Source organism: Thioalkalivibrio thiocyanodenitrificans ARhD 1 (assembly GCF_000378965.1).
Lineage (GTDB): Bacteria > Pseudomonadota > Gammaproteobacteria > Ectothiorhodospirales > Ectothiorhodospiraceae > Thioalkalivibrio_A > Thioalkalivibrio_A thiocyanodenitrificans.
On record NZ_KB900536.1, the window covers coordinates 2,339,524 to 2,394,133 of the forward strand.

Sequence of the window (54,610 nt, forward strand, 5' to 3'; positions counted from 1 at the left end):
CTCGGGCCTCGGCTCCAAGATCGGTTTCGACGCCACCCACAAGTGGCCCGGCGAGACCACGCGCGAATGGGGCCGCCCCATCGTCATGGACGAGGCCGTGAAGCGCAGGGTCGATGAACTCTGGGACAGTTTGAAGATCAGTGGCTAGTTGAAGATCAGTGGCAAGTGGCAAGGGAAACCATCCTCACCTCGGCCCCCTCCCCGAGGGAGAGGAAACCTTGCCACTTGAGACTAGCCACTTGCCACTCCATAGTCCACACTTAATCGGGTTGCCAAACACCAAGAAGAATCAGGGGGGAATCCACATGCGCCGCATCATGGTCCTCAATGCCAAGGGTGGTTCCGGCAAGACTACGCTGGCCACCAATATCGCCGCGTATTACGCGCAATCGGGCAAGGATGTGATCCTCGCCGATTTCGATCCCCAGGGCTCCAGCCTGTCCTGGCTCGAAGCCCGCAGCATGGGCCGGCCAAAGATCCACGGCATGGCCGCCGCCCAGGAGGGCCTCAAGGGCATGCGCAAGGCCGACATCATGGTCATGGATCCACCGGCTGCGGTGCACGGCAAGGAACTCACGGCGCTGCTGCGCCGCGCCGAAACCGTACTGATCCCGGTCCTGCCTTCCCCCATCGACATGCGCGCGGTAACCAGGTTCATCGAGGAGGTGAAGGCCTCCGCCCCCGTGACCGGCAAGAAGGTGAAGCTGGCACTGGTGGCCAACCGGGCCCGCGAGGTCACCAATATCTACTGGGAGCTCGAGGAGTTCCTGGGCACGCTCAAGGTTCCATTCCTCACCCACCTGCGCGACTCCATGAATTACATCCGGGCCGCGGAACGGGGCATCGGTATCCACGAGATGGCGCCCTACGCCACGGCGGTCGACCGCGAACAGTGGGCCCCCATCATCAGCTGGCTGAACAGCAAACGCAGCCAGCCCTGATCATTCGTCCCCATGGCAACCCGACACGCCGCACCGGGAGAAGTGGTGGATCTGGCCACCTGGGGCGCCGAGCTGCCCGAGGCGCATTCCAAGACCATCGCCAGGGATGAGCGGCTGGAACTGGCCCGCATCGTCCTTGGCGAAGGGGAGTCCTGGGGCGAACACCGGGTGGACGGTCCGGTGGTGATTCAATGCCTGTCAGGGCGCCTGCGCTGCCGCGTCAGGGGCCGGGACCGCTTGCTCGACCCGGGCAGACTGCTCTATCTGCATGGCGGTGAGCCCCACGCCCTGCATGCCGAGGCGGATTCCACCGCCCTGCTCACCATCGTGTTCGTCGGTTAGCGGCCGTGCTCGTCACGTTTCGTACGCCGGCCCACGGCGACATCTCCTACTTCGGGGAGGTGGCGCACGTGCTCCTTCGGCTCATGGGCCACAGCGCCACGGTGCCCGGCGCGCTGGCGGCCGAAGACGTGCCCGCCGCCCTGGAGAACCTGCGCCAGGGCCTGCGAGCCGGCGCACAGGCACCGCCGCCTTCGGAGTACCGGACCGGCGAGGAAGACGAGGAGGAGGCACCCGTGCCCCTGAGTCATCGCGCCCTGCCCCTCGTGGAATTGCTCGAGGCGGCCGAACGCTCTGGCGAGTACGTGATGTGGGACAAGCGCTGAACCCGCGTGGAGCCCTATACGCCAACCAGCAACAGGAGACCCTTTCATGCCCTACGTGAACATCAAGATCACCCGCGAGGGAGCCACCGCGGAGCAGAAACAGGCCTTGATCCAGGGGGCCACCCAGCTGCTGGTGGATGTGCTCAACAAGAACCCCAAGACAACCGTGGTGGTGATCGAGGAAGTGGATACCGACAACTGGGGAATTGCGGGGGAAACGATCACGGCCCGGCGCGCCCGGGGCGAATAAGGGGTCGCAGCGCCACGCGGCCCGCTCGATGAGGGTCGGGTGCGGGGGGTGCGGCCTGCACCCCCCGCACCCGAAAATCAGGGCCGGACGTGCCCGGCCCTCCTCGCCTAGCGTGCCTTCTTCTTCGCGCGGCGCTTGGGCCGTGCCATGGCGCGCAGCTTCTTGGCCAACGCCGTTTCCAGTTTTCCGAGCTCCCGCGCGGCGGCGACTTCAAGGCGTGTGGCACGATTCTCCAGCTGTGTCAGCCAGGATGCCGCCTGCTTCCGGTCGGCGGTTGCGCCCTTGACCGCCTGCTTGGCGTTCTGCACTTCGGCCCGCGCCTTGGCGACCGAGGCCCTGGCGTTCTCTTTGGCCTTGCCCTTGGATGCACTGACCCGGGCCCGCGCCTTCTCAAGGCGTTCAGTCATGCGTTCCAGCCGGTTGCTGGCGGAAGCGATCTTTGCCTCGGCGCGATCGAGACTCTTGCGCGCGCGATCAATGGCGCGGTTGAATGTGGTGCCCGGCGCGATCTTCCTTTGCTGTTTCTTGCGAGCTTTCTTCTTAGCAGCCATAGATTGACTCCAGGGTTTGGATTTGAGCCTGCATGGAACGTCGTTTTCCAACGCGACCAACGGAAGTCTATATCAGGTTGGCGAGAACCGCGAAGTCACCGTCCGCAACGGCTCACCCGGGCCAAGGCAACGACCATCGCTTTATCCGGCCGAACGCCGTCCGGGATGCGAATGTCAGGCGCAGCAGGCGAGTGCAGGCGTACCCGTTGCAGCATGAACGGCATGCGCCGTTCAGTACGCCCCGTCAATACCCGCGGGGAGCCGCCTGCTCATCAGCCGTAGGTGCAGAGGTAGGCCGTGTCGCGTGCGATCTCGACCTGAAAGCGCTCGTTGGCCGGGACCTGGAACGTATCGCCTTCACCGAAGCCGGACCATGACGGGCTTCCCGGCAGCTTCACCTTCAACCCGCCGCTGACCACGGTGACGGTCTCCCGTTGCGTGGTGCCGAATTCGTAACTCCCCGGCGCCATGACGCCGATGGTGGCGGGCAGGGACTCACCCTGGAAGGCGATGGACATGACCTTGCCGTCGAAGTACTCGTTGGTCTTGAACATGGGGGGGCTCCGTGAAGAATCCGGGGGTGTGGCGAGTATGCCATGAGCACAGGCCGGGTGGATCAGCCCGAAGCCCGACAGGGGCCGTGAAACCTCGCGCGGGTTTCGGGGTCTGTCATTGCGTACGGTCCATGCGATAAGGAGCCTCTTCATGCCGTTTGTCACCGAGATCGAACCCGGAATGAGCGCCACGGTTGCGCCCGAGACCCGCGGCTTCCGGCTCAATCACAGCATGCTGCGCGTCAAGGATCCCGAGCGTTCCCTGGAGTTCTACAGCCGCGTGTTCGGCATGCGCCTGCTGCGCAAGCTGAATTTCCCCGAGCTGAATTTCTCACTGTACTTCCTCGCCGCGCTGGACGAGGGAGAGGCGGTGCCCGAGGATGAGGACGAGCGCACGTGCTGGACCTTCTCCCAGCGGGGTATCCTTGAGCTGACCCACAACCGGGGCACCGAACGCGATCCGGATTTTCGTTACCATGACGGCAACAGCGAACCCCAGGGGTTCGGCCACATCTGTTTCGCCGTTCCGGACCTGGACGCGGCGGTGCGCTGGCTGGACGCGAACGAGGTGCCCTTTGTGAAGCGCCCGGAAGACGGGGCGCTCAAGGACGTGGCCTTCGTCACCGATCCGGACGGTTACTGGATCGAGATCCTGGAACCGGCCCGGCTGGGGGGTTTGGGGCGCACTTGAAGTGGGAAGTATGAACCGGGAAGTGGGAACCGGACCTGCGGTCCAGCGTGGCGGTCCATGAGCGGTGCAGCGCACTTTTGTTCCCGTTGCCGTCCTTTTGTCAGCCGGACCTGCTCCTGTATGGCCCCGACCGGGAGATGGTGGCCACGGAGATCCTGGCTTGGGCGAACGGTGAACGGCGAGCGGCACGAAGGCGCCGTGCACCGTGAATGCGCCGATTTACCCGCGTACCCCACTGCGTGGACATCGGCGACCGCACAACGGGCTGAAACATGGAACGACAGGCCTGACGTACAATGCACCTCATGAACCGGTTCCTGGCTGCCCTGATGGTCCTTGCGGCCTTGCTGCTGGCGGCCTGCACCCGCGAGCTGCCGCCGCCCGAAGAGCAGATCCGCACGCTGGTGAGCGAGGCGCGCGAGGCGGCCGAGGCGCGGGACCTTTCCGCGCTGCGTGGCCTGATCGCCGACGACTACCGGGATGCCCGGGGCCGGGACAAGGGCGATCTGGTCAACATCCTGCGGCTCGTCTTCCTGCGCCACCAGTCCGTGCACCTGCTCACCCGGGTGCACGATGTGCGCTTTCCCGAACCGGGCCGGGCGTCTCTGACCGTCTACGTGGCCATGGCCGGACGTCCGTTCCCGGAGCGGGACATCGGCCTGATACGCGCCGACCTGCACCGGTTCGACGTGACGCTGCGTGAATCGGGTGGCGGACGGTGGCAGGCGGAGGACATCCACTGGCGCCGTCCCGATCGCAGCGACTGGCCATTCTGAGAGAGACCCCATGACATACCGAGTGCAGACGGTGGCCGTGCTGGGTGCGAGTCCAAGGCCACGGCGCTTCTCCCACCAGGCCGTGCTGGCACTGAGCCGCCAGGGGCACCGGGTCATTCCGGTGCACCCCCGCCCCGGCGAGATCGGCGGTTGGCCCGTGGCCACGCGCCTCGAAGCGATCCGCGAACCGGTGGATACCCTGACCCTGTATCTCGGCCCGCAGCGCAGTCAGGCGGTGACACAGGCGATCGTGGCCCTTGCGCCGGGACGGGTGATTCTCAACCCGGGGACCGAATCCCCGGAGCTGGAGGCCGAACTGGACGGGGCCGGTATTCCCTGGGTCCACGACTGCACCCTGCGCATGCTGGACGGCGGGCGCTTTTGAGACGGGGCGGCTGATGGGCGGCTGGTGGCGTGAGGACAACGCCCTGTGGGCGTTGTTTGTCAGCGCGTTCGTGTCCAGCACCCTGCTGCCCGGCTCCTCTGAAGCGGTGCTGGCGGCGGCGGCCCTGAGCGGCCTCTCTCCCTGGCGCCTGTTGTGGGTGGCGACGCTGGGCAACACCCTGGGCGGTCTCACCAACTGGTGGATCGGCCGGTGGATCGCCACGCGCTATCCGGCCCGACGCCTGGTCAGGCCGGCGCATGAAAAGGCTCTGGTGCGGGTACGGCGCTTCGGCTGGCCGGCGTTGCTGCTGTCCTGGCTGCCGGTGATTGGCGACCCCCTGTGCGTGGCGGCCGGCTGGCTGCGCATCAACATCTGGCTGAGCCTGCTGGCCATCGCGGTCGGCAAGGCGGCCCGCTATGCGCTGCTGCTGTGGCTGATCCCGGTGAGCGGTCAGAGCATGGGTTCGTGAAAGAACGCGAACGAAATCGAAAACCTTAAAGCGGACCGCAAAGGTCGCGAAGGTGTGCGCGACGGAAATCGCGATCATCAGAACACCGTGTGCCATTCGCGGTTCGGCTTCAGATCGGATCCGTTTGGATCTGTGTGCATCTCCGGGCCCCGCGGGGCCATGTGCTAAAATGGCACACTCATGCCTTCCAGGGGACCGCATGTCATGGGTCTTCCCCTTCTCTCTGCCTACAGCCTGCGAACCGCCCTTCTCGGTTTTGTGATCCTGCCCCTGCTGGGGGTGACGCTGGTGGTGGGCGCGTCCGGGCTGCGCGCCGTGGAAGCCCGCATGGAGGCGCGCCTGCAGGAGGACATCGAGCTGGTGGCCCGGGCGATCCGGCTGCCGTTGAGCCGCTCCCTGGAACGGGGCGAACGGGGCGGTGTGCAACAGGCCCTGGACTCCGCCTTTCGCATTGATCAGGTGTACGGCGCCTACGTCTACGATGCCCGGGGCGACCTGGTGGCCGCCAGCGGGCCCCGCGGACCGTCCATGGTGATCCGCCGCGAGGCCCGGGATATCACCGCCGGCGGGACCCAGGGCCTGTACGAGGAGCGCGCCGGCAATCCCGTCTATTCCTTCTTCATGCCGCTGTCCGACGCGGGCGGGCGGATCAACGGCCTCCTGCAGGTGACCCGTCATCGCGCGGACTTCCAGGATGACCTGGCGGACCTGCGCACCGAGGCGCTGGTGGTGCTGGGTGCGCTAATGCTCCTGTTCCTGGGCGTGGTGACCCTGGGGCATCACCGGGCCGTGGGCCGGCACGTGAGCCAGATGGTCGACGCCATGGCCCGGGTGGGCCGGGGTGACCGCGATTTCCGGGTCACGCCCGCGGGCCCCCACGAGCTGCGCACACTCGCCAAGGCCATGAACGCCATGCTGGACAGTACCGGTCGTTCCGAGGCGGCCCTTGCCCGGCAGCGCGCCGAACAGCAGGCGCTGGAGACGCGCTTGCGCGAGTCCGAGAAGATGGCGGCCATCGGGCAGCTGGCCGCGGGTGTTGCCCATGAGCTGGGGTCGCCGCTGGGGGTCATCGACGGCAAGGCCCAGCGGGCCCGGCGGCGGTTGCCCGAATCCGACGAACTGCACGGGGTGCTGGGCGAGATACGCAGCGAGGTGTCACGCATGAGCCGCATCGTGCGCCAGCTCATGGATTTCGGCCGGCGCAACCCCCTGCACCCACGGCCGGAGTCGGTACCGGAACTGGCGCGCGCCGTGGCCGGGCGGGAGGCCGACACGAAGGGGCACATCACCCTCGAACTCGAGGGTGCCGATGACCTGGAGGCGGTCGCCCTGGACCGCCCGCGCCTGGAACAGGCCCTGGGCAATCTCCTCCAGAATGCCCTGCAGGCGGCCCGCTCCCGCGTACGCATTAGCTGGGCGCTGGCGCATGATCGGCTGCGCCTGGTGGTGGAGGACGACGGCCCGGGCATTGATCCCGCCATCCGGGACCGGTTGTTCGAGCCGTTCTTCACCACCAAGTCGGTGGGTGACGGCACCGGGTTGGGCCTGTCGGTGGCCCATGCGGCGGTCAAGGATCATGGCGGCGAACTGCGGGTGGACGACAGTCCCCTGGGCGGCGCCCGCTTCACCCTGGATCTGCCGCGGGCGGCCCGCCATGAATGAAGTGGTGACCCGCGCCGATATTCTGGTGGTCGAGGACGATACCGGCCATCGGGCCCTGCTGCACGACGAACTCAGCGACGCGGGCCATGCCGTGAGCGCCGTGGCCGATGCCGAGGCGGCCATCGCGCAGCTTGATGCGCGACGCTTTGACCTGGTGCTGAGCGATCTGCGTCTGCCGGGCGCCGGCGGCATGGACCTGCTGGCCCATTGCCGGCGCATGGCCGCCGCGCCCGGGTTCATCATCATCACGGCCTTCGGCACCATCCCCCAGGCAGTGCAGGCCCTGCGCCAGGGGGCCGACGATTTTCTCACCAAACCGGTGGATCTGGACCACCTGGTCCTGGCGGTGGAGCGGGTGCTGCGCAACCGCAGCCTGCAGGCGGAGGTGGCCCGCTACCGGGCATTGCTCAAGCGCACGGATTTTCACGGGCTGATCGGCTCAAGCCCGCCCATGCTGGCCCTGTTCGAGGCCATACGCCGCATCGCCCGCGCCCCCGGGCCGGTGCTCATTACCGGGGAGTCCGGTACCGGCAAGGAACTGGTGGCCCGGGCGCTGCACGCGGAGAGCGAGCGGGCCGGGCGCCCGTTCGTGGCCATCAACTGTGCCGGCATTCCCACCGAACTGCTGGAATCGGAACTGTTCGGTCATGCGGCGGGCGCCTTCAGCGGTGCCACGGGTGCGCGAAAGGGCCTGTTCGCCGAGGCGCATGGCGGCAGCCTGCTGCTGGACGAGATCGGCGAAATGCCGCCCGCCATGCAGGCCAAGCTGCTGCGTCTGCTTCAGGACGGGCGCGTGCGCCCGGTGGGCAGCAACCGGGAGGAGAACGCGGACGTGCGGATTCTGGCGGCCACCAACCGGGATCTGGCGCCCATGATCCGGGATGGCAGCTTTCGCGAGGACCTCTTCTACCGTCTGGAAACGTTCCACATCACCGTGCCGCCCCTGCGGGAGCGCGGCGAGGATGTGGAACGCCTGGCGCTCGCGTTTCTCAAGCGGGCTGCCGCCGCCATGGACCGGGACATCCGCGGGGTCACCCCGGAGGCCCTGCGCCGCCTGCGCCGCTACGACTATCCCGGCAATGTGCGCGAGCTGTCCAGCGTGCTGGAGCGGGCGGTGACCTTCAGCCGCGACCATGAAATCGGGGAGGCCGATCTCCCGGAACGCGTGCTCGCGGGTCCCGTGTCCGCCGCCGGTGCGGCGAGCCTCTGGCGCGATCAGGAGGCACTGCCGACGCTGGCACAGGTGGAGGATCGTTATATCCGCCACGTGCTGGAGCGCGTGGAGGGAAACAAGCGCCAGGCCGCAAAGCTCCTGGGGATCGGCCGGCGCACCCTGTATCGTCGCCTTGGGGAGGACTGACACGGGTCACGCCGGCCCATGTGCCATTCTGGCACGGCCCTTTTCGTTCCGTCACCCGCGGGCGACTCCTGAAATTTCCCAATGAATTGAATGGATTGGCTGCCTCCAGGGTTCACCTGTACGGTTGGCACGGTGTTTGTATGTCCCAAGGGTGAACTTTCACTGTAGAGACCGGAGGATTCATTATATGACCCGCAATTTCCGTAAACTGCCCCTTGCCATCGTCCTGGCCGCCCTGTTCGGGTTGTCCGGGGCGGCCATTGCCCAGGGCCAGCCCCCTGCCGGCCAGGAAGGCGCGCCCCCGCAGGGCCAGCCTCCGGGTGGCGGCATGGATCAGCAGCAGCCCGGTGCTCAGATCGATCCTCAGACCCTGGACGCGTTTGTGGACGCGTTCGTGGCCGTGCAGCACATCCGCGAGGACTTTGCCGAGCGCCTGCAGGGCGTGAGCGACGAGACCGAGGCCCAGGCCATGCAGCAGGAGGCCCAGGAAGAGATGATCAGCGCCGTGGAAGAGAACGGTCTGAACGTCGAGGAATACAATCAGGTGGCTATGGCGCTGCAGTCCGACCCAGCCATGATGCAGCAGGTTCAGCGGATGGCCGAAGAGCGCATGTAGGCCCCACAAAAAAGCCCCGCCCTCGTTGAGGGGCGGGGCTTTTTTGTGGGCAGTGGCTAGTGGCAAGTCTCAGGTGGCAAGGAGCGTCAAGAGCCCGAGGCCGCGGATTTCTTGCGTCCTCTGCGTTGCGCGCTCTTTACTCCCGCGACGCAGCCTCCAAGGCGTCCCGGATGCCGGATTCGATATCCGGGTGGCGCAGTTGCACCCCCAGTGCCTCCAGGCCTTTTTCCGCCTTGATAATTCTGGATTCGCGGATGAAGGACATCATGGCGGGCGAGATGTGTTTGTCCGCCTCGGCGAGGGGGACGCAGGGCGGGCGGGGCAGGTCCGCCAGGTCCGCGACGGCATAGATGAACTCGGTCATGGAGGCGTGCTCCCCGTCGCCCACGTTGAAGATATCGCCCGCCTTGCCCCGGTCCAGGGCGGCCACGCACAGCGCCGCAAGGTCGTCGGCATGGATCCGGTTGCCCGGGGGCGCCTCGTCGGGGCAGATGACGGGGGTCCCTGCGCGGATCCGTTCCAGGGGCAGGCGGCCGGGGCCGTAGATGCCGGGCACGCGCAGGATCACCACCTCCGTGCCGTGGGCGGCCATGAAGTCCCGCAGTTGATTCTCCGCGTCCATCCGGCGGCGTGCCCGGTCGGTCTGGGGGCCGGTGGGGGTCGATTCGGTCACCTCGGCGCCCCGCTGGTCGCCGTATACGCCCGTGGTGCTTGCGTAGACGATACGTCGGGGCGGATGCGCGGCGCAGGCGGCCAGAAAATGTCCCATGCGCGGGTCGTCGACACCCGGCTGGGGTGGTTGCGCCAGGTAAATGACCGGCACATCCTCCAGTGGCAGGGTGGCGACCTGGTCGGGCGCGTCCAGGTCGGCACGGTGAACCCGGATTCCGGCCCGTTCCAGTTGCCGGGCCCGCTCTGAACGGCGCACCACGGCCAGGACCGGCCGATGCCGCGCGAGCAGGAGGTCTGCCGCCCGGCGCCCCACATCACCGCAACCGATGATCACTACAGGTTTCACAGCATTGGCTCCATCGCGTGAGGCGTTAGGCGGTAGGCGTGAGGCGGTAGGAGAAAGGTGTAAGGAGGAAGGCGCCAGGCGTGAAACCGGGGTAACGGTCCCCCGCCTCACTCCCGACGCTTATGTCCGCATGGGCACGCTGCGCTTTGCCCATCCTACAGTCAGATACCGGTGACGGGCGACAACTCCCGTAGGATGGGCAAAGCGCAGCGTGCCCATGCGGAGAGGCTGTCCATGGCCCGCGCCCAGGCCCGGCACGTGTCCGAGACCGCCGTCGCGCAGAAGGTAGGCCGCGCAGCTGGCGGTAAGCCAGGATGCTATCGTCCTTCGCCTCACGCCTACCGCCTCACACCCGAACCCTCACTCAACCGCCAGCCGCAGGCCGTCCCGGTAGCAGGCCTGGGCCCGTTCGTTCTCGCCCATCTGCTCCAGCAGTTCCGCCAGTTCCCGGTAGGTCTCCGGGTCGGGTCGGACCCCGGTGCTGGCTTCGAGATAGGCCCGGGCCTTGCCCCAGAGCTTCGCCCGTCGCGACAGCCGCCCCAGGGTGAGCAGCACGGTGGCATCGCGACCGTGATGTTTCACCCAGCCTTCCGCCGTGTTGAGGGCCTTGGCCGGATCCTCCAGGGGAAGGGTGCCGTACAGGCGCACCAGGCGCTCGTCCCAGGTGGCCTTGAGGGCGTTGCGCAGCAGGGTCTCCGCCTCCTCGGTGTCCTCCATCTGCACCAGTGTCCGGGCGTAGGCCTGTATCAGCAGAGGCCGGTGCCGGGCCTCCCGGTGCAGGTTCTCCCAGACGCGGCGGGCCCCTTCAAGGTCTCTGTCGCGGACGGCCCGTTCCAGCAGGTCCAGGGCCGCGCGATTCTCCATTTCGGTGATGTCCGCCTCGGGCAGCAGTTGCTGGCGGCGCAACTCCGGCAGGAGTTCGAACAGTGCCGCGCCGTCCCTGAGCTGGTCATACAACCGGGCACGCAGCTTGAGCAGATAGCGGTGTTTGGGCACGAGCTCGGTGAGGTGGTTGAGTGTGGCCAGGGCCTGCTCGTGCTGGCCGTGGGCGATCTGCAGTTCCGCCTGGGTCAGCTCCACCGCCACGTCGGAACCGATCTCGCAGTGGCTGGCGCGGTTGAGGTAGTTGTCGCGCCGCGTGTAGGCACCCTGCATCTGCGCGGCCCGGGCGGCGGTCAGCCAGTGGATCAGCGGGTTGGCGGAACGCCTGGCCGAGCGCACCAGCAGCTTCTCAGCACGCTCCCAGCGGCCTTCCGCCATCTCGATCAGGCCCTGGTTCAGGCCGCGCCGCGCCGCTTCCGCCTGGCGCCGCCGGCGCAGCCCCTTGAGGCCGCGCGGCACACGCCACAGGCGGGTCAGCATGCGCAACAGGACGTAAACCAGGAAGAACAGCACCACCGCGGCGGTGATGAACAGGGCCAGGGAGGTCTCCACGCTCAGCGTACCGTAAGCCAGCAGCACGTAGCCGGGCTCCTCCAGGAACAGGCTCGTGACCAGGGCGGCGGCAAGCAGCGCCGCGAGCAGGATGAACACGAGGCGCATCATGACGGGGCCTGCACGCGTGTGTGCCGGGGCGCGGCGCGGGATGTCCTGCGCGGGCGGCCGGATCCCCGGTCATCGCCGACCCGGGCGACGGTCCGGTGCGGCCGTATCAGGTCGCGGGAAGTGTTCACTGGGTGTCAGTCCTCCAGTTCGTCCAGACGTGTGAACGAGCCGCTGATGTCAGGGGCTTGCGGACGAAGGGTCACGGCCCTGAGCCCCTCGAGCCGTTCCCGCACTGAAGCCACCGCCTCGGTGTCAAAGTGATCGTCCAGCAGCGCAATCGCGCCTTCGAGCCCCCGCTGGTACTGCGCGTCATCCAGGCGCAGGGCAGCCACCCGGGCGGCTTCCACCCGCAGCGTCAGGAGCTGTCTCAGGAACAACTCGGTTTCCGCGTCAGGAAGGGCGCGAAGCGGCTCCGCGTGCCGGCGGATGGAGACGTGTTCCGCAAGGGCCTCGCGGATCTCGCCGTAGGCGCGGGCCCACCAGGGCGCGTCGCTGTCCACGGGCTCTCCGGCCAGCAATTCACGCGTCCCGGTGGTGTCAACGACTGCCTGACCCTTGAGGGGCAGCGGGCGCAGGTCGCCGGCCAGGCGCTCCAGGCGCAGGGCGATGCCGGAGACATCCGGGCGCTGCATGTCCTCCAGCGCCTGGATCTCGGTGGCCAGTGCCTCGCGCACCGGCATCAGCCGCGGATCACCCAGCTCGGCGAGCAGCTCGTCGGCCGCCTGCAGGGCGCGCCGCGCACCCTCCGGGTCGTCCATGAGGCGAAGCCGGTGGCCCGCCATGCGCTGCAGGTGTTTCACCTCCGCCACCTGCCAGCCCCGCTCCTGGCGCGTGGCGCGGTCCTGAAGCCGTGTGATGCCCTGCTCCACGGTGGCGAGCCGCGACTCGGCGCGTGCCGCCAGCTCCTCGCGGGCGGCGGTCTCGCGCGCCAGCGCGCCGTCCAGGCGTGACAGCCGTTCGTCCCGGGCGTCCAGGGCCGCGTCCAGGCGTTCAAGCTGCCGCGCCTGAGCGGCCTGCTCGTCGGCACCCTCCTGCCACAGATAGAACCCGGCACCGCCGACACCGAGCGACAGCAGGAAGGCCAGTGTCGCGATGAGCAGGGCAGCGGTCTGTCCCCGTGCCGGATCGGCGGGACGCGCGGCGACCGGCTTTGCCGCCACCCCGGCGGCCTCGCCCTCCTTCCCGGGGGATGCCGGCTTGCCCGGCGTGTGCTTCGCCGATGACGGCGCCGCCTTCTTCCCCTGGGCATGGGCCTTCGGGTCCGGCCTGGCGCCCTCCCCGGCCTTGCCCTCCTTGCCGCCGGGCGACTTGCCCTTCGTGCCGGTGGGGGCGTTGCTCGCGGCGGTCCCGGTCTCGCCGGGTTTCGCCTCCTTGTCCTTCTCATTGCTCATGCTGCTGCTCCCGGGATCTGGCCCATTGCAACACCTGGTCCATCATGGATTCGTCACTGGGGTCTTCCGCCACCCAGGGGTCGCCTTTGAAGCCCAGTTCCCGCGCAGTGTCCACCATACGTGCGCTGCCCACCAGCAGGGGCGTCTTGCGAAGCCACATGCGGCCCAGCTTGCCCACCATGTCGAACAGGTTGCGCAGCCCCTGGCTGCTGGTGCTGGTGACCAGATCCAGTTCGCCCCGGGACCAGTGGCGCATCAGCTCACCGGTGTCGGTGTCCGGTTGTCCCCGGCGATAGGCCTCGGCGTACTCCACCAGGGCTCCCCGTTGTTGTAGCGTATCACCCAGCAGTTCGCGTCCGCCGTCGCCGCGAAAGATCACGATACGCATGCCGGACACGTCCTGAAGTTCCGGTTCCGCCAGGAGGGCCTCGCTGTCGAACCGGCGCGGCGGACAGATATCTGCCGGGTGTCCCGCGCGTGCCAGCTCCAGGGCGGATTTCTGCCCCACGGCGCCGATGCGGAGGTGTGCCGGCCATTCCCGGCGCGCGTGGATGCGGTTCAATGCCATGGACACGGCATTGGGGCTGACGAACACGGCGATGTCGAATTCATCGAGCCGGTCGATCAGCGCATCCAGGCGCGCGCTCTCCCGCGGCGCCAGGATCTCCAGCACGGGAAAACGCAGGGCCACCCCGCCCGCGGCTTCGATCATGCGGCAGAAGCCCTCCGCCTGACGGGCCGGGCGGGTCACCAGCACCCCGGCGCCCTTCAGCGGGCCGGGAACGGTCTTCAGACCCTCTTGCGTCATGCATGCTCCGGGGGCGCGTCCGGACCCAGGCCCAGATCGGCAAGGATCCCGCCGGCGCCCTCGTTCAACAGCAGGTCCGCCACCGCCCGGCCCAGGGCCTCAGCCTGTGTACGGGGGCCGGAGAGCTCCGCGCGCAGAACGAGGCTGCCGTCCGGCTCACCCACCAGCCCGCGCAGGCGCAGGGTGTCGGGGTCGCTCAGTTCCGCGTATCCGGCGATGGGCACCTGGCAGCCGCCGTTCAGGCGGGCGTTCATGGACCGTTCCGCCGCCACGCGCACATGGGTGTCCGGGTGGTCCAGTTCCCCGATCAGCGCCATCACGGCGGGGTCATTTTCGCGGCATTCGATGCCGATGGCACCCTGCCCGATGGCGGGCAGGCTCTGACCGGGAGAGAGTTTCGCGGTGATGCGCCCGGAGAACCCCAGGCGCTTGAGGCCGGCCGCTGCCAGGATGATGGCGTCGAACCCCCCCGCATCCAGCTTGGCCAGCCGTGAATTGACGTTGCCGCGCAGGTCGAGAATCCGGAAATGGGGATGGTCATGGCGCAGCTGACACTGGCGGCGCAGACTGGAGGTGCCTACCCGGGCGTCCGGGGGCAGGGCGTCCAGGGCGGCGTATGTGTTGGACACAAAGGCGTCACGCGGGTCCTCGCGTTCCAGGATCACCGGCAGGCAAAGCCCGTCCGGGAGCACCATGGGCACGTCCTTCATGGAGTGCACGGCAATGTCGGCGCGCCCGTCGAGGATGCCGTTCTCCAGCTCCTTGACGAACAGACCCTTGCCGCCGACCTTGGCCAGCGGGGTATCCAGGATGCGGTCGCCCTGGGTGGTCATGCGCACCAGCTCCACGTCCAGGCCCGGATGGCGCGCCTGGATCAGGCGCGCGACGGTTTCGGCCTGCCAGACGGCCAGCGGGCTCTTGCGGGTGGCGATGCGAAGGCGTTGTGGGGACATGTTCGATCCGTGTGCCTGGGGGCCCGGCTGCCCGGCTCGTACATCCGGTGCGGCGGGGTGCGCAGGGAACTCAAGGGTGTTGGTTGGCGTCTCACGGGACAGTTACGTCATTATATCCTCTTATGCCCAGCTGCGGGATCGACTGATGAAAGCGCTCTTCCATGGACTCGTTGCGGTGATCGCCCTGCTCGCTGTGGCCGGCTGGGCCCACTCCGGCGGCGCGGGGGCGCATGGGGACGTGCTGCGCGACGTCACCGATCTGCGCGTCGAGGCAGAGCGCGGCCTGCCGATCCTGGTGGAGTTCGCCCTCACCGGCTGTCCCTCCTGCCGGGTGGCCGAGGAGCAGTTTCTGAAGCCCATGATCCGCAGTGGTGACTATGAAGGCAAGGTGCTGATCCGAAAGTTGCGCATGGATCGGGGTAACACGGTGGTGGATTTCGACGGCCGGGAGATCTCCGCGCGGCAACTCGCCGGACGCTACGGCGTATATCTCGCGCCCACGGTGGTGATGCTCGGCCCGAGCGGCGAGGTCCTTGCCGATCCGGTGGTGGGGCTCAAGACCGTGGACTTCTACGGCGGATACCTGTATCGCGCCATCGACCGGGCCATGGACGCCATGGCGGCACGGGATGCGGCGGAAGCAGGCATCCTGCGCTGAACCCCGCGTACCACAACCCCCCCCTGCAGGCGCGGCGACCCCGCCGCGCACACGCATGCCGGTCTCGTCGTCGGCATTCGGCCCGCGGTCGGGTCTCCTAAAGGGATTTCAAAAACCGCCGCACCTCGGCGACGTGGCGCCGGCTGACCTCGAGGCGTTCCCCGGTGTCCTTGAGCACCACCTCGAAACATCCCTGCGGGTTCTTCTCCATCCCGGCGAAGCTGTTGCGCGCCACAAGGGCGTTACGGTGAATGCGCAGGAAGGCTTCGCCGAACTCGTCCTCCAGAGACTTGAGCGGCTCCTCGATCAGCACCTCTCCACCGGCGTGGCGCACCGTGACGTACTTCTGGTCCGCCTGGAAATAGTGGATCTGGCTGACGGGGATCAACTCCAGGTTGCCGCGCACGCGGGCACAGATATGGCTCCGGCTGGACTCCCCGGCGGGACCCTCAATGGCGCCCAGCTGGGCCCGGTTGGGCCGCCTGGCGGCCTCCAGGGCACCCTTGAGCCGTTCGCTGCGTACCGGCTTGAGCAGGTAATCCACCGCGTGTGACTCGAAGGCGTCGATGGCATGTTCCTCGTAGGCGGTCACGAAGATGATCGCCGGCGGCGTATCCATACCGGACATGTGTTTGGCCGCCTCAAGGCCGTCCATGCCGGGCATGCGAATGTCCAGCAGCACGATGTCGGGTTGCGTCTCCTCCGCCATGCGCACGGCCTGGACGCCGTTGGAGGCGCTGCCGCAGACCTCGTACCCGGAATGGGATTGCATCAGGGCCGCCAGCCGCTCCCTGGCCGGAGCCTCGTCGTCCACCACCAGCACTTTCATCAGAGTTTCCTCCCAGGAAGGACCAGGATGACCCGATACCGGTCCGTCTCTTCGATGGTTTCCATGCGCGCCTCGCCATGATAGGCCAGGTCCAGACGCTGCCGGATATTGTCCTGGGCCACCCGGTTGCCGTAGCGCGTCCGGTCCCGGGATGGCGCCAGCGGGTTGCTCACCTCGATGCGCACATCCTCCCCGTCCGGCGACAGGACGATGCTGATCTCCCCGCCGTCGGTGAGCGGCTCGATGCCATGATAGATCGCATTCTCCACCAGGGGCTGCAGCACAAGCCCCGGCATGGAATAGTCCATGGGCAGGTCCGGGTCCACCTGCCAGTCTACCCGCAGCCGGTCGCCCAGGCGCAGGGCCTCGATGCGCACGTAGCGCCGCGCCAGGTCCAGTTCCTCGCCCACCGTGAGAGAGTCGCGGTCCGACAGGGTGGCCCGGAACAGATCCGCCAGATCCTCCACCGCCGTTTCCGCGGCTTCCGGCCGGGTGCGCGTCAGGCTGGCGATGGTGTTCATGCTGTTGAACAGAAAGTGTGGCCGGATGCGGGCCTGAAGGGCCTGGATCCGGGAGCGTGCCTCGGCCTCCACGTTGCTTTTCCATTGGTGCTGCACGTAGAGATAGCGCAGCGCCACGGCGGTGACAATGGCGCTGATGCCCATGGTGCGGGCGATGAACCCGATGTGTTCGCCCATGGGTTGTTGGGGGGCGACGCCCAGGTTTGCGCCGATCCACAGGGCCATCAACGAAAAAAGCGCGGTCACGACCATGACGATGAGCCCCGTGGCCGCGGCGGCGCGCGCCGGCGGCAACACGTCCAGCACGCGCCTGACCAGACACAGCACCAGCACGGTGCCCAGCGCGACCCACTGCACGAACAGCGAGGTGAACGCCAGGGAGACCCAGAACCCGTCCGGTGAGGGCCCGCGCGCCAGTGCCAGGACGAAGGCCAGCAGCTGCGCGATGAGCACCACGAGGAACAGGGTGTGGCTTTCGCAGAAATCGGGAAGGAAGCTGCCGCCCCGGGATTCATGGCTGACAGGCGATGCGCTGTTCGCGGATGCTCTGCCCGGCGACCGGCTCACGGATTGCTGTCCACCATATTCTGTGTCTCCCTGCGGGTAGTGTAATGCGGAGTCATCCCACATGCATGGATTGGCCTGCCGTATAATGACATGTTGGGACCTACGAGGAAGGAACATGAGCAGCAAGGGCAACGGTGACAAACTCTGGGGTGGCCGTTTCTCCGAGGCCACCGACGCATTCGTGGAGGCGTTTACCGCCTCCGTGACATTCGATCAGCGGCTGTATCGCCAGGACATCGAGGGCTCCCGGGCCCACGCCCGGATGCTCGCCCGCGTGGGCGTGCTCACCGAGGACGAGTGCAACAGGATCCAGGGGGGTCTCGATGACATCCTGGCCGACATCGAGCGGGGTGATTTCGCCTGGCTGGTGGAGCTGGAAGACGTGCACATGAACGTGGAGGCCCGCCTGATCGAGCGCATCGGGGATGTGGGCAAGAAGCTGCACACGGGCCGTTCGCGCAATGACCAGGTGGCCACCGACATCCGCCTTTATCTGCGCGAGGCCATCGATGCCCTGAGACAGGAGATCCGGCGCCTGCAGGAGGGCCTGCTGGACCTGGCCGAGCGTGAGGCCGAGACCATCATGCCCGGCTTCACGCACCTGCAGACGGCCCAGCCGGTGACCTTCGGCCACCACATGATGGCCTGGTTCGAGATGCTCGAGCGCGACCACGCCCGCCTCGGCGACTGCCGCGGGCGGGTAAACGTGCTGCCGCTGGGGGCCGCGGCCCTGGCCGGCACCTCCTACCCCCTGGACCGGCACTATACGGCCGAGCTGCTGGGTTTCGAGGGTGTGACCGACAATTCCCTGGACTCGGTGAGCGACCGGGACTTCGCCATCGAGTTCTGCGCCGCCGGGGCGCTTATCATGACGCACCTGTCGCGTTTCTCCGAGGAACTGGTCCTGTGGGCCAGCGCCCAGTTCGGTTTCGTGGACCTCCCCGACCGCTTCTGCACCGGCTCGTCCATCATGCCCCAGAAGAAGAACCCGGATGTGCCCGAACTGGTGCGCGGCAAGACCGGCCGGGTCAACGGCAACCTGATCGCCCTGCTCACCCTCATGAAGGGTCAGCCGCTGGCGTACAACAAGGACAACCAGGAGGACAAGGAGCCCCTGTTCGACACTGTGGACACCCTTGCGGGCAGCCTGCGCGCCTTTGCCGACATGGTGCCGCACATCCGGGTGCGGGCCGATGCCATGCGCGCCGCCGCCAGCAGCGGTTTCGCCACGGCCACGGACCTGGCCGACTACCTGGTGCGCCGGGGCATGCCGTTTCGTGACGCTCACGAAGTGGTGGGCAAGGCGGTGCGCCACGGCGTGGAGACCGGCCGGGATCTGGCCGAGATGTCCCTGGCGGAGTTGCAGGGGTTTTCGAAGATCATCGAGGCGGACGTGTTCGATGTGCTCACCCTGGAGGGCTCGGTCGCGGCGCGCAACGTGCACGGGGGGACTGCGCCCGGGCAGGTTCGCGCGCGCATCCGTGCCGCCAGGGCGCGTCTGGCCGGAAGGGTGAAGGGTGAAGGGTGAAGGGTGAAGGGTGAAGGGTGAAGGGTGAAGGAGGAAGGAGGAAGGAGGAAGGAGGAAGGAGGAAGGAGGAAGGAGGAAGGAGGGACCTCGCCCGCCCCGGTCCCGCATGCACGCCGTCGCCGAACCACGGCGTCCGGGCCACCCGCGAGTCTGTTCGGGGACGCGCTTCAGCCCTCCGTGAGGCAATGGAGCAGCCAGGCCCGGAGGTCCGCGATCTCCGCCTCGCAGACCTGATGGGCCATGGCGTATTCGTGGTGTTCCACCGTCAGTCCCAGGCTTTCCAGTGACCGCACGGCGGCGCGTCCCGCGTCCACCGGAATGATCGGGTCCGAGAGCCCGTGGGCCTGGAAGACGCCGCAGTCGCCGGGCTCGGTCCGGATCGCCATTCCGGCGGCGTCGAGATCGGGCAGGTAGGCCGATAGGGCAAACACGCCATCGGGCCGCAGCGCCGTGGCCAATGCCGTGGCGAGCGCCACCGCGCCCCCCTGGGAGAAGCCGCCGAGAATGAGCCGAGGGCACTGCGCGCGCAGGTCCCGGCCCAAGGCCTCGATGGCGGCGGCGGCTTCCCGCAGGTGCCCGCCCGACTCGCGCGGCGCGGGTGCGAGGGCGGTCAGGTCGTACCAGGCACGCATGCGCATGCCGCCGTTGATGGTGACGGGCCGTACCGGGGCGTGGGGGAAGATGAAACGTACCGGTGTGTCGGCCGGGATGCCCAGCATCGGCACCAGGGGCTCGAAGTCATGCCCGTCCGCGCCCAGCCCGTGCAGCCAGAGAATGGCGGTCCGGGGCCCGGGCCCCGTATCGTGCCGGAGGTATGGCAGGTCTGATTGTGTCATGGGGGAATCTTAACCCGGATATTTCATCAAGGCGGCCCGGTTGACCGAACTGCATTTCTTCCGGGTCCCGGGCGAAGGGTCGGCGGGAAGAAGGCACAAAAAAACCGGGCTCCTTTCGGAGCCCGGTTGCGGGGACAGTGTATCAGCCGATCTGCACGTCGGTGGAGTCGGACTCGCCCTTGTTGTCGACCCAGGAGAGGGTGAGGGTGTCGCCGGCCGAGGCGCCGGTGAACTCGAACGACAGGTAGGGGTTGCGCGAGATGGCCGGACCCCAGTTGGCGGTCAGCACATGACGGCCGCCGACCTCTGCCTTGACTTCCTTGATGTAGTGGGCGGGGATGGCCTCGCCGGCCTTGTCCTTGCGCTGGCCGGTCTCCATGGGGTGGCTCATCAGGGCGCGCACGTTGGTGGTGTCGCCGCTGATCTGAGCACGTACTCGAATGCTGGACATGATGGTGTCTCCTTCAATGAATGCTGGCTGTGGGCGTGAGGGGCGTGCTTAGCCGCCGCACCCGCCGATGGTGACCTTGACTTCCTTGGAGGCGCTGTAGAGCCGGCCATTGGCCTTGACCACGGCGACCACATCGGAGGTCTCGCCCATCTTGATACGCGTGGAGACCACCGGCTTGGCGCCCTCGCCGAGCTCATAGGAGGAGGTCAGCGGGAAGTTGGCGTTGGTCACGAGCAGGGCCACGCTGGTGGCACCGCTGATGCCCGATTCGATGGAGATCGGCACCACGGCGCCGTTCTCGGCGATGTCCGGGGCCTGGATGGAGACGTCGCCGTCGCTGAGCGAGTCCGAGCCCATGGCGGCGCTCAGGGCATCGGACAGGGACTGGGCCTGGAAGGCGGCCTCGGGCCATGCGGCCAGGACGGTGCGGGGGGCCAGCAGGCCCGCGCCCACGGCGACACCCACCGCGCCTGCGGCCAGGGTGCCCTTGAGAAACACTCGACGCTTGCTGTTCATTAGGATCTCTCTCCTGCAATTGGTGTGACACATGAGTGGTCAGAAGTAATTCTGCAAGCGTCATGCCAATGCTGTGCATGCCTTGAAATCAGGGGCTTGGGTGCGCCGGGCAGGCGTCAGGGCCCGAAAGCGTTGCATCCTGCAACGCCCGAGGGTTGCAGGATGCAACGTCAGTCCCCGGACGGATCCGGGTCGGGCGCGTACTGCTGCAGCTTGCGCCACAGTGTGGACTTGTTGATGCCCAGGGCCCGGGCCGTGTGCTCCCGGTTGCCGCCCATGCGCTCCAGGGTCCTGAGGATATAGCGCCGCTCCAGGGTGGCCAGATCCGGTTCATCGGCATCCAGCGACGCCGTGCCGGCGTCCGGGGCACCCTCATCGGGCCAGCGGGGATCCAGGTGGAGCACGGAGCTGTCGGCGAGGGCGATGTGACGCTCCACCAGATTGCGCAGTTCGCGCACATTGCCGGGCCAGCCGTAGGCCTGTAGACGTTCCAGGGATTGCGCGTCGAATCCGTCCACCTGCCGGTGATAACGTTGGGCGAATTCCTCCACGAAGGCCTGGGTCAGCACCGGGATGTCCTCCCGGCGTTCACGCAGCGGCGGCATCCGGATCTTCACCACGTTGAGCCGGTGGTAGAGGTCGTGGCGGAAGTGCCCCGCCTCCACCATGGCCTCCAGGTTGCGGTTGGTGGCGGCGATGAAACGCACGTCGATGCGGATGGGGCGCACGCTGCCCACCCGCACCACCTGCTGCTCTTGCACCACCCGCAACAGCTTCACCTGCATGGCATCGGAGATGTTGCAGATCTCGTCGAGGAACACGGTGCCGCCGGAAGCCGATTCCAGCAGTCCGGCCTTGGTGTGAGTCGCGCCGGTGAAGGCGCCCTTTTCGTGACCGAACAGTTCCGATTCCAGCAGTGTCTCGTTGAGCGCACCGCAGTCGATGACCACGAAAGGCTGTTCTGCATCCGGACCCTGGCCGTGGATGGCCCGGGCCACCAGTTCCTTGCCGGTCCCGGACTCCCCTTCGACGATCACGTTGCAGCGGATGTCCGCCACCTTGTCGATGACCCGGTAGACTGCCTCCATGGCATCCCCGTGGCCCACCATGCCGTAACGCAGGCGTTCGTCCTTGAGCTGGCGGCGCAGCAGCCGGTTCTCGCTCTTGAGCCGCACGCCTTCCAGCGTGCGGTTGATCAGCACCAGCAGTTCGTCGGTGTCGTAGGGCTTCTTGATGAAGTCCGTGGCGCCCAGGCGCAGGGCCTCGATGGCGCTGTCCACGGTGGAGTAGCCGGTGATGATGATGACCGGGACGTCGGGGTCGTGGCCCCGCACGGCGGCGAGCAGCTCCATGCCGGACATGCCCGGCATGGCGAGGTCGGTGATGACCAGGTCCGCGCCGTCGGCCCGGAACGCCTCCAGCGCGGCGGCCGGATCACGGAACACGCGGACCTGGTAGGGCCCGCCCTCGCAGAAGCGCAGAAACAGCTCCCCGGCACGAGGGTCATCGTCCACGAACAAGATCTGTGCGGATTCATTCATGCCCTATTCTATATACCGCGTTTGTCGCACGGGGTTCACTCCAGGTGGCCCGGGCCGGGCGGGTCGCCGGATCCGCCGCCGGTCCGGCGATGCGCGGGCAGGCGCACCGTGGCCGTGACGCCGCCCCGTTCATTGGGCCGGATGTCGATGTGTCCGCCGTGGCGTTCCACGATGCCCAGGCTCACCGAAAGGCCGAGCCCGCTGCCCTTGCCGACCGGCTTGGTGGTGAAAAACGGGTCGAACAGCTTGTCCAGGATCTCGGGATCCACCCCCGTCCCCTGATCGCAGACGCACAGATAGATGTCTCCATCCACTTCGTGCCGGGCCATGATGAGGATCTCGTCCCCGGGGCGGCTGGCCTGAATGGCGTTGAGCAGCAGATTGATCAGGACCTGTCGCATCTGGTGGATGTCACCTTCCATCACCAGTCCGTCCTCCACCTCCAGGCGGATGGACACCTCCTGTTCCCGGGCTGCCTGGTTGACCAGGATGAGGGTCTCCTCGGCCCAAGGCCCCACCTGGATCGCCTCATAACGCGGCGGCACCTGCCGTGCAAAGTTGAGGATGCCGTTGACGATGCGTGTGGCCCGCTGTGCCTCGTCCATCAGCGACTGCACGTCCTCGTGCAGGCGGGTGTCGTCCCCCGGCAGCTCCCGGCGGATTAGTTTGCCCAGGGACAGGATGTTGTTCAGCGGATTGTTCAGCTCGTGACCGATGCCCGCCGCCAACTCCCCGATGGAGGCCAGTTTCGCGGATTGCACCAGCATGTGCTGCGCCTCGTCCCGGTCCTTGCGTGCACGCTCCAGGGTTTCCGCCATGTAATTGAACGAATCCTGAAGCTGGCGGATCTCCCGCGTGCCGTGGGGTTCGGTCTGTTCCAGGGGTTCGCCGCGGGCGTAGGCCTTGAGGTTGTGGGCCAGCCGGCTGATGGGCCGGGCGATGCGCCGGGCGCTCACCTGGGCCAGCAGCAGGCTGAACAGGAGCGCCAGTCCCGCCAGCAGCAGGATCCCCTGCCGGATGCGCTTGAAGGGTGCGGTGACCGCATCGTGGCGCACCTCCGAGATCACCACCCAGCTTACCAGTTGGTTGGGATAGGGGGCGTACTCGGCGTGATACGCGCGTGACGGCCTGGCGGCCAGATCCGTGGTTCCGAAGGGCCGGGTGGCCATGGCACCGGCAGCGCGCTCGCCGAACAGGGTCTCAAGGCGCAGGTCCGGGCGTTTGCCGTGGGTGAACAGCAGCCCCGAGGCCTCGTCGAACAGCACCAGGCCGTCCCGGTCCGGCTGGTCCGGATTGAGCTCCGCCACTGTCAGGCGGCCCTCGCTGAGGCGCGGCGCCAGTTCCAGCATGCGCTCGATCTGCAGCCCGGTGGAATTGGCCAGCAGGTACCCCACCACACCACTCTGTTCCTGCTCGATGGGCACCACCGCGTCATACATGGGCGGGATGGCGCCGAACACGTAGTCGCTGCGCGACTGGGGCAGCAGCTGGTAGCTGACCTCGCCCCGGGGGCTGGCCTGGAGTCGCTGCAGGAAAACCGGGTCATCCAGCTCCTCCTCCGCGTAGGGGTAGGGATCCATGCCCTGATAATGGGTGGGCATGACCTGCCGGTCGCGGATCATCAACAGCGTATTGCCCCGCACGTCCAGTACCCGGATCGTGCCCACGTCCGGGATCAGGGCCGTGAATTCCTCCAGAAAGATGCCCAGCTGCGCTGCGCGCAGGTTGAACTGGGGATGCTTGCGTCCGTCCCGGGCCTGTTCCAGCACCGACTGAAAGCCCTGCATGGGCGCGGAATGCGCCAGGGCGCTGATCACCTCGCGCTCGAAATGCAGCCGCCGGTCCAGCTCCGCCACCAGGGTATTGAGGCTTGCGCCGATCTCCCGGTCCCGGTCCCGGCTGTACTGGCCCTCGCTGTAGGCCGTGACCACGAGCACCAGCACCGTGAGCGGCAGCACGGTCGCCAGGGAGACCCACAGGGAGATATTGGTTCGAAGGCGCACGATAATGACCGTTTCAGGCGGACGCAGGGCCCGATAGCCCTTGCGGGCCATTCTCGCATGGCCCCACGCGCCGCGTCATGGACGGCCCTGCGGGCAGGATGTGACACAGGCTATAATGTTCCACTTCACATATGACGGGAGCATGCCTCCATGCGCATCTGCTGGTCCCACTGGGCCATGATCGCCCTCGTGGTGGCGCTCGGAAGTGCCTCCCTGCTGGCCAGTTGCGGACAGAAGGGGGATCTCTACCTGCCCGAGGAGCCTGCCGAGGAAACCCGCAACGAAGACGGGCTCCGATAGTCAAAAGAACAGGTTCCGGGTGCGAAGCGAAGGTACGGCGCGTCGGGAGCTCTCCCGGGCGATGCCTTCAATCCGCCATTGCCGCGCCGGGTAGCCCGGCCCCACCGTTCCACTGTCCCGGTTTGAGGCATTGCCATGGATCATTTCAAGTATCGAGACGGTGAGCTGCACGCGGAAGACGTGCCCATGGCGCGCATCGCGGGCGCTCACGGCACACCGTGCTACGTGTACTCCCGCGCCACCCTGGAGCGTCACTGGCGGGCATTCGATGCGGCACTGGGTGACCACCCCCACCTCATCTGCTATGCAGTCAAGGCCAACTCGAGCCTGGCCGTGCTCAACGTGCTCGCCCGGCTCGGTTCCGGTTTCGACATTGTTTCCGCGGGGGAACTGGAGCGCGTGCTGCGTGCCGGGGGCGACCCTGCGCGGGTGGTCTTCTCCGGGGTGGGCAAGCGCGCCGACGAGATGCGCCGGGCGCTGGAAGCGGGCATCCGCTGCTTCAATGTGGAGTCCGAGGCGGAACTGCACCGGCTCAATGACGTGGCGGGCGAGGTGGGCATTCCGGCACCCGTCTCCATGCGCGTGAACCCGGACGTGGACGCAAGGACCCACCCGTACATTTCCACGGGGCTCAAGGAAAACAAGTTCGGTGTGGACATCCGCGAGGCACCGGTTTTGTATCGCAAGGCGGCGGAACTGCCGCACCTGCGGGTGGTGGGCGTGGACTGCCACATCGGCTCCCAGCTCGTCGAACTGAGTCCGTTCATGGATGCGCTCAGTCGTGTGCTTGACCTGGCCCACGGCCTGGAGGCCGAGGGAATCGGCCTTGACCATCTGGACCTGGGCGGCGGCCTCGGTGTGCGCTACCGTGACGAAACACCGCCGCTGCCCGATGCCTATGCCCGGGCCCTTTTCGAGGGCCTGGCCGACACCCGTTACGAGGTGCTCCTGGAGCCGGGCCGTGCCATTGCCGGCAATGCGGGGGTGCTCCTCACCCGGGTGGAATATCTGAAGCACACGGAGCACAAGGACTTCGCCGTGGTGGACGCGGCCATGAACGATCTCGTCCGCCCCGCGCTCTACGGTGCGTGGCAGGAGATCATCCCCGTGTCACCCCGACAGGGCGGTGCGCGCACCTATGACGTGGTGGGCCCGGTCTGCGAGACGGGCGATTTTCTGGGCAAGGACCGGGAACTGGTGCTGGCCGAGGGCGACCTGCTGGCGGTGCGCTCCGCCGGGGCTTACGGCTACACAATGAGCTCCAACTACAACAGCCGCCCGCGCGCCGCCGAGGTGATGGTGGACGGAGCCGACATGCACCTGGTCACCCGCCGCGAGACGATCGACGAACTGATGGCCCGGGAGACGGTCTTGCCCTAGTCAGTTGTCAGTTGTCAGTTGTCAGTTGTCAGTGGTCCGTTGTCAGTTGTAGAAAACCCCTTGACACCCCCCGGGGCGGGGTCACGCTTCTGACCACTGACCACTGACCACTGACCACTGACCACTGACCACTGACCACTGACCACTGACCACTGACCACTGACCACTGACCACTGACCACTGACCACTGACCACTGACCACTGACCACTGACAATGGACCGCGTTCCCGAACCCGAACTGATGCTCGACCCGGAACAGGCCCGGGCATATGCCGAAGCCGACTTCGAGGCGCCCCACGGGCGGTTCATCGAACTGCTCCGGGAAACCTTTCCCGACCTGGAGGTGAGCGGCCCGGTGCTGGATCTGGGCTGCGGGCCCGGCGACATCGCCATGCGTTTTGCCCGCGCCTATCCCGGGGCCCGGGTGGACGGCGTCGACGGCGCACCGGCCATGCTCGCCGAAGGTGCGCGCCTGTTGGCCGGCAGCGGCCTTGAATCCCGGGTACGCCTGGTGCAGGCCAGCCTGCCCGACGACCCCCCGCCCCGGGATCGCTACCGCGGCGTGATCTCCAACAGCCTGCTGCACCATCTGCACGACCCCGCCGTGCTCTGGGATGCGGTGCGCCGCTACACCGGACCCGGCGGTTTCGTGTTCGTGATGGACCTGATGCGGCCGGACAGCCGCGAGGTCGCCGAGGCCCTCGTGGCGACGTATGCCGCCGATGAGCCCGCTTTGCTGCAGCGGGATTTCCTCCATTCCCTGCTGGCCGCATTCCGTCCCGATGAGGTTCGGGATCAACTGGCCCACGCGGGGCTGGCCGGTCTCGGCGTGCGTCCGGTGAGCGACCGCCACCTGATCATCAGCGGCTTCCCGGGTCAGGCCGAGGCCTGACACGCCACCGGGAGGCCGTACCCGGTGCCGGCGGGCGATGAGCGTCACGGGGCTCCACGCGCAAGGATCGATGTTTCAGTGGAGACGCGGGGTCGCAATGATGCCATCCTTGCAAAGTGGGCGCGCAAGGATGCGGGCGCCTAAGCCCATCAAACCGTCCAGCCACTGAAGGCCGACCTCGCCCATGAATGCCCCTGCCACCTGCATCGCAAGGACTCCGACCGGGCAAGGCCTCGACGGCATCGGACTGCTGGCGCGGCTGAGACAGGCGACACGGCCGGTGCACCATGAACTGGAACGGCATCCGCTCCTGCGCCCGCTCCTGAGCGCGGACCTGTCCCGCCGCAACTATGTTAGGGTACTCGGCGCGTTTGCGGCCTTTTACCGGGACATGGAGCCCGGTCTCACGGCGGCGCTCGACGCGCTGATCATCCAGGGGGACACCTCTGCGCGCTACCGCTATCGCCCGCGTCTGGTCATGCTGCAGCAGGATCTCGATGACCTGGGCGCGCAACAGGCGGGTGTCGGCGCGCCACTGCCCCGTCTGCCGGCACTGGAGACACCCGAAGCGCTGCTCGGCGTGCTTTACGTGCTGGAAGGCGCAACCCAGGGCGGGCGCGTGATCGCTCCGCGCCTCGCGCAGGCGCTGAACCTTGGCCCGGCGTTTGGTGCTCGATATTTCCACCTCCACGAAGTGGGCCAGTGGCCGCACCTCAAGAGGGTACTGATGACGTCGAGTGGTGACGGCGCGGTCGCCGCCGAGGCCGCCTTATGCACGTTCTCGGCCCTGCGTGACAGTCTGAACCGCAACCAGCACCTTCCAGACCGGAGTTGATTCCTGGCCGCACCGAGTGACAACGAGATCCAGGTTGCATTGGCAAACTGTGCCCGTGAACCGGTGCACACGCCCGGCGCAATCCAGCCGGCAGGTTGCCTGATCTGCCTCGATGACGCATATACCCGGGTGACACGCGTCAGCGCGAACATCGGTACCTTCCTGGGTGTCGACACCGCGCAGGCCCTGAGCCGGACGCCGCGAGAACTGCTGGGTGCCCGCCTCATGGGCCGGGTTCGCCGGGACCTGACGGACAGTGAGCGCATGCCTTCGCCACTGGGTACCACCCGGGCGATCGACGGCCATACCAGGCGCTACCGCGTGTTCGCTTACCGCAGCGGGACGCAGGTGGTGGTGGAGTTCGAGCGGCAGAGCCACGGCCACCATGACCGCCTGTTCTCGCTGGTCAATGACTGGCTGTCGCGTTTTGCCCGTGCACATTCCGTGGACGCCCTGCTCGACATGTTGGTGGAAGGGGTGCGCTGCATGACGGGCTACGACCGTGTCATGGTCTACCGTTTCGACCCGGACTGGCACGGCGCGGTGGTCGCCGAGAGCCGCACCGCCGAGGCCGGGAGCTTTCTCGGACACCACTTTCCCGCCAGTGACATCCCGCCCCAGGTGCGCCGGCTCTACGACATCAATCCGGTGCGGATGATCGCGGATGCAACGGCTTCGGCGGTGCCGCTGGTTCCGGCGGACAGTGACGGCCACGGCGAGCCGGATCTGTCACCCGGTCTGCTGCGCGCGGTGTCCCCCATTCACCTCGCCTACCTGCACAACATGGGCGTGCAGGCGGCATTCTCCATTGCGATGCACGGCAGTCATGATCTGTTGGGCCTGGTGGCCGCCCATGGCCTGCGTCCCCGGCCGCTGCCGCCCGCCGTGCGCGATGCGGCACGTACCCTGGTGCAGATGGCGACACAGCGGCTGTCGCTGCTCCAGGCGCTCGATCGGGCGGATTTCCTGGAAAGGGTGCGGGTCAGCCGCGGTCTGCTCTCGGACATGCGCGGCCGATTGCGCAGGCCCGGGGAGATCATCCGGGAACACGGCGGGGACTGGCTTTCCCTGTTCGGTGCCAGCGGGTGCGCACTGGTTCACCGGGACAACACCATCGGTATCGGACGGGTGCCCGAAGAGGCGCGCCTGGAAGGGATCGTGGGCTGGCTCAACGCCGAGCATCAGGGCAGCGGGGTGTGGCAGCATCGCCGGCTGGGCCACACCGGGCTCGCCGCCCTGATCCCCCGGGAGGAGGCCTGCGGGTTGCTGGCGGTACCCCTGCCACTGGGCGAGATCGCGGCCGGCTGGCTGCTGCTGTTTCGTCCGGAGATTGTCGAGTCCGTTCGATGGGCGGGCAATCCCGCCAAGGCGGTCGTGGACGACACCGGCGGGGCCGGGCTTTCGCCGCGTCAATCCTTCGAGACCTGGCTGCAGGAGGTGGCCGGCCGGAGCGCGCCGTGGACGGAGTTGGAGCGGCATGCCGCCACCGACCTGGCCGAGGACCTGGCGGTTGCCGTGTCGGGACGCGAGATCTCCATCATCAATGACCGGCTCCGACGCGAACACGAGGCGCTGGCGGAGGCGAACGCACGCCTCAGGGATCTCGCGCACACGGACTCCCTGACCCGGGTCTGGAACCGCTACCGCATTGAGGCCGCCATCGACGCGGAACTCAACGCGGCAGACCGATACAGACGTCCCTGCGCGCTTGTGCTCTTTGACGTGGACCATTTCAAGCAGGTGAATGACACCCACGGGCATGAGGCCGGCGACCGGGTGCTGGTCGGGATCGCCGGGCTGGTCGGCCGTATTCTCCGCAGCACCGACCACCTCGGCCGGTGGGGCGGCGAGGAGTTCGTCGTGCTGGCCACCAACAGCCGCCTCGAGGACGCAGTGTGCCTGGCGGAACGCCTTCGCAGCGGCATAGAGGCCATCGACTTCGGTGAGGCCGGCAAGGTCACGGCCAGTTTCGGCGTGGCCGCCTGCGTGCCCGATGACACGCGCCGTGCACTCGTGGACCGGGCGGATCGCGCGATGTATCGTGCCAAGGAAGGGGGACGCAACCGGGTGGTTTCGGAAGGGTCCCCCGAACCGGACGCCTGAGCGGCCCGCGTCCCGGCATCCCGGGTGCCATGGGAATACAGGCAGATCCGCTGGAGCATGGGGCCCCGGGTTCCCCGCTGCCCTGTCCGCGTCGCGAATCTCATGTAGATCCTGCCAATCCGGCCCAGCCCCTTCATTCAAAAAGCTTTCATTCCCCTCTCCCCGGGGCTACGCTACTGAAATGCGCCTGCAATTCAGCAAGATGCATGGCCTGGGCAATGATTTCGTGGTCATTGACGCCATCAGTCAGCCAGTGGAGCTGACCCCCGACCAGGTGCGCCTGCTGGCGCACCGGCGCTTCGGTGTGGGCTGCGACCAGGTGCTGCTGGTGGAAAAACCCACGGATCCGGCTCTGGCGGACTTCCGCTACCGTGTCTTCAACGCCGACGGCAACGAGGTGGAGCAGTGTGGCAACGGGGCCCGGTGCTTCGCGGTGTTCGTGCGCGAACGCGGACTGACGCACAAGGACCGCATTCCGGTGGAGACGGCCGCCGGCCTTATCCAGCTGGAGATCCAGCAGGACGGCCAGGTGACGGTGGACATGGGTCCGCCGAAGCTCGCGCCCTGGCAGATCCCCTTCGAGGCCGAGGCGGCGATGCCCGCCTATCCCCTGGAGGTGGATGGCGAGACCTGGGAGATAGGTGCCGTGTCCATGGGCAACCCCCACGCCGTGCTGCGGGTGGACAACGTGCAGACGGCGCCCGTGGCCCGCCTGGGTCCGGCCATCGAGTCTCACGAGCGTTTTCCGCGTCACGTCAACGTGGGCTTCATGGAAGTGGTGTCGTCCGGCGAGATCCGGCTGCGCGTCTACGAGCGGGGTGTCGGCGAGACGCTGGCCTGCGGCACCGGGGCCTGTGCGGCCGTGGTGGTCGGGCGCATCCAGGGGCTTCTGGACGACACCGTGGCCGTGGACCTGCCCGGCGGGCGGCTTGTGATAAACTGGCCCGGCACCGACCAGGTGCCCGTCATGATGACGGGCCCTGCCACCCAGGTCTTCACAGGCAGCATGGATCTATGAGCACCCATACGAACCTGGCCGAGGACGCGCTGAGCGAGGAGACCGTGGAGGCGTGGCTGCGCGCCCATCCCGATTTCTTCGAACGCCACGTGGCGCTGCTGGACGTGTTGCGGCTTCCCCATCCGTCCGGCGGTGCGGTCTCTCTGATCGAGCGGCAGATCGGCTGGTTGCGGGACAAGAACCGCCAGCTGGAGCGCAAGCTCATGGATCTGGTGCAGGTGGCGCGCGAGAACGAACGCCTGAGCCAGCGCATGCACCAGCTCGCCCTGGGCCTGATGGACGCCGACAGCCTCGATGCCGTGCTGGCCACCACCCAGGAACAACTGCGCACCGAGTTCCGTGCCGACCACGTGGTGGTGCGGCTGCTGGGCGATCCCGCCGAGGGTCTGCACTTCGTCAGCGAAAGCGATGCGTGCCTGCAGCGGTTCGAGCCGCTGTTCGAGAACCGCCGCCCCCTGTGCGGGCGGCTCTCGGACGAACAGCTCACCGCCCTGTTCCCCGATGCGCAGGACCCGATCCAGTCCGCCGTGGCCGTGCCGCTCATGGAGGGCAGCCGCCGGATGGGCATCCTGGCACTGGGCAGCCGCGAGGACACCCGCTTTCACCCCGGCATGGGCACGCTGTTCCTGGGTTACCTGGGCGAGATCATCTCCCATGCGGTGGCGACGCGGCTGAAGGCCTGATTCAAGATTCAAAGTTCAAGATTCAAAGGACAGCGTTTCGAGGATGATGCAGTGAATGTGCCCCCTTTGAATTTTGAATCTTGAATATTGAATCCTCCTCCTCCTGGCTTTCCCGCTATCTTCGCCACCTGAGCGAGGAGCGCCGCTGCTCCCCCCACACCGTCGACAACTACGCCCGCGATCTGCAGCGGCTGCGGGAAGCGGTGGGTGACGACTGGGGGCAGGTTCGGGTGCATCACGTCCGCGCCCTGGTGGCAAAGCGCCACCGCCAGGGGGCCGAAGGCCGCACCCTGCAGCGTCTGCTCTCCGCGATCCGCGGTTTCTTCAACTTTCTCGTGCGCGAGGGAGTGGTGGATGCCAATCCTGCGCAGGACGTGCGTGCGCCGAAGGCCGGGCGCAAGCTGCCCGGTGTCCTGGACGTGGACCAGGTGTCGCGCCTGGTGACCGTGCCCGGTGATGACGCGCTCGCCGTGCGCGACCGGGCGATCCTCGAGCTGTTCTACTCGTCCGGCCTGCGCCTGGCGGAACTCGTCGGACTCGACGTCACCGATGTCGATCTGGCGGACCGGCAACTGCGTGTCACCGGCAAGGGGCGCAAGAGCCGCGACCTGCCGGTGGGCCGCCACGCGGTGGCGGCGCTCAACGGCTGGCTCGCCCTGCGCGCGGACCTGGCGAAGCCCGACGAGCCGGCCCTGTTCGTGGGCCACCGCGGTGAACGCCTGGGGGCCCGTGCGGTCCAGGCGCGCCTCTCGCGCCACGCGGTGGTCCAGGGACTGGACCGGCGCGTGCACCCGCATCTGCTGCGCCACTCGTTCGCCAGCCACCTGCTGGAATCCTCCGGTGATCTGCGCGCGGTGCAGGAACTGCTGGGGCACGCGGACATCAGCACCACGCAGGTCTACACGCACCTGGATTACCAGCATCTGGCGCGGGTCTACGACGCGGCCCATCCCCGGGCCCGTCGCAAGCCGCGCTCCTGAGGGTCCACTCATGGATGGTGGAAAGGGCTCAGGTGACGCCCTTGTCCTTGAGGAACGGCACGTAGGCCATGTCCACCTTCATGATGTGGTGGGTCAACCAGTCCTTCAGGAACGCCATGGCCTCGTCCGCAGGCGGTTCACCCCGGTCATGGGCTTCGAGCAGCGCTGCCGCCTTCGCGGTGAAGCGGTTGTGTTCGGCCCGGTGTGCGGTCTCATCCGCGTAACCGTGCTGCTGGAACAGCGATTCCTCCATGATGAAGTGGTTGTAGGTGTAGTCCACGAGACCGAGCAGTACCTGCTCGACGACCTCCGTGTCCGGCGTGGGTTTGGTGACTTCATCGTGAAGGGCGTTGATCGCGTCCACCAGCCACCGATGTTGTGTGTCGATGGTTTCGATGCCTGTCTCCAGTGACTCACTCCATTCCATCAGCATCATGACCCCCCTTGCCATTCATGCGGCATCCAAAAAACCATAATATATGTAATGGAAATTTGCGTCCGGTTTCCTTGTCTTCCGCGTCGGATGGTGTGAGATGTGCGCCTTTTCGGATCAGCGGTTGATTCGGGCCATGGATTCGATGCCGCCCGGGCCGGCTCACGTTGACTCCGGCTGATAGGGGGTGGCACTGTTGGCCCGGTATCCAAATCCTGTCGCCTTTCCTGGGGAGCCCCGTTAATGTCTATCCGCCTGATCCTTGCAGCCCTCGCGTTGTCCCTGACCCTGCCCGCCCTGGCCACCCAGCCCAACATCGAGCCGGGCCAGTGGGAGTACACCAATGTCACGCGTTACGAGGGCGTACCCATGCCGGAGCGGACCGACACCAACCGGGAGTGCGTCACCGCTGAGGACATCCAGCAGGGCGATGCCTTTGTGGAGGAAAGCGACGAGTGTGAGGTGTCCAACATGGAAATGGGCAGCAGCGAGGCGAGCTATTCCATGGTTTGCGTTCAGGAAGGCGTGGAGATGAACATGGATGCCCACATGCGCTTTATGGGGGAGCGGATGGAGGGCACCATCCGCGCGAGCCTGGAGACTCCCATGGGTCCCATGGAGATGCACATGGACGTGACGGGCCGGCGTATCGGCGATTGCTGATTGCCGATTGCCTCCCGGCCGGCGGCGGGGCCCTCAGTCGCCGGTGCGGTGCAGCACGAAGGCCTGCTCCACGGTGAAGTTGCCCACGCCCTTGTAGCTGGTCATGACACCGCCGACGGATTCCAGGTATGCCTTCATCTCCCGGTTCATGTTGGGGTTGCCGCACAGCATGACCCGGTCCACTTCCAGGTCCACCGGCGGCAGGCCCAGGCGCCGGGCCAGTTCCCCGGATCGAAACAGGTCGGCGCCGCGCTCGGGCGTCTCGAAGGGCTCACGGGTCACCGTGGGCACGTAGAGGAGCCGATCACCGGAGCGGGCCTCCAGTTCCTCCCTGTAGGCCAGCTCCTGCACCGTACGCACGCTGTGCACCAGGATCACCCGTTCGAAGGCCTCGTAGACATCGCGTCCGCGCACCAGTGACACGAACGGCGCAAGCCCCGTGCCCGTGGCGATCATGTAGAGATTGCGCCCGGGTTGCACGTGGCCCACCGTCAGCGAGCCCGTACACTTGGTGTTCACCCATACGCTCTCCCCTTCGCGGACCCGGGCCAACCGGCTGGTGAGCGGGCCGTCCGGTACATGGATGCTCAGGAACTCCAGGTGATCGTCCTCGGACGTGGAGACGATGGAGTAGGCGCGCGCGATCAGCTTCTGACCCTCGGGCCGCAACCCGATGGTTACGAACTGTCCGTTCTCGAAATCGAAACCCTCGGGCCGGGTGGTGGTGAAGGTGAAGGTCTTGTCCGACCAGCGGCGCACCGAGGTCACGTGTTCTTCCTGGTAGGGCATGTATTTGAACCTATGGGCCTGTTTCCCGATCTCAAGGGACGTTAGCAAAGTCCGGTGAAGGATAACAGAGCGCCAAAGTGTGGAATTTCGGCCCGGCCGGTCGTGTGCCAATGAGACTTGCCGCCGGTCAGCCGTTACAATGGCGTCCTTTCGCCCCGTTCGTCCGGAGTCGTATCTTGGAACAGTTCCGTGGAACCACCATCGTCAGTGTTCGCCGCAACGGTCGGGTCGCCCTGGGCGGCGACGGCCAGGTGACCCTGGGCAACACGGTCATGAAGGGCAATGCGCGCAAGGTGCGCCGCCTCCACGGGGACAGGGTGCTGGCGGGTTTCGCCGGCGGCACCGCCGACGCCTTCACCCTGTTCGAGCGCTTCGAGGGCAAGCTGGACAAGTACACCGGCAACCTCACCAGGGCAGCGGTGGAACTGGCCAAGGACTGGCGCACCGACCGCATGCTGCGCCGTCTGGAGGCGCTGCTGGCGGTGGCGGACAAGGACACCTCGCTGATCATCTCCGGCAACGGGGATGTGATCGAACCCGAGGACAGTCTCATTGCCATGGGTTCCGGAGGCCCCTTTGCCCAGGCCGCCGCGCGGGCGCTCCTGGAGAACACCGAGCTCTCTGCAAGGGAGATCACGGAAAAGGCCCTGAACATTGCCGCCGAGATCTGTATCTACACGAACCGGCAACTCACCATAGAGGAACTCTAGCCCTTGCCACCAGAGACTTGCCACTTGAGACTGTCGTAAATGTCCGAAATGACCCCACGAGAGATCGTCCAGGAACTGGACAAGCACATCGTCGGCCAGAAGGATGCCAAGCGCGCCGTGGCCATCGCGCTGCGCAACCGCTGGCGCCGCCAGCAGTTGCCGGAGGACCTGCGCCAGGAGGTTACGCCCAAGAACATCCTCATGATCGGCCCGACCGGCGTCGGCAAGACCGAGATTGCCCGGCGCCTGGCGCGGTTGGCCAGCGCGCCCTTCATCAAGGTGGAGGCCACCAAGTTTACCGAGGTGGGCTATGTGGGCCGGGACGTGGAGTCGATCATCCGCGACCTGGTGGACGCCTCCATGAAGCTGCTGCGTGAGCAGGAGATGGAGAAGGTGCGCTTCCGGGCCGAGGAGGCCGCCGAGGAGCGCATCCTGGATGCGTTGCTCCCGGCACCGCGGCAGACGGGGTTCACCGCCGCGCCGGCGCCCACCGCGGAGCAGAGCGACACGCGCCAGAAGTTCCGCAAGCGCCTGCGCGAGGGACAGCTGGATGACAAGGAGATCGAGATCCAGGTCAGCGCCAACCCCGTGGGTGTGGAGATCATGACACCGCCCGGCATGGAGGAGATGGCCAGCCAGCTCCAGGGCCTTTTCCAGAACCTCGGCGGCGGGCGCACCCAGACCCGCACGCTCAAGATCCGGGACGCGATGAAGCTGCTCACGGACGAGGAGGCCGCACGCATGGTCAACCAGGATGAGCTCAAGCTGCGCGCCGTGGCCAATGTGGAACAAAACGGCATCGTGTTTCTGGACGAGATCGACAAGGTGGTCAGGCGCGGCGAGTACGGTGGCGCCGACGTGTCCCGTGAAGGCGTACAGCGGGACCTGCTTCCGCTGGTGGAAGGCTGCACCGTCAACACCAAGTTCGGCATGGTGCGCACCGATCATATCCTCTTCATCGCCTCCGGCGCCTTTCACCTGTCAAAACCCTCGGATCTGATCCCGGAACTGCAGGGCCGCCTGCCCATCCGCGTGGAACTGACGGCGCTCAACGCCGGGGACTTCGTGCGCATCCTCACGGAGCCGGACGCCTCCCTGACCGAACAGTACGCGGCACTGCTCGGTACGGAAGGGGTGGCCGTGACGTTCACCGATGACGGCGTGCAGCGCATCGCCGAGATCGCCACCCAGGTGAACGAACGCACCGAGAACATCGGCGCACGGCGTCTGCACACGGTCATGGAACGTCTGCTGGAGCAGGTATCCTTCGATGCCCCGGATCACACCGGCGCGGTCACCATCGACGCGGGCTACGTCTCGGAGCGCCTGACGGAACTGGTGGAAGACGAGGATCTGAGCCGGTATATCCTTTAGGGCAGTGGCAAGTCTCAAGTGGCAAGTGGCAAGGAAAACCGTGGCCAACACTTGATCAACTGACAACTGACAACTGACAACTGACAACTGACAACGGACCACTGACAAATGACAGCCCAACACCGACCCACCGAGATTCATCTGCACCAGAAGACCCGGGTGCTGGAACTGGTCTACGAGGATGGCACACGCCACCGGCTGCCGTGCGAGTTCCTGCGGGTGTACTCGCCGTCCGCTGAGGTCACCGGACACGGCCCGGGTCAGGAAGTGCTTCAGCTGGGCAAGGAGGACGTCACCATCGACGAGATCGAGCCCGTGGGTAACTACGCGGTCAAGCTGGTGTTCTCCGATGGCCACGACACCGGCATCTACGACTGGGACTACCTCTACCGTATGGGCAACGACTACGATGCCCTGTGGCAGCGTTACCTGGACCGCCTGGCCGAGGCCGGCCACCAGCGCAAGGCGTAGCCTGAGAGAGGCAGAGGCGCAAGGGCATTAATGGACAGGATGAACAGGATTATCAAGGATTAACAGGATTGAATGAAACGGGAGAGTTTTCAGTCCCGGTTCGGACATTCTGTTCATCCTGTCGTTCTTTTGATCCTTTTTCCGCGTCTCTGCGGCAGATATAGACTCAACAGGGCTTGACGCGATGACCGACGAAAACACCACCCATTTCGGTTTCAAGCAGGTGCCGAAGGACGAGAAGGCGCGCCGCGTGGGCGAGGTGTTTCACTCCGTGGCGGGCAAGTACGATCTGATGAACGATCTCATGTCCATGGGGATTCACAGGTTGTGGAAGCGCTACACCATCGAGATGGCCGCCGTGCGTCCGGGCCATAGGGTGCTGGATCTGGCCGGAGGGACCGGCGACCTGGCCTCGCGTTTCGCCCGGCTCACGGGCCCGAAGGGCGAGGTCGTGCTGTGCGACATCAATGCCTCCATGCTGGAGGCGGGACGCGACCGCCTGACCGACGAGGGCCTCGTGGACAACCTGCGCTACGTGCAGGGCGACGCCGAGAATCTGCCGTTTCCCGACGAACACTTCGATCTGGTCACCATCGCCTTCGGGTTGCGCAACGTCACTGACAAGGACAAGGCGCTGGCCTCCATGCGCCGGGTGCTGCGCCCCGGCGGCAAGCTGCTGGTGCTGGAGTTTTCACATCCGGTGGCGCCGGGCCTGAAGCCCGTCTATGACGTGTACTCCTTCAGGGCCCTGCCCTTCATGGGCCGGCTGGTGACGGGTGATGCCGACAGTTACCGCTATCTGGCGGAGAGCATTCGCATGCATCCGGACCAGGAGACCCTCAAGGCCATGATGGAGGCCGCCGGTCTCGAGGACTGTGACTACTTCAATCTCACCGGCGGCATCGTCGCCCTGCATCGGGGTTACCGGTTCTGAACCGTCTGCCGCTCCCATGGACATGAGCGCACTCGCCGGTTTCACCGCCGCCCTGGAACGGGCCTTCAACGGCTACCTCGCCCTGGATCCGGACAGCCGCACACGCCTGGCCGCACTGGACGGTGGCGTGGTGGCCCTGCGGTTCACCGGGATGGAGATCACGCTCTTCTTCGTGCCCGGTGACGACCGCATGCAGGTGACTACACACTTCGACGCCGAGCCGGACACGCTCATCCGCGGTTCGCCCCTGGCCCTGGCGCGGCTCGGGCTCGCGGGCGAGACCACGCGTCTGCCCGAGGGCGTTGAGCTGGAGGGCGATGCCCGGCTGGGTCAGCAGTTCCGCGACATGCTGCGGGGCGTGGAACTGGACTGGGAGGAATGGCTCGCGCGCCTGACCGGCGACCTGCTGGCCCGCCAGGCGGGTGAAGCGGTACGCGCGTTTACCGGCTGGGCCCGGCACGCCGGCGAAAGCATGCGCATGGACATGGGCGAATACCTGCGCGAGGAGTCGGGAGCGCTGCCGGCTCGGGAGGAGGTGGAGGCATTCATGAATGAGGTGGATCGCCTGCGCGAGGACCTGGACCGCCTGGAGGCACGCATCAGCAGACTCGAACACGGCCCGGAGGGTGCGCGTCCGTGAGCCGCGCCATTCCGCTGCTTACGCCGGCGCAGGTCTGGCGGCTGGTCACCATCAACCTGGTGCTGATCCGCCACGGCCTCGACGAGGTGGTGTTCGCCATCCACCTGTTTCGCCCCCTGCGGTTCACCCTCTACCTGCTGCCCTGGAACTGGTTCCGGGGCCGCCGCGCCGCCCGCGGCGAGCGTATCCGCAGGGCGCTGGAGGATCTCGGTCCCATCTTCATCAAGTTCGGGCAGATGCTCTCCACCCGCCGCGACCTGCTGCCGGACGACATCGCCGCGGAGCTGTCCCGCCTGCAGGACCGCGTGCCGCCGTTCCCGAGCGACGAGGCCCGGGTCATCATCGAGCGTTCCCTGGAACAACCCATCGAGGCGGTGTTCAGCCGCTTTGACGACCGACCGCTCGCGTCCGCTTCCATCGCCCAGGTGCACAGCGCGCGTCTGCATGACGGGCGCGAGGTGGTGGTCAAGGTGGTGCGTCCCCAGATCCGGCGGGTCATCCGCCGGGATCTGGAACTGATGTACATCCTCGCCGGCCTGGCGGAGCGCTACTGGTCCGAGGGCGCCCGCCTGCGCCCGGTGGAGGTGGTCCAGGAGTATGAAAAGACCATCATGGACGAACTGGATCTGGTGCGCGAGGCCGCCAACGCGGCGCAACTGCGGCGTAACTTCGCGGACTCGCGCCTGCTCTACATTCCCGAGGTGGACTGGGACCACACCCGCCAGGAGGTGATGGTCATGGAGCGCATCGACGGCATCCCCGTGTCTGACATGGCGATGCTGCGATCCCATGGCGTGGACCTCAAGCTGCTGGCCGAGCGGGGAGTGGAGATCTTCTTCACCCAGGTGTTCCGCCACAATTTCTTCCACGCGGACATGCATCCCGGCAACATCTTCGTCAGCCGCGTGAATCCGGAGGACCCCAGCTATCTCGCCGTTGATTTCGGCATCGTCGGCACGCTGCTGCCTTCGGACCAGCGTTACCTGGCGGAGAATTTCTACGCGTTCTTCAATCGGGACTATCGGCGCGTGGCGGAACTGCACGTGCAATCCGGCTGGGTGCCGGCCGATACCCGCGTGGACGAGTTCGAGTCCGCCATTCGCAGTGTCTGCGAACCCATCTTTCAGCGGCCGCTGAAGGATATCTCCTTCGGCCACCTGCTGCTGCGCCTGTTCCAGACCGCGCGCCGCTTCAATATGCAGGTCCAGCCCCAGCTCGTGCTGCTGCAGAAGACCCTGCTCAATATCGAGGGGCTGGGGCGCGACCTCTACCCGGACCTGGATCTGTGGACCACCGCAAAGCCGTTCATCGAGCGGTGGATGGACGAACAGGTGGGCGTGCGCGCCATGATCCGCGGCATGCGCCGCCACCTGCCGGTCATTCTGGAAAAGCTGCCCGAGATGCCCGGGTTGCTGCACGATGCACTCACCGCCAGAAGCCGCATGGAGGTTTACCAGGCATCCCGGAGCGACCGGATCGACGCCCTGCGCCGGGAGGTTCGGGCGGCCAACCGGCGCACGGTCCTGGCTCTGATGGGGGGTGCGCTGCTCCTGTCGGCCGTCCTGCTGGCTACCCTGACGGATCTGCCCGGCGCCCTGGGCCTGCCCTGGGTCGGCTGGGTGCTGGCCGGGGGCGCGGCCCTGTCTCTGGCGGGCAGTCTCGCGCCCCGCTGACGGGGCGCCCGGAGCGTCCCGGGCGCGTGGCGGCTATGCTCTCTGATCGTGCACATTGCAAATCACCCTTCCCGGCGGCGGTGGCCGGGAAGGATTGCATTTTGTGGCGGTCCACCGGAAGGCGGGTTTCCACAAGCGCATGAATAGACACCCATTTATTTGCTGGCATGGAACCTGCTTTGGTTGAGAGCGGAAGCGGAGCGGCCCGGACAGACCTCCGGGCACACGAAAGCCTTCCCTTGACGCTTGCGGGGTAGCCGGCGGGAGACACGCCGATGATTCCCTGGTTTCGCTGGAGACGGCCCAACAAGAACATGCAGGCAGCACACGCCACAACCGGTTCGTCATTTGAAGTGGATGTGCCCGGGGTGGGCCTGCTGGCGGTTGCGCGCAGCGTCAACTGCGTGGGAGACGGCTGCCCCAAACCGCAGCTGCTGACCCTCAAGGCCCTGAACCAGGTGCAGGTGGGGGACGTGGTGGAACTGGTCTCGGACAACCCCACGGCCGTGGAGACCATCCCGGCCATGATGATGGCTGTCTATGGCAGCCACATTGCGACCATCCGCGGCGATGGTTGCTGGAAGGTCTACGTGCGCAAGGGCATCTAGGGCGAAGCGCTCCGCGGGTCGGGCCGGCCGGACTGTACGACAGCGGCGCCCCCGGAAATGACTACAACCGCGTTTCGATCGGGAGAGACAATGAGCAATAACAGAGAAGCAGTCGGCGCTGGGCTTGCGTCTGCAAACGGGGTCTCCGTCAAGCACAAGGGCGGCGTCTATGCCGCGGCGATCCTGGCGCTCGTGGCGCTGGTCTCCCTGGTCTTCGTGTCCATGGACTCGCGCTTTGTCTATCTGCTCGTATACGTGTGGTTCGGCCTGGTCTACGGGCTTCTCCTGCAGTACGGGCGCTTCTGCATGGCATCCGCCGTGCGCGACCTGTTCGCGGTGGGCGTGCCGCGAATGGCCGTGGGCGTGATGATTGCGGTGGCCCTTTATTCCCTTACCGCCGCCGCCGTGACCATGGCCGGGTTCAGCACGTTCTATCCCCATCCCGTCGGCTGGCACATCATCATCGGCGGCGCCATCTTCGGTTTCGGCATCGTCTTCACGGGCGGTTGCGCCTCGTCGTCTCTCTACAAAAGCGGCGAGGGCAACGTGGGCTCCATGCTGGTGCTGGTGAGCATTTCCTTCTCCCAGGCGTGGTTCGTCTCCGCCGACTGGTTCAGCGGTCTCGCCCCGGAGTCCTGGACCCGCTCGGCAGCCGAGAAGGGCATGCCCGAGGAGCTTACCGTCACGTCCACCTGGTTTGACCAGTTCATGGCCGGCTACATCTGGGATCTGCAGGGCGGCACAGTCGCCCAGATGATGGGCATGGAGGGCACCTTCACGGGGATCTTCATCGGCAACGCCTTTCTCGCCGCCATCCTGCCGACCTTCGTGATCCTGGTGCTGCTGTATGCGCTGTCGTTCCGCAAGGGTTACCTGCGCCGCAGCAAGATCGACAACCCCACCTTCGGTGACCACGTGCGCGGCATGAAGGCCATGTTCACCTCGTCGAAGAACACCGCCTATGCCGGCCTCGGCCTGGGCGTCTTCGCCGGTCTGCAGATGTGGACCACGGGGGCGATGCGTGACCACTACCAGATCTTCAACTTCGGCGAGCTCCTCGAGGACATGGGGTATACCGCCCAGGTCTCCATCCAGGGCACCGTCTTCGATCCCGGTTACTGGTACATCACCACCCAGGAGGCCCAGTGGGGCGGCTGGATCCTGGACAAGCTGGGCGCCGACACCACCAGCAATATCTACTTCGGCCTGGAGAACGGCATACCCAATCCGCTGCTCAACGCGCCCGGCCTCATGTCGGTGGGCATCATCCTGGGCGCGGCGATGCTGGCCAACATCAACCGTGAGTTCAAGTGGAAATGGCCCAGCCTGGAGGTCGCGATCTTCGCCCTGGTGGGCGGGGCGCTCATGGGCATCGGCGCGCGTGTCGGCATGGGCTGCAACATCGGCGCCTTCTTCGCCGCCGTCACCAACGGGGACCTGACCGGCTGGATCTTCCTGATCGGCATGGCCCTGGGCGGCTACTTCGGCGTGAAGGCCATTTCCTGGTGGATCAACTGGCAGGCATCACGCAAGGATGACGAGTTCGCCCTGTGACGGGCCGTGCATCCGACCGGGAGCGGCCCGTGTTCTGGTTCTATTGCAAGGAGGAATACTGAATGTCCGTGAAATTCGAGAAATCCGGTGAAGGCGAGTACATGCTGGACGTGACCGGTTACACCTGCCCGCATCCGCAGATGTATACCAAGAAGGCGCTGCAGAAGATGGAGGCGGGCGCCCTGCTCACCCTGGTGTTCGACAATCCCTCATCCGGCGAGTCCATCATGTCCATGTGCGAGAGTGACGGCAACGAACTGGTGGAGCGCAGCGACCAGGGCGGCACGTACACCTGGAAGATCCGGAAGGTCTGAAGACCATGCGCCTTGGTATCGTGGTCACTGACGACCGTTGTGCGCCCCATGCGGTGGGCCTGCTCAGGGCGGCCGGCGCCCGGGACTGGCCCACCCGCTGCTTCCTGACCGACAGAGGGGTGTTCCTGCTCAAGGACCCCGAGTTCAGGCGGTTGCTTGAGGAGGGCGCGACCCATTTCTCCCTGTGCGAGCTGAGCATCGAGCGATACGGCGGCGACGGCGTATCGGTGGAGGGGCTCGAAGACCGGATCATCGTCGGCGGCCAGTATCAGAACGCGGAGCTTGTGCACAACAGCGACCGGGTGCTGGTGTTATGAGCGCAATCGGGAGGCAACGATGACGGAAGAAGTGAAGCAGATCCTGATGGTGGCCCGGGACGACAAGCTCGAAGCGCTGCGCATGGCCGCGGGGCTTACGCTGCTCGACGACGTCGTGCGGGTGGCGGTGGTCGGGGAACTGGACGAGTCGTCCGAGGATGTCCAGATGCAGCTGGAGGCGCTGGAATTCGCCGACGTCTCGCCGGTGCGGCTGGGAGACGATGATGCCGGGGTCCGCGCCCTGGCCGGGATGATGATCGAATCCGATACGGTGTTCATGATATGAGCGAGAAGGTCTGCAAGGTGCTGTTTCTCACGGTTCCCGATGAAGAAGCGGGTGAGCCCGCGGACGCCCTGGGGCGTCGCGTCGCCGATCACCTGCCGCAGGACGGGGCCGTACACGAATTCATGGAGCTGCGGCCCGGGGAATACGATGCGGTCCTCGACCGCCTCGACGCCGGGGCGCTGCCCGTGGTGCTGAAATCCGCGCGCAGACAGGGAGGTCGGTGATCGTCAGGTCGGGAGAACACGGGGCGGATCGCGCGTTGCCTCGCCCGGAACGTCAAGTCAAACACCAGGTCTGTGGTGAGTCCTTCTGAGCCCTCTGATGAGGGGATGCGGGTACCCGTTGGCGCGGGTACCCGTTTTTTTGGTGCGGTGCGCCGCCGCCGGTCAGGCGGTCCCGGCGCAACGCGAGGATTGGCAGGGATCCGTCCTCTCCCGGATCGGCGCATGCCCCGGGATTGCAAAAAGCCATAGTTTTCTCCCAATTGTCGAAATGCAATCTGCCCGAGGGGCAGCGAATCACCTAACCAACGGTTTTTGAGCCCTTTTCCAGTCATGGCATGCAACCTGCTTATCGGGTTGATTATGGAAGGTGGGGCCGTGGGCGGTCCGGGCGGCATCGCCCCCGGTCAGCGGGCTGAAGTTAAGGTTCAGGCGCCGAGCGCTCGCGAGAGGTGGAGCAGCCCGACGCCGGGCAGATGACGAATAACATTGCGGAGGGTTTGAAAAATGCGACGATTGACGGACCATCTGAAGACATACGGGGGGCGCGGTGCCACGGTTGCCCTGGCGGGCCTGGCCTTGGCGCTTGCCGGTTGTGTGGGCGGCGAGAGCAGCAGCAGCGGTCAGGTGCAGACCAACACGCCGGCCCAGATTGCCCAGGAATCGGCCGACAACTACAACGACAACGTCAACGGCCTGATCACCGGCGCCACGCTGAGTCGCTGGCTGAGCGACTGGGAGAACGAACGCCCGCCCGGCGTCACCGGGCGCCTCGTGGTCATGCAACTCGGCACCGGTCCGGAAGGGGCGGAGTTCGTCCGCCACGACGATCCCAATGTCGCCACGTATCCGTTCAACCAGAGCGAGATCTCCATGGACAGGAACAACGGCGTGACCGTCACGCGGACGCTGGTGGCGGACGGCCCGACCATGGACGCCTTCTTCAAGAAGCATGCGCTCGATCCAAGAAACGACATGATCGTGTGCGCCCGCGCCAGCGGAAGCATCTTCTCCCAGGGCCGCTGCTGGTACACGCTGCGCTACTGGGGCGTGCCGGCCCGCAACCTCGCCTTCCTGAACGGGGATTTCGGCTGGCAGGTGAATCCCGCCAACCCCGACCGGATGCAGCCTTCGGACTTCACCTCCGCGCCGGCCACGCCGCCGGGGCACGGCACCGTCAGCGTCCGGGACCTGCCCGAGGACAACTTCGGCCTGATCGCCACCGCCGAGGACATCATGGCGGTCGCGACCTTCGGTCCGGCGAACGACACCACCGACGGCGTACTCATCTGGGATGCCCGCGGCGCCAACCAGTACTCCGCCGGCGAGGCCTTTGAGCTGGGCCAGGCGGGTTGCACCGAAGCCTACTGCGGACCCATCGCCGATTACATGAGCACGTTCCAGAACCGGGCGACCCGTCAGGGGCATCCGCACGGTACCCTGCAGCTCCAGTGGCCCCGCATGGTCGTGGGCTCGGAAGGCAACCGCTTCAAGAGCAAGGCCGAACTGATGGCCTACATGAACGGTGAGGTGGACTCCAACGGCATCGGCTTCATCGACTACACCTACCAGCCGGTGGGCGTAGGCAATGCCTACCAGCAGGGCGACACCATGTACGTGTATTGCGAGACCACCCAGCGCGCCCAGGTCACCGGGTTCGTGGCGGCCGCCATTCTTGGTCTGCCCACGCGCTACTACGACGGCGCCATGGTCGAATGGAATTCCCTGTCCAACATCATCACCGAGGACGGGACCCCCATTCTGCCCGCCGACTCCCCGTGGCGGACCGACCTGGCGGACCTGTCGTTCTTCCGCGTGGCGGACGATCCGTCCAAAATCGAGCAGCGCGAGATCGTCGACCCTTACGCGGCACGCACCAATGCCCATCTCGTCGAAGATCGCAACTACAAGTACGGGCTGGGCGGCCCGGCCGCACCGGGTGCCCCGGGTGGCGGTAACGGCGGCGTCGCCCCGCCGGCAAACCCGTGCGGGGGTTGATGTAATCCCAGCAGCGACCAGCAAAACTGAGCCCGCCTCGTGCGGGCTCTTTTCTTGTGCGCCCGGCACGGGCGCACTCCTGGGGGTGCAAGTCCCCCCGTAAGCTGGCCACAGCGAACGAAGCGAAGCGCAACTGCGGAAGGGTGACCGACCGTGGGGAGGAAGCGTGGAGCGTAAACCGCGAGCCGATGGACAAGAACCGGATACAAGGCGCTGCCGAGCAGGGCGAGCGGGCAAGAAGCCGCGAAGCTCTCGTGGCCAAGGCGAAGCGGCGTAAATGCGGCGGTTGTGCGGTGAAGGGGTGCGTTCTTACCCGGGGAGATCTCGCCTTGTGCCTGAAAGGGCGACGGTGTAGAGCCGGAGCGAGAAGTCAGCAGAGGCCGTAGTAGCTGCCAACAAGGGGCGAAGGGCCGAACGAGAAGGAGCGTCAAACGCCTTGTCGATGAGAACGGTAGAGCATCAGATGCCCGCATCAGCGGGGCGGGTTGTGAACGGCCAGGGTGAAGCCCTGCCCCGAAGGACCAGCGATGAAACCGGCCTCCCGCGACGAGGATCGGAGGACGCAGGGCGGGACCTGTTGGCGCAGGCGCTCGCGAGGGAGAACATGCAACGCGCCTGGAAGCGCGTGAAGGCAAACAAGGGAGCTGCGGGTGTTGACGGTCTGGACATAGCCCGGACGGGAGAACACCTCAAACACGCATGGCCGAGCATCCGGCAGCAGTTGCTGGACGGCACGTACAGGCCGCAGCCTGTGCGGCGCGTGGGCATCCCGAAGCCGGACGGGAGCGAACGGGAGTTGGGGATACCCACCGTCACCGACCGTCTGATTCAGCAGGCACTGCTGCAAGTGCTGCAACCGCAGATTGATCCGACCTTCAGCGAGCACAGCCACGGGTTCCGTCCCGGTCGCCGGGCGCGGGACGCGGTGCTGGCCGCGCAGCGCTACGTGAGCCAAGGTTGCCACATCGTGGTGGACATCGACCTGTCGAAGTTCTTCGACCGGGTCAACCACGACATCCTGATCGAGCGCCTGAGCAGGCGCGTGAACGATGCCGGGGTCATCCGGCTGGTGCGTGCCTACCTGAGCGCGGGCATCCTGGATGGCGGTGTGGTGATCGAGCGCGTGGGGGGGACGCCGCAGGGCGGCCCGCTCTCGCCGCTGTTGGCCAACGTGTTGCTGGACGAAGTGGATCGAGCGCTTGAACGCAGAGGCCATCGCTTCGCCCGCTACGCCGACGACTGCAACGTGTACGTGCGCAGTCAGAAGGCGGGCGAGCGGGTGATGCGTCTGCTGCGGCGCTGTTACGACAAACTGCGCTTGCGGATCAATGAATCCAAGAGTGCGGTGGCCCGCGTATTCGGCCGCAAATTCCTTGGTTACGCCCTGTGGCGGTCCGGGGATGGCGAGGTGCGACGCGGGGTGTCGGAAAAGGCGCTGGAGGCGTTCAGGCAGAGGGTCAGGCAACTGACCCGGCGCAACAGCGGGTGCAGCATGGCAGAGGTGATCGGCAGGTTGCGCAGTTATCTGCTGGGCTGGAAAGGGTACTTTGGGTTGGCGCAAACCCCCAGTGTCTGGCGCAGGCTGGACGAGTGGATACGCCGCCGCCTACGGTCCTTGCAGCTCAAACAGTGGCGACGCGGCAAGACGATCTACCGGGAACTGATCCGGCTGGGAGCCAGTGCCCGGGTGGCGCAATCGGTGGCGGCGCTGAGCCGCCGCTGGTGGCATAACAGCCTCTCTGCCGTGCACCACGTGCTGACGATTGCCTATTTTGAGCGGCTGGGAGTGCCGCGTCTCTCATGACCTCAACTTCTCGAACCGCCCGGTGCGGACCCGCATGCCGGGTGGTGTGGCAGGGGAACGGTCAGCTATGCTGACCGCCCCTATGCCGATTGCGTCCCGGATCCCGGCGCGGTTGTCAGATGCTGGATCGGCAGGTCCGGTGTGCGTCCGGTCCGAACGAGGGGCGGGCCGCAACCGGTCGCGTCTGTGGCACCACGAACCTATAATGCCGGGGCACATTGAGCGCTGGCGCGGTTTTGGACTCCCCGCCAACGGACAGGCCGGCCCGGCGGCAGGGGTGGTACATGTCCAGTCCTTCCTCGCGCCGCCATCGGTATCGATCCATCCGGAAATATCATGACCCGACGCACAGCCTTTGGCCTCCTTGCCCTGACCGTTGCGGCCCTCCTTGCCTTCGCCGGTGTGCAGTTCCTGGCCCGGGAGGACGGCACGCGGGCGGCAAGCACCGCGCCTGTGGCCGTGGACGCCTTTCTGGAAGCCCACTGGGGTTTCCCCGTGGAGCCCCAGGGCATGCCGCCCGCGCGCTTCAGCCCCGAAGAAGCCGCACTCGGCGCCCGCGCCTGCGGCGAGTGCCACGCCACGCAATACGAGGACTGGCAGATCAGCCGCCACAGCGACACCATGAACGCCGGCATCCGCTGGCAGTTCCACGTGTTCAGCCAGGCGGAATCCAACAAGTGCATGGACTGCCACGCGCCCCTTGCGGAGCAGAAGGCCCTGGCGGCACTGGACATGGGCTGGCCGAACGCACCGGACGCGCAACCGCCGTCCCACATTCCCGGCAACCTGCATCTCCAGGGACTCACCTGTGCCGCCTGCCACGTGAGGGGCCACGAGCGCTTCGGTCCGGAGTCGCGCATCGGCCTCTCCGGGGACGAGGACGGCCTGCCCCACGATGGATTCACGCCCCGCGCGGCATTCAGTGACAGCCGGTTCTGTGCCGCCTGTCACCAGTTTCCCGAGGATGGCCCGCGACTCAACGGCAAGCTGCGACAGGACACCTACAACGAGTGGCTGCAATCAGACCATGCAGCGCAGGGCATCACCTGTCAGGGCTGTCACATGCCCGACCGCCGTCACCTGTGGCGCGGCATCAGTGACCCGGAGATGGTTCGCCGGGCGGTGGCGCTCGACCTTGTCGGGCGGGCGGCGGATGACGGACACATGGACGTCGAGCTGACCATCGCAAACGTGGGTGCCGGCCATCATTTCCCCGCCTACATGGTGCCCCGGGTGGATGTCCGGGTGCTGTTGCTCGATCCCGATGGGGAGGAGCGGGAACAGATTCTGCATCACGTGATCCAGTGGCGCGCCACGGTCGACCTGAGCACGGAGGAATTCGACAACCGCCTTGCGGCGGGGCAGTCCGTTTTGCTCTCCGCGCGCCCGCGCCTGCCAAAGGATCCCGAAGGATGGTCGGTCGTGCTGCACATGGACGTGGCGCCCAAGGAACACTACGAGCGCATGTACCGGGACATGATGCGCCAGGCGGACCGTATGAATCCGGAGACCGTCCGACTGCTGCGTCAGGCCATGGCGGAGGCGGCCGGCTTGCGTTACCGGGCCCTGGATGAGCGGGTTGCCCTGGCACGCTCCGTGCGCCTGTCCCTGCGCCATGAGGGCCAGCCGCACCCGGCCTCTGAACCCTAGACCGGCCAACGGGTCGGATCATACAGGACGGATCCCGATTGCAATTTGAAACCGGCGTCCGCGCCCCGCGCTTTCTGCAATGACCCGCCTCCATCCGGATTGATTAACCCGTTGTATTCAAGAGGAATTAAGTTATGGCACGTTTTCTGTATACCAAAGAACACAGCATGAGAACCGGAGGTCCGCGGATGAAGTTCCCGGCGCTTTTCGCCATCGGCCTGTTTGTGTTCGTCGCGCCCCTGTCCGCCTTTGGCGGCGCCCAGGAGGGCCCGGCGGCCGATGGCGCGGACCAGGATGTGCGAGCCGTGCCCCGCGACCAGCAGCCGATCACCCGGAGCGGTCGCCTGAAGTTCCGGGGAGAAGGCCCGATTTCCATGTGTGCCATGGGCATGGACGATGACACCATCGAGCGCGCCCAGGCGGAATTCCGGCGCAACGGCTGGCAGCGCAACTGACGGCGCCGCGCAGTCGGAGCCAAACTGACCAACGATGAGGAGGGGAGATGATGAATGAGAGCAAGCGGGGCTTCTGGGGTCGAATGAGATCGTCGGTGGGACTGGCTGGCGCGGTCGCGGCCCTGTCCGTCGTCGCCGTGGTGGCGTGGGCTGCCGTGACGGTGACCCATGTATCCTACGATCCGGAAAGGATGCTGCTGAGCGTGGACCAGCCTGAGTGGGGGGCCGAGGTGTTCGACGCCATCCATGACAGCGCCATTGCCCAGGGGCTGGTGCGCCCCGCCAACGCCTGCGGTCTGGGCGCCTCGTCGTGCTTCCGCTGCCACAACGGTCAACGCGCATCGGAGCCCTCCACCGATCCGGCAACGGCTCCCTGGCATGGCGAGCATGCCCGGGTCAATCACTCCTGCGCCGGTTGTCACAAGGGTAACCCGCGCCTGATGCGTGAGCAGATGGCCCACCAGGGCATGATCGTCGATCCGCGCACCGCGCCTGACGAGACATGCGCCAGCTGTCACCGCAGTGCCTCCGAACTCGAGGACCTGCTGGCAAGGTATCAGGGCATCGGGCAGTGACCCGGACCCGGGACATCTGATTCAGAACAACAATCCGCAGGGGGATAATCCGATGAGAACAGAAACACTCGCGCCCGTCTTCCGGGCAAAGCGCCTCACCACAGCACTGGCCGCTCTGGCGTTGGCCGGGGGCGCCGCCGGCGTACAGGCCGGACCGGTGATCATGTACGGCGACGAAGGATTTCTGCAGCTCAACTATGAGCTGCAGATATGGTCCCAGTACCGGGACTTCCGATCCAACGCCCTCGACGGCGATACCTACGACACCTTCCTGCGCCGGAACCGCATCACCGTCCTGGGGCAGTACAATGATTACATCGGCTTTTATGCCCAGCTTGAGGCCGGGAACGAAAGTCGGGCCGGGCAGGATGATCGTTCTGTCTATTACCGCGACGCCTATGTGACCTTCGACTGGAGCGACCCGGTACGCCTGATCGCCGGGCGGTTCAAGAGCACCTTCAGCCGCGAGAATCTGGAGGCCTGCCTGGAACCCCTGACCCTGGATCGGGGTATTCCTTCCTATGCCATGGGCAAGACCCGGGATACCGGCATCGCGCTGTGGGGCAACCTCGCCGACGCCCGCTGGCAGTACCGCCTGATGGTGGCGGACGGGCTCGAGGGCGACAACGTGCCCAAGACGTCGCCCCGGATCACGGGCCGCATCCATTACAGTGCATTCGATCCGGAGTACTCCTACGGGTACCGGGGCACCTATCTGGGCACCCAGCGCGTGCTGACCATCGGCGCGGCCTACGACTTCCAGCAGGATGCCGTGTACGCCAACCTGCCGGCGCGGTCCGACGCCAGGGACTATTCCGCCTGGACCGTGGACGCGTTCTACGAAGAACCCACTGCGGCCGGCACCCTGACCCTGTCAGCGGCCTACTACGACTACAGCGTGGACGGCGCCCTCGAGGGGGATCCGCTACTGGTGGACAACAGCCTGACGCCGACGGCGGACATGACGTCTTACTACGTCAAGGGCGGTTGGCTGTTCCCGAATCGCATCGGTATCGGCCGGCTCCAGGTGTATGCGCGCCACGAGTCTTCCGACTATAATCGCAGCGACGATTTTTATGACCAGACCATCAACGCGATCGGAGCCAATTACTACATAGATGGCCAGAACGTGAAGTTCACCTTCGAGTACATGGATGTGAGCTTCGATGAGGAGCACCCCACGATCAATTCCCTGAAGGATCACAAACAGGCCACGTTGGGGTTCCAGCTTCTGTTCTAGTCGGGCTTCTGGCATCTGTGCAGGTTCCCGGCAAAGGAGCGCGCGATTTCCAAGATAGATGCCAGCGTACCCGTGACGACGGGCGGTTATACCGCCCGTCGTCACGCTGTGCCCCATACCTGGTGGTTCATCGGGGGCTTGTTGCTGCTGGTGTTGCTTCTGGGGATGGTGCTGTTCCTTGTCCCGCCCTCTCCCCCTCTGGCCGGTGCGGCAGCCATACTGATTGCCCTCGGTGTGCTGGTCGGTCTGGTGGCCGGCTACGGGTTGTCCACCGCGCGATTCCGCCAGGGCCTCAATGGACTCCACAAGGGTCTGATACTGGCCCAGGACGGCAATCTCAAACCGGTCGAGGTGCCGAGGTTCATGGACCCGGCCCTGGACCGGCTGTACCAGGACTACAACCACACCATCACCACGCTGGGCGGCATGTTCTCGCTGGTCGAGGAGTGTCAGAACCGGGTGCTGAGCGAACGCAACCGGATGAATGTGGTGGTGCAGGTGCTGCCCGCGGGCCTGCTCGGTGTGGATGACAATCTCTATATCAATACGGCCAACCGGCAGGCAGAGATCCTGTTCGGCATGCGCCAGCGCTACCTGGTGGGCTCCAGCCTGTTCGACATCCTCAAGCTCAGCGACGAGACCCGGGAGATCCTGCGCGATGCGTTTCTCTACAAGCAGAACATCCGCAACCAGGTCATCAACGTGGAACTCGATGCCAAGGAGCGCTGGCTGTCCGTGAACCTCTCGTTCGTGACGGAGAAAGAAGGGGAAATGGCCGCGGTGATCACCCTGTTGGACATCACCGACTACAAGCTCCTGCAGGAGACGGTGTCCACCCGGGAGAAGCTGGTGGCCATGGGACAGTTGGCCGCGGGTGTGGCCCACGAGTTGAACACCCCGCTGGGCAGCATCCTCGGCTATTCCCAGCTGCTGCTCGAGACCACGGATGAGCCGGAGAAAGCGGCCCGTTTCGCCCATGTCATCAGCGACGAGACCAAGCGCTGTTCCCGTATCATACAGAACCTGCTCAACTACGCCCGCAAGGAGCAGTGCCAGGGGGACAACTGTGACGTCAATACCCTGATCGACGAGGTGGTCGATACCCTGATCAGCTGCCGCCTCAAGCACCACAGGATCACCCTGGAGCGCGAACTCAACGGGCGCCCGCTGGTGGATGGAGGCTGTGGCGAGCTGGACATCGTGCTCACCAATCTGCTGATCAATTCGGTTCAGGCGCTGCATGACGTCAAGAACCCCAGGGTCAGGATACGCACCGAACAGGCGTCCGGGGGAGAGGTATCCATCATTGTCGAGGACAACGGACCGGGCATTCCCCGCGAGCTGCGCGCGCGTGTCTTCGAGCCGTTCTTCACCACCAAGGACGTGGGCGAGGGTAGCGGCCTCGGTTTGTCCATCAGTCACGCCATGGTGACGCGCCGTGGCGGTACACTTCGCTATGACACCGAATATGAAGACGGCGCAAGATTCGTCATCCGCCTTCCAGGCAGCCTGACCAAAGACCACTGATCCATGCAAGCCGTTACCCCTGCAGAGCACGAAATCACCAGCGTGTCGTCCAGCGACGCCCTTCCCACCGTGGTGGTCACCGAAGACGATCCCAACATGCGGGCGCTGGTGGTCAATGTCCTTCAGGGCATTGACGCGGAGATCGTTGCCATGGAGAGCTCCCAGGAGTCGCTGGATTTCCTGGAGACCCACGACGTGGCCGTGGTGGTCTCCGACCTGCGCATGCCGCGTATCGGCGGCATGGAGGTGCTGCAGTTCGCCAAGCAGCGAAACCCGCTCACCCAGGTCATCATGGTGACGGGCTATGCGACGGTGGAATCCGCCGTTGAGAGTCTCAAGGCCGGCGCCTTCGACTATATCTGCAAGCCTTTCGAGAACGTGGAATTGCGCCATACGGTGGAACGGGCCCTGGCGCACTGGCGCCTGAGCCGGGAGAACATCCGCCTGCGTGAGGTCAACCGGGCCTACACGGAGAGCGACGCCATCATCGGCCGGTCCGCGACCATGGAAGAGGTGAACCGGCTCATCGACGCGGCCGCCGCCTACGACTGCGCCGTGCTGATCACCGGCGAGAGCGGCAGCGGCAAGGAACTGGTCGCCCGCCAGATCCACATGCGCGGTGCGCGGCGTGACGAAAGCTTCGTGGCCATCAACTGCGCCGCCATTCCCGAGCAGATCATCGAAAGCGAGCTGTTCGGCTACCAGAAGGGCGCGTTCACCGGCGCGGAGCGTGCCAAACCGGGCCTGTTCGAGACCGCCAACGGCGGCACCATCTTTCTCGACGAGATCAATAACGCCTCCCTGTCGCTCCAGGCCAAGCTGCTGCGCGTGCTGCAGGACGCCACGTTCTACCGGCTGGGCGACACCGAGCCCCGTCAAGTGAATGTGCGCGTGATCGCAGCCACCAACCGGGATATCCAGGACCTGATCGCCCAGGAGCAGTTCCGGGAAGACCTCTACTACCGGCTGCGCGTCATCGAGATCAATACCCCGCCGTTGCGCGAGCGGCGCGATGATATCCCGTTGCTGGCCAACTATTTCATCGGCAAGTACACGAAGCGCTTCAACAAGCCCATGGAGGGCATGACCACGCGGGTGCTGGGCGCGCTCATGCGACACGACTGGCCCGGTAATGTGCGGGAGCTGGAGAACGTGATCCAGCGGGCCATCATCCTGGGCCGCGGCAAGACCATCGACATGGACAGCCTGGCCCCCGACATCCTGCAGGCCGGCGAGGTGTCCGGGCGTGCCATCGATCATATGCAGCCCCAGACCCTGGAAGAGGTCGAGGTCTATTTTGTCCGCAAGACGCTGCGCGAAACCGGCGGCGACCGCGCCCTGTGTGCCGAGATCCTGGGTATCGACAAGAGTACCCTGTGGCGCAAGATCAAACGCTACAACATCGAGGAATGAACATGTACAGATCCGCAGCCGTGCGCAAGTGGGTGTGCCGGGCCGCCTTGCTGGCCATGGCCTGTGCCGTGCCTGCAGGTGCTTCCGATCTGGAGGAGCGACTGGAGCGTCTCGAAGGGCAGATGGAACGTCTGATCCGTCAGCTGGAAGAACGCGCCGCCGAGCCTGAACATGCGCCCGATCCCGAACCGGCCCGCGATGTGGCGCCCCCCGCGCCCGCGGCACAAACCCCCGCGCCCGCGGCGGCGCCTTCTGCGCCGCCGCCGGTCGCAGAGCCGGTGGCAAGGCAGGGAGAGGTGCGCCTGCGTTACTACATGGATTCCGAACCGCTGGGTACCGAGCCGCCCCGGAGCGAGCCCATGGCCGACGGCCTGTTCAGGCCGGACGGCGAGTTGCGTATGGATCCCTTCCGGTACGGGGCGGCGGAACGCCGGCTCATCGGGGGAAGTTTTCGCGATGCCTCCGTCCACAGGGCCGTGGGCATCCTCATCGAGGGTCAGCTCGATGTCCCGCAAGCCGGGGTTCACCGGTTCGAACTGACGCCCAAACCGGCCCGGGACCGCGGCGAGGCCGCTGCCTACAACGCCATGACCGTCTTCATGTGGGTCGACGGGGAACAGGTCCTGGGCATGGAGAACGAGCAAAGCTGGCGACGCCAGCACATCGAACGGACCCTCCCCGAAGG

The 54,610-nt window shown here is 66.2% G+C and carries 61 protein-coding genes (2 of these 61 running past the window's edge); 44 read left to right on the forward strand and 17 right to left on the reverse strand.

The window, feature by feature from the left end:
* From ubiD to THITHI_RS0111105, 5 genes are all read left to right on the forward strand, one after another.
* Positions 1-148 carry the 3' portion of a 4-hydroxy-3-polyprenylbenzoate decarboxylase gene (gene ubiD / locus THITHI_RS0111085; RefSeq protein ID WP_018233163.1) on the forward strand. It extends 1,322 nt beyond the left edge of the window, so only the last 148 of its 1,470 coding nucleotides appear in the window; its start codon lies beyond the left edge, outside the window; its stop codon occupies positions 146-148.
* A 157-nt stretch (positions 149-305) separates the two neighbouring features.
* Positions 306-941 (forward strand): nucleotide-binding protein, encoded by a 636-nt coding sequence (locus THITHI_RS0111090; RefSeq protein ID WP_018233164.1) that lies wholly within the window; start codon positions 306-308, stop codon positions 939-941.
* Between the two features lie 12 nt (positions 942-953).
* Positions 954-1,283 carry an AraC family ligand binding domain-containing protein gene (locus tag THITHI_RS0111095; RefSeq protein ID WP_018233165.1) on the forward strand — a complete coding sequence of 110 codons (330 nt, stop codon included), beginning with the start codon at positions 954-956 and terminating at the stop codon, positions 1,281-1,283.
* Between the two features lie 5 nt (positions 1,284-1,288).
* Complete coding sequence (locus THITHI_RS0111100; protein ID WP_018233166.1) at positions 1,289-1,606, forward strand: DUF1840 domain-containing protein; 318 nt, start codon at positions 1,289-1,291, stop codon at positions 1,604-1,606.
* Positions 1,607-1,652: 46 nt separating this feature from the next.
* Positions 1,653-1,856: a tautomerase family protein gene (locus tag THITHI_RS0111105; protein WP_018233167.1), complete on the forward strand. Its 204-nt coding sequence runs from the start codon at positions 1,653-1,655 to the stop codon at positions 1,854-1,856.
* A 107-nt stretch (positions 1,857-1,963) separates the two neighbouring features.
* On the opposite strand, the gene THITHI_RS0111110 is transcribed toward THITHI_RS0111105, so the two are convergent.
* Together THITHI_RS0111110 and ppnP are read right to left on the reverse strand one after the other, a co-directional pair.
* Positions 1,964-2,407, reverse strand: a complete 444-nt coding sequence (locus tag THITHI_RS0111110; RefSeq protein ID WP_018233168.1) for a hypothetical protein — start codon at positions 2,405-2,407, stop codon at positions 1,964-1,966.
* A gap of 272 nt (positions 2,408-2,679) precedes the next feature.
* On the reverse strand, positions 2,680-2,961 hold the full coding sequence (ppnP, locus tag THITHI_RS0111115) for a pyrimidine/purine nucleoside phosphorylase (protein WP_018233169.1): 282 nt from the start codon (positions 2,959-2,961) through the stop codon (positions 2,680-2,682).
* Between the two features lie 151 nt (positions 2,962-3,112).
* Between ppnP and gloA the strand changes: the two genes are divergently transcribed.
* From gloA to THITHI_RS0111150, 7 genes are all read left to right on the forward strand, one after another.
* Entirely contained in the window at positions 3,113-3,652 is a 540-nt protein-coding gene (gene gloA, locus THITHI_RS0111120) for a lactoylglutathione lyase (RefSeq protein WP_018233170.1), read from the forward strand.
* 305 nt (positions 3,653-3,957) lie between these two features.
* On the forward strand, positions 3,958-4,428 hold the full coding sequence (locus THITHI_RS0111125) for a hypothetical protein (protein WP_156820526.1): 471 nt from the start codon (positions 3,958-3,960) through the stop codon (positions 4,426-4,428).
* 10 nt (positions 4,429-4,438) lie between these two features.
* Entirely contained in the window at positions 4,439-4,813 is a 375-nt protein-coding gene (locus THITHI_RS0111130) for a CoA-binding protein (RefSeq protein WP_026186275.1), read from the forward strand.
* Between the two features lie 13 nt (positions 4,814-4,826).
* Complete coding sequence (locus tag THITHI_RS0111135) at positions 4,827-5,282, forward strand: YqaA family protein (RefSeq protein ID WP_018233173.1); 456 nt, start codon at positions 4,827-4,829, stop codon at positions 5,280-5,282.
* Between the two features lie 204 nt (positions 5,283-5,486).
* Positions 5,487-6,944: a sensor histidine kinase gene (locus THITHI_RS0111140; protein WP_018233174.1), complete on the forward strand. Its 1,458-nt coding sequence runs from the start codon at positions 5,487-5,489 to the stop codon at positions 6,942-6,944.
* Positions 6,937-8,304 carry a sigma-54-dependent transcriptional regulator gene (locus THITHI_RS0111145; protein WP_018233175.1) on the forward strand — a complete coding sequence of 456 codons (1,368 nt, stop codon included), beginning with the start codon at positions 6,937-6,939 and terminating at the stop codon, positions 8,302-8,304. Before THITHI_RS0111140 ends, THITHI_RS0111145 begins: the two co-directional genes overlap by 8 nt.
* A 187-nt stretch (positions 8,305-8,491) precedes the next feature.
* Complete coding sequence (locus THITHI_RS0111150) at positions 8,492-8,920, forward strand: DUF4168 domain-containing protein (RefSeq protein WP_018233176.1); 429 nt, start codon at positions 8,492-8,494, stop codon at positions 8,918-8,920.
* 136 nt (positions 8,921-9,056) lie between these two features.
* Here THITHI_RS0111150 and THITHI_RS0111155 read toward each other — a convergent pair whose 3' ends face one another.
* From THITHI_RS0111155 to hemC, 5 genes are all read right to left on the reverse strand, one after another.
* Positions 9,057-9,938 (reverse strand): SDR family oxidoreductase, encoded by an 882-nt coding sequence (locus THITHI_RS0111155; RefSeq protein ID WP_232199412.1) that lies wholly within the window; start codon positions 9,936-9,938, stop codon positions 9,057-9,059.
* Positions 9,939-10,298: 360 nt separating this feature from the next.
* The gene (locus THITHI_RS0111160; protein ID WP_018233178.1) at positions 10,299-11,483 is read right to left on the reverse strand and encodes a heme biosynthesis HemY N-terminal domain-containing protein; all 1,185 of its coding nucleotides are present in this window, start codon (positions 11,481-11,483) and stop codon (positions 10,299-10,301) included.
* Positions 11,484-11,617: 134 nt separating this feature from the next.
* The gene (locus THITHI_RS0111165; protein ID WP_018233179.1) at positions 11,618-12,874 is read right to left on the reverse strand and encodes a uroporphyrinogen-III C-methyltransferase; all 1,257 of its coding nucleotides are present in this window, start codon (positions 12,872-12,874) and stop codon (positions 11,618-11,620) included.
* Positions 12,864-13,682, reverse strand: a complete 819-nt coding sequence (locus THITHI_RS0111170) for a uroporphyrinogen-III synthase (protein ID WP_018233180.1) — start codon at positions 13,680-13,682, stop codon at positions 12,864-12,866. The genes THITHI_RS0111165 and THITHI_RS0111170 overlap by 11 nt, the downstream gene beginning before the upstream one ends.
* Positions 13,679-14,635: a hydroxymethylbilane synthase gene (gene hemC / locus THITHI_RS0111175; protein ID WP_018233181.1), complete on the reverse strand. Its 957-nt coding sequence runs from the start codon at positions 14,633-14,635 to the stop codon at positions 13,679-13,681. Before hemC ends, THITHI_RS0111170 begins: the two co-directional genes overlap by 4 nt.
* A 145-nt stretch (positions 14,636-14,780) precedes the next feature.
* Between hemC and THITHI_RS0111180 the strand changes: the two genes are divergently transcribed.
* Positions 14,781-15,293 carry a thioredoxin family protein gene (locus tag THITHI_RS0111180; protein WP_018233182.1) on the forward strand — a complete coding sequence of 171 codons (513 nt, stop codon included), beginning with the start codon at positions 14,781-14,783 and terminating at the stop codon, positions 15,291-15,293.
* A gap of 97 nt (positions 15,294-15,390) precedes the next feature.
* Here the strand turns inward: THITHI_RS0111180 and THITHI_RS0111185 are convergent, their stop codons facing one another.
* Positions 15,391-16,122 (reverse strand): LytR/AlgR family response regulator transcription factor, encoded by a 732-nt coding sequence (locus tag THITHI_RS0111185; protein WP_018233183.1) that lies wholly within the window; start codon positions 16,120-16,122, stop codon positions 15,391-15,393.
* Complete coding sequence (locus THITHI_RS0111190; protein ID WP_018233184.1) at positions 16,122-17,210, reverse strand: sensor histidine kinase; 1,089 nt, start codon at positions 17,208-17,210, stop codon at positions 16,122-16,124. The genes THITHI_RS0111185 and THITHI_RS0111190 overlap by 1 nt, the downstream gene beginning before the upstream one ends.
* A gap of 115 nt (positions 17,211-17,325) precedes the next feature.
* Between THITHI_RS0111190 and argH the strand changes: the two genes are divergently transcribed.
* Complete coding sequence (gene argH, locus THITHI_RS0111195) at positions 17,326-18,738, forward strand: argininosuccinate lyase (RefSeq protein WP_018233185.1); 1,413 nt, start codon at positions 17,326-17,328, stop codon at positions 18,736-18,738.
* A 167-nt stretch (positions 18,739-18,905) separates the two neighbouring features.
* Here argH and THITHI_RS0111200 read toward each other — a convergent pair whose 3' ends face one another.
* The 5 genes from THITHI_RS0111200 to THITHI_RS0111220 form a co-directional block, all read right to left on the reverse strand.
* The gene (locus tag THITHI_RS0111200; RefSeq protein ID WP_018233186.1) at positions 18,906-19,574 is read right to left on the reverse strand and encodes an alpha/beta hydrolase; all 669 of its coding nucleotides are present in this window, start codon (positions 19,572-19,574) and stop codon (positions 18,906-18,908) included.
* 142 nt (positions 19,575-19,716) lie between these two features.
* Positions 19,717-20,025 carry a thiosulfate oxidation carrier complex protein SoxZ gene (gene soxZ / locus THITHI_RS0111205; RefSeq protein ID WP_018232045.1) on the reverse strand — a complete coding sequence of 103 codons (309 nt, stop codon included), beginning with the start codon at positions 20,023-20,025 and terminating at the stop codon, positions 19,717-19,719.
* Between the two features lie 48 nt (positions 20,026-20,073).
* Positions 20,074-20,541: a thiosulfate oxidation carrier protein SoxY gene (soxY, locus tag THITHI_RS0111210; protein ID WP_018232044.1), complete on the reverse strand. Its 468-nt coding sequence runs from the start codon at positions 20,539-20,541 to the stop codon at positions 20,074-20,076.
* A gap of 170 nt (positions 20,542-20,711) precedes the next feature.
* Complete coding sequence (locus THITHI_RS0111215; RefSeq protein ID WP_018233187.1) at positions 20,712-22,082, reverse strand: sigma-54-dependent transcriptional regulator; 1,371 nt, start codon at positions 22,080-22,082, stop codon at positions 20,712-20,714.
* A 35-nt stretch (positions 22,083-22,117) separates the two neighbouring features.
* Positions 22,118-24,136: a sensor histidine kinase gene (locus tag THITHI_RS0111220; protein ID WP_018233188.1), complete on the reverse strand. Its 2,019-nt coding sequence runs from the start codon at positions 24,134-24,136 to the stop codon at positions 22,118-22,120.
* Between the two features lie 99 nt (positions 24,137-24,235).
* Between THITHI_RS0111220 and lptM the strand changes: the two genes are divergently transcribed.
* Together lptM and lysA are read left to right on the forward strand one after the other, a co-directional pair.
* Positions 24,236-24,385, forward strand: a complete 150-nt coding sequence (gene lptM / locus THITHI_RS20225; protein ID WP_018233189.1) for an LPS translocon maturation chaperone LptM — start codon at positions 24,236-24,238, stop codon at positions 24,383-24,385.
* 135 nt (positions 24,386-24,520) lie between these two features.
* Positions 24,521-25,765, forward strand: a complete 1,245-nt coding sequence (gene lysA, locus THITHI_RS0111230) for a diaminopimelate decarboxylase (protein ID WP_018233190.1) — start codon at positions 24,521-24,523, stop codon at positions 25,763-25,765.
* A 14-nt stretch (positions 25,766-25,779) separates the two neighbouring features.
* On the opposite strand, the gene THITHI_RS21200 is transcribed toward lysA, so the two are convergent.
* On the reverse strand, positions 25,780-26,034 hold the full coding sequence (locus THITHI_RS21200; protein ID WP_408643220.1) for a hypothetical protein: 255 nt from the start codon (positions 26,032-26,034) through the stop codon (positions 25,780-25,782).
* Here THITHI_RS21200 and THITHI_RS0111235 point away from each other — a divergent pair.
* The 6 genes from THITHI_RS0111235 (at position 25,980) to xerC (ending at position 32,276) form a co-directional block, all read left to right on the forward strand.
* A complete protein-coding gene (locus THITHI_RS0111235) occupies positions 25,980-26,657 on the forward strand; it encodes a class I SAM-dependent methyltransferase (RefSeq protein WP_018233191.1) in 678 nt (225 codons plus the stop codon). The two genes, THITHI_RS21200 and THITHI_RS0111235, sit on opposite strands and share 55 nt — an antisense overlap.
* 184 nt (positions 26,658-26,841) lie before the next feature.
* Positions 26,842-27,492 carry a biliverdin-producing heme oxygenase gene (locus THITHI_RS19815; RefSeq protein ID WP_018233193.1) on the forward strand — a complete coding sequence of 217 codons (651 nt, stop codon included), beginning with the start codon at positions 26,842-26,844 and terminating at the stop codon, positions 27,490-27,492.
* Positions 27,493-27,531: 39 nt separating this feature from the next.
* Entirely contained in the window at positions 27,532-29,595 is a 2,064-nt protein-coding gene (locus THITHI_RS0111250) for a sensor domain-containing diguanylate cyclase (protein ID WP_051079936.1), read from the forward strand.
* Positions 29,596-29,776: 181 nt separating this feature from the next.
* Complete coding sequence (dapF, locus tag THITHI_RS0111255) at positions 29,777-30,613, forward strand: diaminopimelate epimerase (protein WP_018233195.1); 837 nt, start codon at positions 29,777-29,779, stop codon at positions 30,611-30,613.
* The gene (locus tag THITHI_RS0111260) at positions 30,610-31,296 is read left to right on the forward strand and encodes a DUF484 family protein (protein ID WP_018233196.1); all 687 of its coding nucleotides are present in this window, start codon (positions 30,610-30,612) and stop codon (positions 31,294-31,296) included. Before dapF ends, THITHI_RS0111260 begins: the two co-directional genes overlap by 4 nt.
* A gap of 80 nt (positions 31,297-31,376) precedes the next feature.
* Complete coding sequence (gene xerC, locus THITHI_RS0111265) at positions 31,377-32,276, forward strand: tyrosine recombinase XerC (protein WP_018233197.1); 900 nt, start codon at positions 31,377-31,379, stop codon at positions 32,274-32,276.
* 28 nt (positions 32,277-32,304) lie between these two features.
* Here xerC and THITHI_RS0111270 read toward each other — a convergent pair whose 3' ends face one another.
* Entirely contained in the window at positions 32,305-32,727 is a 423-nt protein-coding gene (locus THITHI_RS0111270) for a bacteriohemerythrin (protein ID WP_198005604.1), read from the reverse strand.
* A gap of 225 nt (positions 32,728-32,952) precedes the next feature.
* Between THITHI_RS0111270 and THITHI_RS0111275 the strand changes: the two genes are divergently transcribed.
* Positions 32,953-33,372 carry a DUF3617 domain-containing protein gene (locus tag THITHI_RS0111275; RefSeq protein WP_018233199.1) on the forward strand — a complete coding sequence of 140 codons (420 nt, stop codon included), beginning with the start codon at positions 32,953-32,955 and terminating at the stop codon, positions 33,370-33,372.
* A gap of 33 nt (positions 33,373-33,405) precedes the next feature.
* Here THITHI_RS0111275 and THITHI_RS0111280 read toward each other — a convergent pair whose 3' ends face one another.
* A complete protein-coding gene (locus tag THITHI_RS0111280; protein WP_018233200.1) occupies positions 33,406-34,161 on the reverse strand; it encodes a ferredoxin--NADP reductase in 756 nt (251 codons plus the stop codon).
* Between the two features lie 176 nt (positions 34,162-34,337).
* Here THITHI_RS0111280 and hslV point away from each other — a divergent pair, with 176 nt between their 5' ends.
* From hslV to THITHI_RS0111385, 21 genes are all read left to right on the forward strand, one after another.
* Positions 34,338-34,871, forward strand: coding sequence for an ATP-dependent protease subunit HslV (gene hslV, locus THITHI_RS0111285; protein ID WP_018233201.1), 534 nt, complete (start codon positions 34,338-34,340; stop codon positions 34,869-34,871).
* A gap of 39 nt (positions 34,872-34,910) precedes the next feature.
* On the forward strand, positions 34,911-36,245 hold the full coding sequence (gene hslU / locus THITHI_RS0111290) for an ATP-dependent protease ATPase subunit HslU (protein WP_018233202.1): 1,335 nt from the start codon (positions 34,911-34,913) through the stop codon (positions 36,243-36,245).
* Between the two features lie 108 nt (positions 36,246-36,353).
* Positions 36,354-36,716: a gamma-butyrobetaine hydroxylase-like domain-containing protein gene (locus THITHI_RS0111295; protein WP_018233203.1), complete on the forward strand. Its 363-nt coding sequence runs from the start codon at positions 36,354-36,356 to the stop codon at positions 36,714-36,716.
* 184 nt (positions 36,717-36,900) lie between these two features.
* Positions 36,901-37,650 carry a bifunctional demethylmenaquinone methyltransferase/2-methoxy-6-polyprenyl-1,4-benzoquinol methylase UbiE gene (gene ubiE / locus THITHI_RS0111300; protein WP_018233204.1) on the forward strand — a complete coding sequence of 250 codons (750 nt, stop codon included), beginning with the start codon at positions 36,901-36,903 and terminating at the stop codon, positions 37,648-37,650.
* A gap of 22 nt (positions 37,651-37,672) precedes the next feature.
* Positions 37,673-38,290, forward strand: a complete 618-nt coding sequence (locus tag THITHI_RS0111305; RefSeq protein ID WP_232199413.1) for a ubiquinone biosynthesis accessory factor UbiJ — start codon at positions 37,673-37,675, stop codon at positions 38,288-38,290.
* Positions 38,287-39,963: a ubiquinone biosynthesis regulatory protein kinase UbiB gene (ubiB, locus tag THITHI_RS0111310; protein WP_018233206.1), complete on the forward strand. Its 1,677-nt coding sequence runs from the start codon at positions 38,287-38,289 to the stop codon at positions 39,961-39,963. The genes THITHI_RS0111305 and ubiB overlap by 4 nt, the downstream gene beginning before the upstream one ends.
* 275 nt (positions 39,964-40,238) lie before the next feature.
* On the forward strand, positions 40,239-40,571 hold the full coding sequence (locus THITHI_RS0111315) for a sulfurtransferase TusA family protein (RefSeq protein WP_018233207.1): 333 nt from the start codon (positions 40,239-40,241) through the stop codon (positions 40,569-40,571).
* A gap of 90 nt (positions 40,572-40,661) precedes the next feature.
* Positions 40,662-42,125: a YeeE/YedE family protein gene (locus THITHI_RS0111320; RefSeq protein ID WP_018233208.1), complete on the forward strand. Its 1,464-nt coding sequence runs from the start codon at positions 40,662-40,664 to the stop codon at positions 42,123-42,125.
* Between the two features lie 62 nt (positions 42,126-42,187).
* The gene (locus tag THITHI_RS0111325) at positions 42,188-42,439 is read left to right on the forward strand and encodes a sulfurtransferase TusA family protein (protein WP_018233209.1); all 252 of its coding nucleotides are present in this window, start codon (positions 42,188-42,190) and stop codon (positions 42,437-42,439) included.
* Positions 42,440-42,444: 5 nt separating this feature from the next.
* Complete coding sequence (locus tag THITHI_RS0111330; protein WP_018233210.1) at positions 42,445-42,756, forward strand: hypothetical protein; 312 nt, start codon at positions 42,445-42,447, stop codon at positions 42,754-42,756.
* Positions 42,757-42,775: 19 nt separating this feature from the next.
* Positions 42,776-43,042 (forward strand): hypothetical protein, encoded by a 267-nt coding sequence (locus THITHI_RS0111335; protein ID WP_018233211.1) that lies wholly within the window; start codon positions 42,776-42,778, stop codon positions 43,040-43,042.
* Positions 43,039-43,266 (forward strand): hypothetical protein, encoded by a 228-nt coding sequence (locus tag THITHI_RS0111340; RefSeq protein WP_018233212.1) that lies wholly within the window; start codon positions 43,039-43,041, stop codon positions 43,264-43,266. Before THITHI_RS0111335 ends, THITHI_RS0111340 begins: the two co-directional genes overlap by 4 nt.
* Positions 43,267-43,770: 504 nt before the next feature.
* A complete protein-coding gene (locus tag THITHI_RS0111345; RefSeq protein ID WP_026186280.1) occupies positions 43,771-45,261 on the forward strand; it encodes a sulfurtransferase in 1,491 nt (496 codons plus the stop codon).
* Between the two features lie 604 nt (positions 45,262-45,865).
* Positions 45,866-47,065: a group II intron reverse transcriptase/maturase gene (ltrA, locus tag THITHI_RS0111350; RefSeq protein WP_018232667.1), complete on the forward strand. Its 1,200-nt coding sequence runs from the start codon at positions 45,866-45,868 to the stop codon at positions 47,063-47,065.
* A gap of 336 nt (positions 47,066-47,401) precedes the next feature.
* The gene (locus tag THITHI_RS0111355) at positions 47,402-48,715 is read left to right on the forward strand and encodes a multiheme c-type cytochrome (protein WP_018233215.1); all 1,314 of its coding nucleotides are present in this window, start codon (positions 47,402-47,404) and stop codon (positions 48,713-48,715) included.
* A 188-nt stretch (positions 48,716-48,903) separates the two neighbouring features.
* Positions 48,904-49,170 carry a hypothetical protein gene (locus THITHI_RS0111360; protein WP_156820527.1) on the forward strand — a complete coding sequence of 89 codons (267 nt, stop codon included), beginning with the start codon at positions 48,904-48,906 and terminating at the stop codon, positions 49,168-49,170.
* Positions 49,171-49,217: 47 nt separating this feature from the next.
* Entirely contained in the window at positions 49,218-49,745 is a 528-nt protein-coding gene (locus tag THITHI_RS0111365) for a hypothetical protein (protein WP_018233217.1), read from the forward strand.
* Between the two features lie 52 nt (positions 49,746-49,797).
* Positions 49,798-50,985 carry a selenite/tellurite reduction operon porin ExtI gene (gene extI, locus THITHI_RS0111370; protein WP_018233218.1) on the forward strand — a complete coding sequence of 396 codons (1,188 nt, stop codon included), beginning with the start codon at positions 49,798-49,800 and terminating at the stop codon, positions 50,983-50,985.
* A gap of 72 nt (positions 50,986-51,057) precedes the next feature.
* Entirely contained in the window at positions 51,058-52,512 is a 1,455-nt protein-coding gene (locus THITHI_RS0111375; protein ID WP_018233219.1) for a sensor histidine kinase, read from the forward strand.
* 3 nt (positions 52,513-52,515) lie between these two features.
* Positions 52,516-53,925 (forward strand): sigma-54-dependent transcriptional regulator, encoded by a 1,410-nt coding sequence (locus tag THITHI_RS0111380; protein WP_018233220.1) that lies wholly within the window; start codon positions 52,516-52,518, stop codon positions 53,923-53,925.
* 2 nt (positions 53,926-53,927) lie between these two features.
* Positions 53,928-54,610, forward strand: partial view of a PA14 domain-containing protein gene (locus THITHI_RS0111385; protein ID WP_026186282.1) — the 5' portion only. The gene runs 142 nt beyond the window's last position; the window shows 683 of its 825 coding nt (coding positions 1-683); it begins with the start codon at positions 53,928-53,930; the stop codon falls past the right edge of the window.

What these genes read in the sequence shown, in the direction of transcription:
- THITHI_RS0111365 (WP_018233217.1), top strand. Translation starts at nt 49,218, where the DNA reads ATGATGAATGAGAGCAAGCGGGGCTTCTGGGGTCGAATGAGATCGTCG.
- argH (WP_018233185.1), top strand. Translation starts at nt 17,326, where the DNA reads ATGAGCAGCAAGGGCAACGGTGACAAACTCTGGGGTGGCCGTTTCTCC.
- THITHI_RS0111135 (WP_018233173.1), top strand. Translation starts at nt 4,827, where the DNA reads ATGGGCGGCTGGTGGCGTGAGGACAACGCCCTGTGGGCGTTGTTTGTC.
- hemC (WP_018233181.1), bottom strand. Translation starts at nt 14,635, where the DNA reads ATGTCCCCACAACGCCTTCGCATCGCCACCCGCAAGAGCCCGCTGGCC.
- gloA (WP_018233170.1), top strand. Translation starts at nt 3,113, where the DNA reads ATGCCGTTTGTCACCGAGATCGAACCCGGAATGAGCGCCACGGTTGCG.
- THITHI_RS0111090 (WP_018233164.1), top strand. Translation starts at nt 306, where the DNA reads ATGCGCCGCATCATGGTCCTCAATGCCAAGGGTGGTTCCGGCAAGACT.
- THITHI_RS0111160 (WP_018233178.1), bottom strand. Translation starts at nt 11,483, where the DNA reads ATGATGCGCCTCGTGTTCATCCTGCTCGCGGCGCTGCTTGCCGCCGCC.
- THITHI_RS0111340 (WP_018233212.1), top strand. Translation starts at nt 43,039, where the DNA reads ATGAGCGAGAAGGTCTGCAAGGTGCTGTTTCTCACGGTTCCCGATGAA.
- THITHI_RS0111360 (WP_156820527.1), top strand. Translation starts at nt 48,904, where the DNA reads ATGAAGTTCCCGGCGCTTTTCGCCATCGGCCTGTTTGTGTTCGTCGCG.
- THITHI_RS0111145 (WP_018233175.1), top strand. Translation starts at nt 6,937, where the DNA reads ATGAATGAAGTGGTGACCCGCGCCGATATTCTGGTGGTCGAGGACGAT.
- THITHI_RS0111280 (WP_018233200.1), bottom strand. Translation starts at nt 34,161, where the DNA reads ATGCCCTACCAGGAAGAACACGTGACCTCGGTGCGCCGCTGGTCGGAC.
- THITHI_RS0111105 (WP_018233167.1), top strand. Translation starts at nt 1,653, where the DNA reads ATGCCCTACGTGAACATCAAGATCACCCGCGAGGGAGCCACCGCGGAG.
- lysA (WP_018233190.1), top strand. Translation starts at nt 24,521, where the DNA reads ATGGATCATTTCAAGTATCGAGACGGTGAGCTGCACGCGGAAGACGTG.
- THITHI_RS0111110 (WP_018233168.1), bottom strand. Translation starts at nt 2,407, where the DNA reads ATGGCTGCTAAGAAGAAAGCTCGCAAGAAACAGCAAAGGAAGATCGCG.
- THITHI_RS0111095 (WP_018233165.1), top strand. Translation starts at nt 954, where the DNA reads ATGGCAACCCGACACGCCGCACCGGGAGAAGTGGTGGATCTGGCCACC.
- lptM (WP_018233189.1), top strand. Translation starts at nt 24,236, where the DNA reads ATGCGCATCTGCTGGTCCCACTGGGCCATGATCGCCCTCGTGGTGGCG.
- THITHI_RS0111125 (WP_156820526.1), top strand. Translation starts at nt 3,958, where the DNA reads ATGAACCGGTTCCTGGCTGCCCTGATGGTCCTTGCGGCCTTGCTGCTG.
- THITHI_RS0111150 (WP_018233176.1), top strand. Translation starts at nt 8,492, where the DNA reads ATGACCCGCAATTTCCGTAAACTGCCCCTTGCCATCGTCCTGGCCGCC.
- extI (WP_018233218.1), top strand. Translation starts at nt 49,798, where the DNA reads ATGAGAACAGAAACACTCGCGCCCGTCTTCCGGGCAAAGCGCCTCACC.
- THITHI_RS0111325 (WP_018233209.1), top strand. Translation starts at nt 42,188, where the DNA reads ATGTCCGTGAAATTCGAGAAATCCGGTGAAGGCGAGTACATGCTGGAC.
- THITHI_RS0111320 (WP_018233208.1), top strand. Translation starts at nt 40,662, where the DNA reads ATGAGCAATAACAGAGAAGCAGTCGGCGCTGGGCTTGCGTCTGCAAAC.
- THITHI_RS0111275 (WP_018233199.1), top strand. Translation starts at nt 32,953, where the DNA reads ATGTCTATCCGCCTGATCCTTGCAGCCCTCGCGTTGTCCCTGACCCTG.
- soxY (WP_018232044.1), bottom strand. Translation starts at nt 20,541, where the DNA reads ATGAACAGCAAGCGTCGAGTGTTTCTCAAGGGCACCCTGGCCGCAGGC.
- THITHI_RS0111165 (WP_018233179.1), bottom strand. Translation starts at nt 12,874, where the DNA reads ATGAGCAATGAGAAGGACAAGGAGGCGAAACCCGGCGAGACCGGGACC.
- THITHI_RS0111180 (WP_018233182.1), top strand. Translation starts at nt 14,781, where the DNA reads ATGAAAGCGCTCTTCCATGGACTCGTTGCGGTGATCGCCCTGCTCGCT.
- THITHI_RS0111200 (WP_018233186.1), bottom strand. Translation starts at nt 19,574, where the DNA reads ATGACACAATCAGACCTGCCATACCTCCGGCACGATACGGGGCCCGGG.
- THITHI_RS0111295 (WP_018233203.1), top strand. Translation starts at nt 36,354, where the DNA reads ATGACAGCCCAACACCGACCCACCGAGATTCATCTGCACCAGAAGACC.
- THITHI_RS0111270 (WP_198005604.1), bottom strand. Translation starts at nt 32,727, where the DNA reads ATGGCAAGGGGGGTCATGATGCTGATGGAATGGAGTGAGTCACTGGAG.
- THITHI_RS0111170 (WP_018233180.1), bottom strand. Translation starts at nt 13,682, where the DNA reads ATGACGCAAGAGGGTCTGAAGACCGTTCCCGGCCCGCTGAAGGGCGCC.
- THITHI_RS0111355 (WP_018233215.1), top strand. Translation starts at nt 47,402, where the DNA reads ATGACCCGACGCACAGCCTTTGGCCTCCTTGCCCTGACCGTTGCGGCC.
- THITHI_RS0111315 (WP_018233207.1), top strand. Translation starts at nt 40,239, where the DNA reads ATGATTCCCTGGTTTCGCTGGAGACGGCCCAACAAGAACATGCAGGCA.
- THITHI_RS0111330 (WP_018233210.1), top strand. Translation starts at nt 42,445, where the DNA reads ATGCGCCTTGGTATCGTGGTCACTGACGACCGTTGTGCGCCCCATGCG.
- THITHI_RS0111140 (WP_018233174.1), top strand. Translation starts at nt 5,487, where the DNA reads ATGGGTCTTCCCCTTCTCTCTGCCTACAGCCTGCGAACCGCCCTTCTC.
- THITHI_RS0111130 (WP_026186275.1), top strand. Translation starts at nt 4,439, where the DNA reads ATGACATACCGAGTGCAGACGGTGGCCGTGCTGGGTGCGAGTCCAAGG.
- soxZ (WP_018232045.1), bottom strand. Translation starts at nt 20,025, where the DNA reads ATGTCCAGCATTCGAGTACGTGCTCAGATCAGCGGCGACACCACCAAC.
- THITHI_RS0111215 (WP_018233187.1), bottom strand. Translation starts at nt 22,082, where the DNA reads ATGAATGAATCCGCACAGATCTTGTTCGTGGACGATGACCCTCGTGCC.
- THITHI_RS0111335 (WP_018233211.1), top strand. Translation starts at nt 42,776, where the DNA reads ATGACGGAAGAAGTGAAGCAGATCCTGATGGTGGCCCGGGACGACAAG.
- THITHI_RS21200 (WP_408643220.1), bottom strand. Translation starts at nt 26,034, where the DNA reads ATGCCCGGGCCTGTTCCGGGTCGAGCATCAGTTCGGGTTCGGGAACGC.
- THITHI_RS0111380 (WP_018233220.1), top strand. Translation starts at nt 52,516, where the DNA reads ATGCAAGCCGTTACCCCTGCAGAGCACGAAATCACCAGCGTGTCGTCC.
- ltrA (WP_018232667.1), top strand. Translation starts at nt 45,866, where the DNA reads ATGCAACGCGCCTGGAAGCGCGTGAAGGCAAACAAGGGAGCTGCGGGT.
- ubiE (WP_018233204.1), top strand. Translation starts at nt 36,901, where the DNA reads ATGACCGACGAAAACACCACCCATTTCGGTTTCAAGCAGGTGCCGAAG.
- THITHI_RS0111305 (WP_232199413.1), top strand. Translation starts at nt 37,673, where the DNA reads ATGAGCGCACTCGCCGGTTTCACCGCCGCCCTGGAACGGGCCTTCAAC.
- THITHI_RS0111260 (WP_018233196.1), top strand. Translation starts at nt 30,610, where the DNA reads ATGAGCACCCATACGAACCTGGCCGAGGACGCGCTGAGCGAGGAGACC.
- hslU (WP_018233202.1), top strand. Translation starts at nt 34,911, where the DNA reads ATGTCCGAAATGACCCCACGAGAGATCGTCCAGGAACTGGACAAGCAC.
- ppnP (WP_018233169.1), bottom strand. Translation starts at nt 2,961, where the DNA reads ATGTTCAAGACCAACGAGTACTTCGACGGCAAGGTCATGTCCATCGCC.
- THITHI_RS0111345 (WP_026186280.1), top strand. Translation starts at nt 43,771, where the DNA reads ATGCGACGATTGACGGACCATCTGAAGACATACGGGGGGCGCGGTGCC.
- dapF (WP_018233195.1), top strand. Translation starts at nt 29,777, where the DNA reads ATGCGCCTGCAATTCAGCAAGATGCATGGCCTGGGCAATGATTTCGTG.
- THITHI_RS0111185 (WP_018233183.1), bottom strand. Translation starts at nt 16,122, where the DNA reads ATGAAAGTGCTGGTGGTGGACGACGAGGCTCCGGCCAGGGAGCGGCTG.
- THITHI_RS19815 (WP_018233193.1), top strand. Translation starts at nt 26,842, where the DNA reads ATGAATGCCCCTGCCACCTGCATCGCAAGGACTCCGACCGGGCAAGGC.
- THITHI_RS0111220 (WP_018233188.1), bottom strand. Translation starts at nt 24,136, where the DNA reads ATGGCCCGCAAGGGCTATCGGGCCCTGCGTCCGCCTGAAACGGTCATT.
- THITHI_RS0111235 (WP_018233191.1), top strand. Translation starts at nt 25,980, where the DNA reads ATGGACCGCGTTCCCGAACCCGAACTGATGCTCGACCCGGAACAGGCC.